Source organism: Virgifigura deserti, from assembly GCA_003576685.1.
Lineage (GTDB): Bacteria > Pseudomonadota > Alphaproteobacteria > Dongiales > Dongiaceae > Virgifigura > Virgifigura deserti.
Map to the genome: position 1 here is coordinate 339,416 of QOZR01000003.1, position 56,762 is coordinate 396,177.

55 protein-coding genes and 1 tRNA gene (2 of these 56 running past the window's edge) are annotated in these 56,762 nt (G+C 65.1%); 28 read left to right on the forward strand and 28 right to left on the reverse strand.

The genetic code is table 11. From position 1 onward, the window contains the following. From DT069_RS07205 to DT069_RS07265, 13 genes are all read left to right on the forward strand, one after another. Positions 1–863, forward strand: partial view of a S41 family peptidase gene (locus tag DT069_RS07205; RefSeq protein ID WP_425450089.1) — the 3' portion only. The gene continues 517 nt to the left of window position 1, outside the view; 863 of the gene's 1,380 nt are visible here — the last part of the coding sequence; its start codon lies off the left edge, out of view; the stop codon is at positions 861–863. 232 nt (positions 864–1,095) lie between these two features. After that, complete coding sequence (gene rpsF / locus DT069_RS07210; RefSeq protein WP_119459727.1) at positions 1,096–1,563, forward strand: 30S ribosomal protein S6; 468 nt, start codon at positions 1,096–1,098, stop codon at positions 1,561–1,563. Further along, positions 1,560–1,820: a 30S ribosomal protein S18 gene (gene rpsR, locus DT069_RS07215; protein WP_119459598.1), complete on the forward strand. Its 261-nt coding sequence runs from the start codon at positions 1,560–1,562 to the stop codon at positions 1,818–1,820. Before rpsF ends, rpsR begins: the two co-directional genes overlap by 4 nt. Before the next feature lie 10 nt (positions 1,821–1,830). Further along, positions 1,831–2,388 (forward strand): 50S ribosomal protein L9, encoded by a 558-nt coding sequence (rplI, locus tag DT069_RS07220; protein WP_119459599.1) that lies wholly within the window; start codon positions 1,831–1,833, stop codon positions 2,386–2,388. Between the two features lie 213 nt (positions 2,389–2,601). Beyond that, entirely contained in the window at positions 2,602–3,828 is a 1,227-nt protein-coding gene (locus DT069_RS07225; RefSeq protein WP_119459600.1) for a class I SAM-dependent methyltransferase, read from the forward strand. 87 nt (positions 3,829–3,915) lie between these two features. Continuing rightward, on the forward strand, positions 3,916–5,427 hold the full coding sequence (locus DT069_RS07230; RefSeq protein ID WP_119459601.1) for a replicative DNA helicase: 1,512 nt from the start codon (positions 3,916–3,918) through the stop codon (positions 5,425–5,427). Next, a complete protein-coding gene (alr, locus tag DT069_RS07235; RefSeq protein WP_119459602.1) occupies positions 5,414–6,619 on the forward strand; it encodes an alanine racemase in 1,206 nt (401 codons plus the stop codon). The genes DT069_RS07230 and alr overlap by 14 nt, the downstream gene beginning before the upstream one ends. A 3-nt stretch (positions 6,620–6,622) precedes the next feature. Continuing rightward, on the forward strand, positions 6,623–7,399 hold the full coding sequence (locus DT069_RS07240; RefSeq protein ID WP_119459603.1) for an MlaE family ABC transporter permease: 777 nt from the start codon (positions 6,623–6,625) through the stop codon (positions 7,397–7,399). Then, positions 7,396–8,190 (forward strand): ABC transporter ATP-binding protein, encoded by a 795-nt coding sequence (locus DT069_RS07245; protein ID WP_119459604.1) that lies wholly within the window; start codon positions 7,396–7,398, stop codon positions 8,188–8,190. Before DT069_RS07240 ends, DT069_RS07245 begins: the two co-directional genes overlap by 4 nt. An 80-nt stretch (positions 8,191–8,270) precedes the next feature. After that, the gene (gene radA, locus DT069_RS07250) at positions 8,271–9,767 is read left to right on the forward strand and encodes a DNA repair protein RadA (RefSeq protein ID WP_119459605.1); all 1,497 of its coding nucleotides are present in this window, start codon (positions 8,271–8,273) and stop codon (positions 9,765–9,767) included. A 25-nt stretch (positions 9,768–9,792) separates the two neighbouring features. After that, positions 9,793–10,494 (forward strand): CvpA family protein, encoded by a 702-nt coding sequence (locus DT069_RS07255; protein ID WP_119459606.1) that lies wholly within the window; start codon positions 9,793–9,795, stop codon positions 10,492–10,494. A 73-nt stretch (positions 10,495–10,567) separates the two neighbouring features. Continuing rightward, positions 10,568–12,016 carry an amidophosphoribosyltransferase gene (purF, locus tag DT069_RS07260; protein WP_119459607.1) on the forward strand — a complete coding sequence of 483 codons (1,449 nt, stop codon included), beginning with the start codon at positions 10,568–10,570 and terminating at the stop codon, positions 12,014–12,016. A 5-nt stretch (positions 12,017–12,021) separates the two neighbouring features. After that, positions 12,022–12,753: an SDR family NAD(P)-dependent oxidoreductase gene (locus tag DT069_RS07265; protein WP_119459608.1), complete on the forward strand. Its 732-nt coding sequence runs from the start codon at positions 12,022–12,024 to the stop codon at positions 12,751–12,753. Between the two features lie 104 nt (positions 12,754–12,857). Here the strand turns inward: DT069_RS07265 and DT069_RS07275 are convergent, their stop codons facing one another. The 7 genes from DT069_RS07275 to DT069_RS07305 all read right to left on the reverse strand — a co-directional run bounded on the left by DT069_RS07275 (position 12,858) and on the right by DT069_RS07305 (position 20,254). Then, on the reverse strand, positions 12,858–13,997 hold the full coding sequence (locus DT069_RS07275) for a sulfotransferase family protein (RefSeq protein ID WP_119459609.1): 1,140 nt from the start codon (positions 13,995–13,997) through the stop codon (positions 12,858–12,860). A gap of 14 nt (positions 13,998–14,011) precedes the next feature. Then, positions 14,012–14,761 (reverse strand): hypothetical protein, encoded by a 750-nt coding sequence (locus DT069_RS07280; protein WP_119459610.1) that lies wholly within the window; start codon positions 14,759–14,761, stop codon positions 14,012–14,014. Between the two features lie 63 nt (positions 14,762–14,824). Beyond that, on the reverse strand, positions 14,825–15,082 hold the full coding sequence (locus DT069_RS07285; RefSeq protein WP_425450075.1) for a hypothetical protein: 258 nt from the start codon (positions 15,080–15,082) through the stop codon (positions 14,825–14,827). A gap of 44 nt (positions 15,083–15,126) precedes the next feature. Beyond that, entirely contained in the window at positions 15,127–16,455 is a 1,329-nt protein-coding gene (locus tag DT069_RS07290; protein WP_162913031.1) for an arylsulfotransferase family protein, read from the reverse strand. Positions 16,456–16,729: 274 nt separating this feature from the next. Next, positions 16,730–18,121 (reverse strand): ribosome biogenesis GTPase Der, encoded by a 1,392-nt coding sequence (der, locus tag DT069_RS07295; RefSeq protein ID WP_119459612.1) that lies wholly within the window; start codon positions 18,119–18,121, stop codon positions 16,730–16,732. Positions 18,122–18,263: 142 nt separating this feature from the next. After that, on the reverse strand, positions 18,264–19,583 hold the full coding sequence (locus DT069_RS07300; protein WP_119459613.1) for an outer membrane protein assembly factor BamB family protein: 1,320 nt from the start codon (positions 19,581–19,583) through the stop codon (positions 18,264–18,266). 20 nt (positions 19,584–19,603) lie between these two features. Continuing rightward, a complete protein-coding gene (locus tag DT069_RS07305; RefSeq protein ID WP_162913032.1) occupies positions 19,604–20,254 on the reverse strand; it encodes a tetratricopeptide repeat protein in 651 nt (216 codons plus the stop codon). A 218-nt stretch (positions 20,255–20,472) separates the two neighbouring features. On the opposite strand from DT069_RS07305, the gene DT069_RS07310 reads away from it, so the two are divergent. The 11 genes from DT069_RS07310 (at position 20,473) to DT069_RS24915 (ending at position 30,327) form a co-directional block, all read left to right on the forward strand. Continuing rightward, positions 20,473–20,778, forward strand: a complete 306-nt coding sequence (locus DT069_RS07310) for a hypothetical protein (protein WP_162913033.1) — start codon at positions 20,473–20,475, stop codon at positions 20,776–20,778. Positions 20,779–20,890: 112 nt separating this feature from the next. Then, positions 20,891–21,226 (forward strand): DUF2794 domain-containing protein, encoded by a 336-nt coding sequence (locus tag DT069_RS07315; RefSeq protein WP_119459616.1) that lies wholly within the window; start codon positions 20,891–20,893, stop codon positions 21,224–21,226. Positions 21,227–21,499: 273 nt separating this feature from the next. Next, positions 21,500–22,069, forward strand: a complete 570-nt coding sequence (locus DT069_RS07320) for a hypothetical protein (protein WP_119459617.1) — start codon at positions 21,500–21,502, stop codon at positions 22,067–22,069. A gap of 449 nt (positions 22,070–22,518) precedes the next feature. Then, complete coding sequence (locus tag DT069_RS07325; protein ID WP_119459618.1) at positions 22,519–22,860, forward strand: GcrA family cell cycle regulator; 342 nt, start codon at positions 22,519–22,521, stop codon at positions 22,858–22,860. Between the two features lie 165 nt (positions 22,861–23,025). Next, positions 23,026–24,117: an ABC transporter substrate-binding protein gene (locus tag DT069_RS07330; RefSeq protein WP_119459619.1), complete on the forward strand. Its 1,092-nt coding sequence runs from the start codon at positions 23,026–23,028 to the stop codon at positions 24,115–24,117. A gap of 210 nt (positions 24,118–24,327) precedes the next feature. Next, entirely contained in the window at positions 24,328–25,398 is a 1,071-nt protein-coding gene (locus DT069_RS07335; RefSeq protein ID WP_425450076.1) for an ABC transporter ATP-binding protein, read from the forward strand. 7 nt (positions 25,399–25,405) lie between these two features. Beyond that, entirely contained in the window at positions 25,406–26,260 is an 855-nt protein-coding gene (locus DT069_RS07340) for an ABC transporter permease (protein ID WP_119459621.1), read from the forward strand. A 7-nt stretch (positions 26,261–26,267) separates the two neighbouring features. Next, complete coding sequence (locus DT069_RS07345; protein WP_119459622.1) at positions 26,268–27,071, forward strand: ABC transporter permease; 804 nt, start codon at positions 26,268–26,270, stop codon at positions 27,069–27,071. A gap of 168 nt (positions 27,072–27,239) precedes the next feature. Next, the gene (locus tag DT069_RS07350; protein WP_162913034.1) at positions 27,240–28,409 is read left to right on the forward strand and encodes an SGNH/GDSL hydrolase family protein; all 1,170 of its coding nucleotides are present in this window, start codon (positions 27,240–27,242) and stop codon (positions 28,407–28,409) included. Positions 28,410–28,481: 72 nt separating this feature from the next. Next, positions 28,482–30,185, forward strand: a complete 1,704-nt coding sequence (locus DT069_RS07355; protein WP_119459624.1) for an alpha/beta hydrolase — start codon at positions 28,482–28,484, stop codon at positions 30,183–30,185. Then, on the forward strand, positions 30,166–30,327 hold the full coding sequence (locus DT069_RS24915) for a hypothetical protein (RefSeq protein WP_425450077.1): 162 nt from the start codon (positions 30,166–30,168) through the stop codon (positions 30,325–30,327). The genes DT069_RS07355 and DT069_RS24915 overlap by 20 nt, the downstream gene beginning before the upstream one ends. 80 nt (positions 30,328–30,407) lie before the next feature. Here the strand turns inward: DT069_RS24915 and DT069_RS07365 are convergent, their stop codons facing one another. After that, the gene (locus DT069_RS07365) at positions 30,408–31,103 is read right to left on the reverse strand and encodes a glutathione S-transferase family protein (protein ID WP_119459625.1); all 696 of its coding nucleotides are present in this window, start codon (positions 31,101–31,103) and stop codon (positions 30,408–30,410) included. A gap of 104 nt (positions 31,104–31,207) precedes the next feature. Here DT069_RS07365 and DT069_RS07370 point away from each other — a divergent pair, with 104 nt between their 5' ends. Beyond that, a complete protein-coding gene (locus tag DT069_RS07370; protein ID WP_119459626.1) occupies positions 31,208–32,113 on the forward strand; it encodes a LysR substrate-binding domain-containing protein in 906 nt (301 codons plus the stop codon). 100 nt (positions 32,114–32,213) lie between these two features. Here the strand turns inward: DT069_RS07370 and guaA are convergent, their stop codons facing one another. Further along, the gene (gene guaA, locus DT069_RS07375) at positions 32,214–33,761 is read right to left on the reverse strand and encodes a glutamine-hydrolyzing GMP synthase (protein ID WP_119459627.1); all 1,548 of its coding nucleotides are present in this window, start codon (positions 33,759–33,761) and stop codon (positions 32,214–32,216) included. A gap of 310 nt (positions 33,762–34,071) precedes the next feature. Here guaA and DT069_RS07380 point away from each other — a divergent pair, with 310 nt between their 5' ends. Beyond that, positions 34,072–34,677, forward strand: a complete 606-nt coding sequence (locus DT069_RS07380) for a DUF2238 domain-containing protein (protein WP_119459628.1) — start codon at positions 34,072–34,074, stop codon at positions 34,675–34,677. A 172-nt stretch (positions 34,678–34,849) separates the two neighbouring features. Continuing rightward, positions 34,850–35,317: a hypothetical protein gene (locus tag DT069_RS07385; RefSeq protein WP_119459629.1), complete on the forward strand. Its 468-nt coding sequence runs from the start codon at positions 34,850–34,852 to the stop codon at positions 35,315–35,317. A gap of 33 nt (positions 35,318–35,350) precedes the next feature. On the opposite strand, the gene DT069_RS07390 is transcribed toward DT069_RS07385, so the two are convergent. The 5 genes from DT069_RS07390 to DT069_RS07410 all read right to left on the reverse strand — a co-directional run bounded on the left by DT069_RS07390 (position 35,351) and on the right by DT069_RS07410 (position 40,788). Continuing rightward, positions 35,351–35,929 (reverse strand): GNAT family N-acetyltransferase, encoded by a 579-nt coding sequence (locus tag DT069_RS07390; RefSeq protein WP_119459630.1) that lies wholly within the window; start codon positions 35,927–35,929, stop codon positions 35,351–35,353. After that, a complete protein-coding gene (locus DT069_RS07395; RefSeq protein WP_119459631.1) occupies positions 35,926–37,263 on the reverse strand; it encodes an RsmB/NOP family class I SAM-dependent RNA methyltransferase in 1,338 nt (445 codons plus the stop codon). The genes DT069_RS07390 and DT069_RS07395 overlap by 4 nt, the downstream gene beginning before the upstream one ends. A gap of 25 nt (positions 37,264–37,288) precedes the next feature. After that, positions 37,289–38,767 carry an IMP dehydrogenase gene (gene guaB, locus DT069_RS07400; RefSeq protein ID WP_119459632.1) on the reverse strand — a complete coding sequence of 493 codons (1,479 nt, stop codon included), beginning with the start codon at positions 38,765–38,767 and terminating at the stop codon, positions 37,289–37,291. 222 nt (positions 38,768–38,989) lie between these two features. Continuing rightward, positions 38,990–39,739, reverse strand: coding sequence for an RlmE family RNA methyltransferase (locus DT069_RS07405; RefSeq protein ID WP_119459633.1), 750 nt, complete (start codon positions 39,737–39,739; stop codon positions 38,990–38,992). After that, complete coding sequence (locus tag DT069_RS07410; protein WP_425450078.1) at positions 39,736–40,788, reverse strand: Ppx/GppA phosphatase family protein; 1,053 nt, start codon at positions 40,786–40,788, stop codon at positions 39,736–39,738. The genes DT069_RS07405 and DT069_RS07410 overlap by 4 nt, the downstream gene beginning before the upstream one ends. A 232-nt stretch (positions 40,789–41,020) precedes the next feature. On the opposite strand from DT069_RS07410, the gene DT069_RS07415 reads away from it, so the two are divergent. Then, positions 41,021–41,094: transfer RNA gene (locus DT069_RS07415), tRNA-Gln, on the forward strand. Positions 41,095–41,550: 456 nt separating this feature from the next. On the opposite strand, the gene DT069_RS07420 is transcribed toward DT069_RS07415, so the two are convergent. The 14 genes from DT069_RS07420 to phnE all read right to left on the reverse strand — a co-directional run. Next, on the reverse strand, positions 41,551–42,117 hold the full coding sequence (locus DT069_RS07420) for a PEP-CTERM sorting domain-containing protein (protein WP_119459634.1): 567 nt from the start codon (positions 42,115–42,117) through the stop codon (positions 41,551–41,553). Between the two features lie 277 nt (positions 42,118–42,394). Further along, positions 42,395–43,288: a type II secretion system minor pseudopilin gene (locus tag DT069_RS07425; RefSeq protein ID WP_162913035.1), complete on the reverse strand. Its 894-nt coding sequence runs from the start codon at positions 43,286–43,288 to the stop codon at positions 42,395–42,397. Continuing rightward, positions 43,285–45,294, reverse strand: a complete 2,010-nt coding sequence (gene gspD, locus DT069_RS07430) for a type II secretion system secretin GspD (RefSeq protein WP_425450079.1) — start codon at positions 45,292–45,294, stop codon at positions 43,285–43,287. Before gspD ends, DT069_RS07425 begins: the two co-directional genes overlap by 4 nt. Positions 45,295–45,491: 197 nt before the next feature. Next, positions 45,492–46,124 (reverse strand): hypothetical protein, encoded by a 633-nt coding sequence (locus DT069_RS07435; protein WP_119459636.1) that lies wholly within the window; start codon positions 46,122–46,124, stop codon positions 45,492–45,494. Positions 46,125–46,126: 2 nt separating this feature from the next. Continuing rightward, a complete protein-coding gene (gene gspM, locus DT069_RS07440; RefSeq protein ID WP_119459637.1) occupies positions 46,127–46,714 on the reverse strand; it encodes a type II secretion system protein GspM in 588 nt (195 codons plus the stop codon). After that, positions 46,711–47,748 (reverse strand): PilN domain-containing protein, encoded by a 1,038-nt coding sequence (locus DT069_RS07445; protein WP_162913037.1) that lies wholly within the window; start codon positions 47,746–47,748, stop codon positions 46,711–46,713. The genes gspM and DT069_RS07445 overlap by 4 nt, the downstream gene beginning before the upstream one ends. 89 nt (positions 47,749–47,837) lie before the next feature. Beyond that, positions 47,838–48,482 carry a prepilin-type N-terminal cleavage/methylation domain-containing protein gene (locus DT069_RS07450; RefSeq protein ID WP_119459639.1) on the reverse strand — a complete coding sequence of 215 codons (645 nt, stop codon included), beginning with the start codon at positions 48,480–48,482 and terminating at the stop codon, positions 47,838–47,840. Continuing rightward, entirely contained in the window at positions 48,479–48,898 is a 420-nt protein-coding gene (locus tag DT069_RS07455) for a prepilin-type N-terminal cleavage/methylation domain-containing protein (protein ID WP_119459640.1), read from the reverse strand. The genes DT069_RS07450 and DT069_RS07455 overlap by 4 nt, the downstream gene beginning before the upstream one ends. After that, positions 48,891–49,358 (reverse strand): GspH/FimT family pseudopilin, encoded by a 468-nt coding sequence (locus tag DT069_RS07460; RefSeq protein WP_119459641.1) that lies wholly within the window; start codon positions 49,356–49,358, stop codon positions 48,891–48,893. Before DT069_RS07460 ends, DT069_RS07455 begins: the two co-directional genes overlap by 8 nt. Continuing rightward, positions 49,333–49,785 carry a type II secretion system major pseudopilin GspG gene (gene gspG, locus DT069_RS07465; RefSeq protein ID WP_119459642.1) on the reverse strand — a complete coding sequence of 151 codons (453 nt, stop codon included), beginning with the start codon at positions 49,783–49,785 and terminating at the stop codon, positions 49,333–49,335. The genes DT069_RS07460 and gspG overlap by 26 nt, the downstream gene beginning before the upstream one ends. Positions 49,786–49,801: 16 nt before the next feature. Beyond that, positions 49,802–51,022: a type II secretion system F family protein gene (locus DT069_RS07470; RefSeq protein WP_119459643.1), complete on the reverse strand. Its 1,221-nt coding sequence runs from the start codon at positions 51,020–51,022 to the stop codon at positions 49,802–49,804. Between the two features lie 3 nt (positions 51,023–51,025). After that, the gene (gene gspE, locus DT069_RS07475; protein WP_162913038.1) at positions 51,026–52,774 is read right to left on the reverse strand and encodes a type II secretion system ATPase GspE; all 1,749 of its coding nucleotides are present in this window, start codon (positions 52,772–52,774) and stop codon (positions 51,026–51,028) included. Positions 52,775–52,853: 79 nt separating this feature from the next. Then, positions 52,854–56,507 carry a laminin G domain-containing metallophosphoesterase family protein gene (locus DT069_RS07480; RefSeq protein ID WP_162913039.1) on the reverse strand — a complete coding sequence of 1,218 codons (3,654 nt, stop codon included), beginning with the start codon at positions 56,505–56,507 and terminating at the stop codon, positions 52,854–52,856. Between the two features lie 202 nt (positions 56,508–56,709). After that, a protein-coding gene (gene phnE / locus DT069_RS07485; protein WP_425450080.1) for a phosphonate ABC transporter, permease protein PhnE crosses the window boundary here: on the reverse strand, positions 56,710–56,762 show its 3' portion. Its footprint extends 973 nt past the window's final position; 53 of the gene's 1,026 nt are visible here — the last part of the coding sequence; its start codon lies beyond the right edge, outside the window — the gene reads right to left on this strand; it ends in the stop codon at positions 56,710–56,712.

Sequence of the window (56,762 nt, forward strand, 5' to 3'; positions counted from 1 at the left end):
CGTTCGAGTTCCTCCTGACCCGAGAGGCCATCAAGCTGCACCCGGTCCGATACCGCACAGAGGGCAGAATCGGCTATATCCGGGTCGACAGGTTCGACAAACAGACGCAGCCGGGGCTGGAAGAGGCAGTCAACGCCATCGAGGCAGCGCTGGGCGACTCGCTGATCGGCTATGTGCTCGATCTGCGCGGTAACCCCGGCGGGCTGCTGAATCAGGCGATCCAGGTTTCGGATGCATTTCTCGACGCTGGCGCGATCGTCTCGACGCGCGGCCGGCGGCCGGGAAGCACCAGGCATTTCGATGCGAAGCCGGGCGACCTCGCCGATGGCCTCCCTATTGTCGTTCTGATCAACGGCGGATCGGCGTCGGCGTCCGAGATTGTCGCCGCGGCGCTCCAGGATCACCACCGGGCGACCGTCCTGGGCTCCCAGTCCTACGGAAAAGGAACGGTCCAATCCACCCTGTCGCTGAGGAACGACGGGGCGATTCGGATCACCACAGCACGCTATTACACGCCGGCCGGCCGCTCGATTCACGGAACCGGCATAACGCCGGACATCGAGGTTGCCCAAGCGGAGAAAGCCGAGAGCAAGGCCGAGGATGGGGATAACCCCTCGGAGGCGGCGAGCACGGACCAGCAGCTCGCCCGGGCCATCGACCTGCTCTGCGGGATCGAAACCTCCCACGAGGTCGACATCCGCGGAATACAGCCTGCCCATCCGCTCAAGCAGGAGTCCAGGATTGAGGCCGAGGGGCGCACGGTCAAGGCGCAGTCCGTAGCCGACCGACGGCATGGCAACGGGAACGCGCCATGCGCCGCCCCGGGCCAAATAGGCATCGTCAGCCTTCAACCCGACGTCTGAACGCCCGGATAAGCTCCCAGTTGAACTCCGGCCGCCGGTCCTCCAGGCGGCCGAGAAAGCCGGCGGCGCGGCGCTTGCAGGGCCGCCGGTTTTCTGTATAGTGCGCGGCTTCGTGAAAACTCCTTGCCGACCCGCATATGGCGGATCGGCTAGGCCCGGAGGGCTGATGCGGAAGACCGGTTCGGCCGCTCCCCAGCGCCGGGCCGGAAACAGCCAAAGGGAGCTGAAGTCGATGCCTCTCTATGAAAGCGTGTTTATCACACGCCAGGACATTTCCGCCGCCCAGGCGGAGAGCTTGTCCGAAACATTTGCCAATATCATCGCCGAGCAGGGCGGGACGGTCGCCAAGAAGGAATATTGGGGCCTCAAGAATCTCGCCTTCCGGATGAAGAAGAACCGCAAGGGCCACTACACCCTATTCAACATCGATGCACCGGCAGCGGCGGTGCTGGAGATGGAGCGCAATATGCGCCTGAACGAGGACATCCTCCGCTATCTGACGGTGCGGGTCGACGAACTCGAAGAGGGTCCGTCCGCGATGCTGCAGAGCCGCCACCGCGACCGCGAAGGCGGGCGCGAGGGCGGCAGCCGCTTCCGCGATCGTGACGACCGGCCGCGCCGGGACGACGACCGGCCGCGCCGCGACCGCAACGCCGCGACGGCAGAGTCCGGTGAGCAGAGCGAAGGAGAAGGCGCATGACCACCCGTATCGTGAGCGGCGGCCGGACCGGAGGGCGGCGGCCATTCTTCCGGCGGCGCAAGACCTGTCCGTTCTCCGGGGCCAACGCACCGAAGATCGATTACAAGGACGTCAAGCTGCTGCAGCGGTTCGTTTCCGAACGCGGCAAGATCGTGCCGAGCCGGATCACCGCCGTGTCGACCAAGAAGCAGCGCGTGCTCGCGCAGGCGATCAAGCGGGCGCGCTTCCTCGGCCTGCTTCCCTACGTGTTGAAGTAGGAGGCCCGCCATGGATGTCATTCTGCTTCAGCGGGTCGAGAAACTCGGCCAGATGGGCGAAGTCGTGAAGGTGAAGCCCGGCTTTGCCCGCAACTATCTTCTGCCGCAGAAGAAGGCGCTTCGGGCGACCGAGAGCAATCGGGCGCGATTCGAGCAGCAACGGGCCCAGCTCGAAGCCACGAACCTGGAGCGGCGCCGCGACGCGGAGGCCTTGTCCAGCCGATTCGAGAACCTGACGGTCGTGCTGGTTCGCCAGGCCGGCGAAGGCGGACAGCTCTATGGCTCGGTGTCGGCGCGCGACATCGCCGACGCGGTCACCGCGAACGGGTTGACCATCGAGCGGAGCCAAATCCTGATGGATCGGCCGATCAAGACCCTGGGGTTGCATCCGGTGCGGGTCGCCCTGCATCCGGAGGTGATCGTCTCGATCACTGCCAACGTGGCCAAATCCGAGGAAGAGGCCGAGGCCCAACTGTCGGAAGGCCAGGCATCGGCGGAAGAGCCGGCCGACGAAGAGGCCGCGACAGAGGTCTTCGAGGCCACGGCCGCCGGCGAGGAGACCACTTAACTTTTCCAGACCTGCGATCTCGCGAGAGATATTGCCGCCGCATCCGACCCGGATGCGGCGGCTTTTTCTTTCCGCCCCTCCTATTTACCGCTGATGGATGGACAAATTCGGCATTCTTGCTACTGTTTTCTTAAGACTCCTCGGCTTCTTTACGAAACCAGAGAGCGCCGACGGAGTGGGTCGGAGAAGACAGATCAAAGGTGGCAACGAACCATGTTGGCATCCCATATGCTGCGCCGTCTGGTCACCGACGGCACCCTCAAAGTCATCGACGCGAACAACAAGACGCACAGATTCGGGAACGGCGACGGGCCGGAAGTTACGATCCGGCTGCATGATCGCGCGCTGCATCATCGCCTTCTTACCAATCCCAAGCTCTATTTCGGCGAAGCGTTCATGGACGGGACGCTGACGATCGAAACCGGCACGCTCTATGAGTTGATGGACCTCGTCGGTCGCAATATCGCGGCATTGGAAACCCACCCCGCGCAGGTTCTGCGCGAGCGGGTGAACCGGTGGGCCCGGCATCTCCTCACCTTCAATCCGCTCGGCCGGGCGCGCCGCAACGTTGCCCATCACTATGATCTCTCCGGCACGCTTTACGATCTCTTCCTCGATGCCGACAGGCAGTATTCCTGCGCCTATTTCACCTCCGAGACCGACAGTCTCGAGACCGCGCAGGACAACAAGAAGCTCCATATCGCGGCCAAGCTTCTGCTGGAGCCGGGCCAGAAGGTGCTCGATATCGGCAGCGGCTGGGGCGGTCTCGCCCTGTTTCTCGCGCGTTTGGCGCGCACCGACGTCACCGGCGTCACGCTGTCGACCGAACAGCATCAGGTCGCGGAGCGCCGGGCGGAGGAGGCCGGGCTGTCGGACCAGGTCCGCTTCCATCTGCGCGACTATCGGAAGGTGGAGGGCCGCTTCGATCGGATCGTCTCGGTCGGCATGTTCGAACATGTCGGCACCGCCCACTATCGGCAGTTCTTCCATAAGCTGAAGGAGCTGCTGAAGGACGACGGGGTCGCCCTGCTGCACGCCATCGGACGCATGGACCCGCCGGGCGGCACCAATCCATGGCTGCGTAAATATATCTTCCCCGGCGGATACACACCCGCCCTGTCGGAGGTTCTGGCAGCGGTCGAGGATGTCGGGCTGTGCGTGACCGACGTCGAGATCCTGAGGCTGCATTACGCCGCGACGCTGCGGGAATGGCGGCACCGATTCGAAACCAATCGAAGCAAGATCCAGGCGCTGTATGACGAGCGCTTCTGCCGGATGTGGGAGTTCTATCTGGTCGGCTGCGAAATCTCGTTCCGTTATCTGGGCCAGATGGTCTTCCAGATGCAGCTCACGCGCCGGCAGGATGCGGTGCCGTTGACTCGGGATTACATCACCGATTTCGAGCGCGCCCATGCAAGCAAGGCGACGTTGGCGGCGTAAAGGAAACGTTTACTTATCCCCGCCATTCATCCTAGTCACAGTTAATTAGGCGCTAACGTCCGGCGCCGATCTGCTAGGATGGCAATTATGGAACGTGGCTCCTCAGGCTCTGCGATCGTGACGCCGCTGCGCGGCGGCGATGAAACACCCGTACGGGTTCCGCCGCACAATTACGAGGCGGAGCAGGCCCTGCTCGGCGCCATTCTCGCCAACAATCTCGTTCTCGACCGGGTGAGCGAGTTCCTGCTGCCGGAACATTTCGCCGATGCGGTTCATGGCCGCATATACGAGGCGGCGACGAAGCTGATTCAGCGCGGCCAGATCGCCAATGTCCTCACCCTCAAGAACATGTTCGATCAGGACACCGCGCTGACCGAGGTCGGCGGCGCGCAATATCTCGCGCGACTCGCCAACGCCGTCGTCACGATCATCAACGCCGAGGATTACGGGCGCACGATCCACGACATGTATCTGCGCCGTCAGCTGGTCGATCTCGGCGAGGAGGTCGTCAACGACGCCTTCACCTTCGATCTCGACATCGGCGCGATGGACCAGATCGAGAAGGCGGAACAGCAGCTCTATCAACTGGCCGAGACCGGGCAGACCGAAAAGACGCTGCAACCGCTGATGAATGCGATCGCGACTGCGATTACCAACGCGGAAGCGGCCTACAAGCGTGACAGCCACATCACCGGCGTCACCGTCGGGCTGACCGACATCGACAAGAAGCTCGGCGGCCTGCATCCGTCGGACCTGATCATCCTGGCCGGCCGTCCCTCGATGGGAAAGACGGCGCTCGCGACGAACATGGCCTTCAACGCGGCCTATGCCCACATGAAGAGCGAGGGCAAGGAAGGCGGCCAGGTCGCGTTCTTCTCGCTCGAAATGTCGTCGGAACAGCTGGCGACCCGTATTCTCGCGGAGCGGACCGAGATCTCGTCCGACCGGATTCGCCGGGGCGATCTGCGCGAGGATGATTTTCCGAAGTTCGTGGCCGCCGCACAGGATCTCCACCGGATCCCTTTCTTCATCGATGACACGCCGGCGCTGACGGTATCCGGGCTGCGAACCCGGGCGCGCCGGCTGAAGCGGCAGCACGGGCTCGGCATGATCGTCATCGACTATCTGCAGCTGATGCGGCCGACGGCGGGGTCGCGAAGCGAGAACCGCGTGCAGGAGATCTCGGACATCACGCGCGGGCTGAAGGCGATCGCGAAGGAGCTGGACGTGCCCGTGCTGGCGCTGTCACAGCTCTCGCGCGCGGTCGAGCAGCGCGAGGACAAGCGGCCGCAGCTCGCCGATCTGCGCGAATCGGGATCGATCGAGCAGGACGCCGACGTCGTCATGTTCGTCTTCCGCGAGCAGTATTATCATGAACGCAGCGAGCCGAAGCAGCGTGACGACGAAAGCAACGAGAAGTTCAATGAGCGGGTCGATCGGTATCAGGAGAAGGGCGCCCGAATCCACAACGTGGCCGAGGTCAACATCGCCAAGCAGCGCCACGGCCCGATCGGCACCGTCGAATTGTTCTTCGACGGGATGGTGACGCGGTTCAGCGATCTGGTTCGGGACGACCACCTCCCCCATGACCACCCCTGAGAGCGCGGGTCCGGAGAACGCGAACGCGATTCTCACCGTCGACCTGGCTGCCATCGCCGCGAATTACCGCCTCCTGGCGGCCAAGCTGGGCCCTATCGAATGCGCCGCGGTGGTCAAGGCCGATGCCTACGGGCTGGGGGCCGCCATCGTGGCGCCGGTTCTGCACCGGGCCGGATGCCGCCGGTTCTTCGTTGCCACTCTGGATGAAGGAATAGCGCTCCGGCAGGTGCTGGGCGATGTCGATATCTATGTCTTCAGCGGGCTTTCGGTCGGCACGCCCGCCGATTTCGCCGCCCATCGCCTGCAGCCGGTCCTGAACAGCCTCGACGAGATAGACCGCTGGGCCGCCTTCGGGCGGGCGCAAGAGCCGCGGCCGGCGGGGCTGCATATCGACACAGGAATGGCGCGACTCGGCCTTCCCCCCGACGAGGTGACCCGGCTTGGCGAGGCTCCTCACCGTCTCGAGGGCGTTCGCCCGACCTTGGTGATGAGTCATCTCGCCTGTGCCGACGAGCCGGAGCACCCGCTCAACCGTCCGCAGCTCGCATCGTTCGAAGCGGCGCTCGCCCGCCTCCAGCACGGCACCGGCATCGTTCCGGGCACTGGGTCGCCGCCGGTGCGACGCAGCCTCGCGGCCTCGTCCGGAATTTTCCTCGGCGAGGATTATCATTTCGATCTGGGGCGACCCGGCGCCGCGCTCTATGGGTTGGCACCGCTCAAAGATGCCGTGAACCCGATGGCGCAAGTCATTCGTCTACAAGGTAGAATCCTGCAGGTCCGTGACGTTGACACTGGTATGACGGTTGGCTATGGTGCGGCGCATCGCTTCACCGGTCCGACGCGCTTGGCGACGATCGGAGTCGGTTATGCCGATGGGTATCTTCGATCGCTCAGCAACCGCGGCGGCGCCTATATCGGCGAAAAGCGGGCTCCTGTGGTGGGACGCGTTTCCATGGATCTGATCACCGTCGATGTGACTGGCGTCCCTCGCGATGTCGCGCACCCGGGAGCGCTGGTCGATCTGATCGGGCCGAAGAATCCGCCGGACACCGTCGCTGGGGAGGCCGGGACGATCGGCTATGAGATCCTGACCAGCCTCGGCCGACGCTATCATCGCCGCTATGTCGGCGAGACCGGCCATGCCCCCTATGCCGCCCGTGCCGTAACAACGGCCGACCGGACAATCGCCTAGCCGATGGAAACGGTCCTTCAGCCGATCGGGCGGGCCTTCGTCTCCGGGCTGGAGACGACCGGGCGCCTGTCCATTTTTGCGATCATGGCGGTGACCTATTGTGTTCGGCCGCCCTATTACCCGCGCCTGATCCTGCGGCAGATGATCGAAATCGGCTTCTACTCGCTGCCGGTGGTCGGGTTGACCGCGATTTTCACCGGCATGGTCCTGGCGCTGCAGAGCTTCACCGGTTTCGCCCGCTTCAGCGCCGAATCAGCGATTCCCAACGTGGTCGTCATCTCGATCACCCGCGAGCTCGGTCCCGTGCTGGCCGGGTTGATGGTGGCTGGGCGCATCGGCGCGGCAATGGCCGCCGAGATCGGCACCATGCGGGTGACGGAGCAGATCGACGCGCTGACCACGCTGTCGACGAACCCGATGAACTATCTGGTCGCCCCGCGACTGATCGCCGGCCTGGCGATGCTGCCGCTGCTGGTGCTCGTCGCCGACATCATCGGCGTCTTCGGCGGCTATCTCGTCAGCATATACAAGCTGGGCTTCAACCCGGAGGCCTATCTCCGTAACACGATGGATTTCGTCGAACCGCTCGACGTCATCTCCGGTCTCGTCAAGGCTGCCGCCTTCGGGTTCATTATCGCCCTGATGGGCTGCTATCACGGCTATAACTCGAAGGTCGGCGCCCAGGGGGTCGGCCAGGCGACGACCAATGCGGTGGTGTCGGCATCCATTCTGATCCTGGTCTTTAATTACGGGATCACGGAACTATTTTTCGCGCGATGAACTTTGAGGCAAAGACCCGCGGCTGGCCCAAGATTGAGATTCGCAATCTCCACAAGTCCTTCGGCCCGAAGAAGGTCCTGGACGGCGTCGATCTCGACGTCGCCGCCGGGGAATCCGTTGTGGTGATCGGCGGGTCCGGGACCGGCAAGTCAGTGATGCTCAAATGCATCCTGGGCCTCCTGCAGCCGGACCGCGGCAGCATCAAGGTGGATGGCGAGGAAGTCGTCGGCATGAACGGCAGCGAACGCCGGCGCGTGATGCGCAAGTTCGGCATGCTGTTCCAGGGCGCCGCGCTCTTCGACAGCCTGCCAGTTTGGATGAACGTCGCCTTCGGGCTGATCGAGGGGCGGCACATGCCGCGCGACGAGGCCAAGGCGATCGCGCTCGGCAAGCTCGCCGCCGTCGGCCTTGGCGCGGAGGTGGCCGAACTCTATCCCGTGGAACTGTCCGGCGGCATGCAGAAGCGGGTGGCGCTTGCCCGGGCGATCGCCACCGAGCCGGAGATCATCTTCTTCGACGAGCCGACGACCGGGCTCGACCCGATCATGAGCGACGTGATCAACGAGCTGATCATCAAATGCGTGCAGGATCTCGGCGCGACGGCGCTGTCGATCAGCCACGACATGGCGAGCGTCCGGCGAATCGCGCATCGCGTCGCCATGATCTATAATGGACGGATTATCTGGACCGGCGCAGTCGACGCGATCGATCACTCCGGCAACCCCTATGTCGACCAGTTCATCCATGGTCGCGCGGAAGGACCGATCCAGATGGCGGCCGCATACCCGTGAAACGGCAGTCCGGCCGGGCGGGTCCGCATCGACCGGAAACGAGGCGCCCCGCAGTGAGATACCCAGGAGCGAGTCACTAAGTGGCCAAGGCCCTATCCCGCTATGTCTGCCAGGCTTGCGGCGCCAGCTCCGCGAAGTGGAGCGGCCGCTGCGAAGCCTGCAACGCCTGGAATACGATCACCGAGGAGGCGCCGCGCGAGACGGCCCCGAAGGGCTTGAGCGGGCGCGGCGGTCGCAAGCTCGACTTCGTCGGTCTGGAAGGCACGACGAGCGTGGCACCGCGGCGGGCCACGGGAATCGCGGAGTTCGATCGAGTCGCGGGCGGCGGCCTGGTGCGCGGTTCGGCGCTGCTGATCGGCGGCGATCCGGGAATCGGGAAATCTACGCTTCTGCTTCAGGTCGTCGCCGCCCTCGGCACCGCGCCGTCAGGCGGCCGTGATGGCGGCCCGGGTGGCGCCTCGGCGGCCGTGCGCTGCGCCTATATCTCGGGCGAGGAAGCGGTCGACCAAGTCCGGTTGCGCGCCCAGCGGCTCGCCGTCACAGGCGCTGCGGTCGAGCTCGCCGCCGCGACCAGCGTGCGCGATATCGTCGCCAGCCTCGACCACGCGGACGCCCCCGACGTCGTGGTCATCGATTCGATTCAGACCATGTATGTCGACACGCTCGATTCCGCGCCCGGAACGGTCGCCCAGGTCCGCACCGCGGCGAGCGAGCTGATCCGGCTGGCCAAGCGGCGCGGCTTCGTCCTGCTGCTTGTCGGACATGTCACCAAGGAGGGCGTGATCGCCGGCCCGCGGGTGCTCGAGCATATGGTCGACACGGTGCTTTATTTCGAGGGCGAGCGGGGCCACCAGTTCCGGATCCTGCGGGCGGTGAAGAACCGGTTCGGCCCGGCGAACGAGATCGGCGTCTTCGAGATGACCGATGCGGGCCTGGTAGAGGTGCCGAACCCCTCGGCGCTCTTCCTTGCCGAACGGCGCGGTAATATCAGCGGCACCACCGTATTCGCCGGCATGGAGGGAACGCGGCCCGTGCTGGTCGAGATTCAGGCGCTCCTCGCCGCCTCGCCGCTGGCGACGCCACGCCGCGCCGTGGTTGGCTGGGACAGCGCCAGGCTGGCCATGGTGCTGGCCGTGCTTGAGGCGCGCTGCGGCCTGGCGGTGACCGGCAACGATATCTATCTAAACGTCGCCGGCGGTCTGCGGATCAACGAGCCTGCGGCAGATCTGGCCGTGGCGGCGGCGCTGGTGTCTTCGCTCAGCGATATCCCGATGCCCGACAATCTCGTCGTCTTCGGCGAGATCGGGTTGAGCGGGGAAGTGCGTGCGGTCAGCCAGACCGACCAGCGGCTCCGCGAGGCGGCGAAGCTCGGCTTCGGTGCCGCCCTGATGCCGCCGCGTCGCGGCCGCCGCGCCGGCACGGCCCCTGGCGCCAATGGGGGGCTGGAAGCGCGGGAGGTCGCGCATCTCCAGGACCTCGTCCAGCAGCTTGCCGGCGACGCGCAGCCGCGTCGGGCGGCCGGCTCACGCCCCTCGGGCAATAACCGGATGATAGCCCCAACGGCAGTCGACTCGTGACCGCCGACATGACATTGCAAAGCAGATGATCGAGAACCTGCCCATCAATCTGACCGATCTGCTGGTCATCGCGGTGATCGCCATATCGGCTCTGTTCGCCTTCGTTCGCGGCCTCGTCCGCGAGGTTCTGTCGGTCGCCGCCTGGGTGGCGGCGGTGCTGGCGACGTTCTACGGCCTGCCGCTCGCGAAGCCGTTCCTGCGGGAGTATATTTCCTTCACGCTGCTCGCCGATACCATCACGGGGGTCTCGATTTTCCTCGTGACGCTGATTATCTGTTCGGCGATCAGCCATTTCCTGTCACGCAACGTCCGGGGTAGCGCCTTCGGCGCGCTCGATCGGTCGCTGGGCCTTTTGTTCGGGGTGGCACGCGGGGCGCTTCTGCTCAGCTTCGGCTATCTGCTGATGGCCTGGGCCATACCCGAGGATGAGCGACCCGGCTGGATTACCGAGGCGCGCAGCCTGCCGCTGGTCGTCGTCGGCGCCGACTGGCTCCAGACTGTGATGCCTGAATCGGCGGCCAAGGACAGCGCGATCGCTGCCAATGCGACCAAGCGGCAGATCGAGCGAGCCGCCAAGGCAGAGGAACTCCTGAGCGACTTCGCGGCCCCGGAGCCGGCGCTCGGAGAAACCGAAACACCGCGGAATCCGGATGTACCGGAGGAGGGATCGGGGTATAAGGATGACGAGCGGAACCAAATGGACCGGCTCTTCCAGGGAGCCCAGTAGGCCGCAGAGGCGGGGGATGTCCCCGGAAGCAGCGGCGGCAGAAACAACAGCGCAGGACTCCGCGAATTTCTCAATGATATCAACCAACCCATTCGACGACGACCACCTGCGCGAAGAGTGCGGCGTGTTCGGGATCTTCGGCCATGACGAGGCGGCCGCCCATACGGTGCTGGGGCTCCACGCCCTTCAGCATCGCGGCCAGGAAGCCTCCGGCATCGTCGCCTTCGATGGACAGCACTTCAACGCCCACCGCGATCTTGGCCAAGTCGCCGACAGCTTCGCCTCCGAATCGGTCATCGGCCGTCTGAAGGGGCACGCGGCGATCGGTCATGTCCGCTATTCGACCACCGGCGAGACGGCGCTGCGCAATGTGCAGCCGCTCTTCGCCGACCTGGAGTTCGGCGGATTCGCGATCGGCCACAACGGAAATCTGACGAACGCCTATACGCTGCGCCGCGAGCTTGTGAAGCGCGGCTCGCTGTTCCAGTCGACCACCGATACCGAGGTCATCACCCACCTGATGGCAACGACGCGTGGCAGCATTATCGACCGGCTGACCCACGCCCTGCTCCAGGTTGAGGGTGCCTATTCCCTGGTCGCGCTTGCCAAGGATATGGTCGTCGGGGTGCGCGACCCGCTCGGCGTCCGCCCGCTGGTTCTGGGCCGCCTCGGCAACGCCCATATCCTTGCCTCGGAGAGCTGCGCGCTGGATATCATCGGCGCCGAGTTCCTGCGCGACGTGGAGCCGGGTGAGCTGGTGGTGCTCGACGGCTCCGGCATTCACAGCCTGCGCCCCTTCGGCACGACCGAGCGGCGCTTCTGCATCTTCGAATATATCTATTTCGCCCGGCCCGACAGTGTCGTCGAAGGTAGCAGCGTCTATGAGGCGCGCAAGCGGATCGGCGCCGAGTTGGCGCGCGAGAGCCCCGTCCCCGCCGACGTCGTGATCCCGGTGCCGGACTCCGGCGTGCCGGCGGCGCTCGGCTATTCGAGGGAAGCTGGCATCCCCTTCGAGCTCGGCATCATCCGCAATCACTATGTCGGGCGCACCTTCATCGAGCCCACCGACCATATCCGCCATCTGGGCGTGAAGCTGAAGCACAACACCAACCGGGCCTATATCGAGAACCGGCGCGTGATCCTGGTCGATGACAGCATCGTCCGCGGCACGACCTCGAAGAAGATCGTCGAGATGGTGCGCAGCGCCGGCGCGAAGGAAGTGCATATGCGCATCTCGAGCCCGCCGACGATGCATTCCTGCTTCTACGGCATCGACACGCCTGAGCGCGAGCAGCTGCTCGCCGCCAATCACGACGTGGAGGAGATCGCCAAGATCATCGGCGTCGACAGCCTCGATTTCATCTCGATCGACGGCCTCTACCGAGCGATGGGCAAGGGCCGGCGCGATCCGGACCGGCCGCAATATTGCGACGCCTGCTTCACCGGCGACTACCCGACCGCGCTCACCGACCAGCATGACGAGCAACCGGCGCAACTCTCTCTGCTCGCGGAGATGGCCTGACCGCGATGGCCGAAGTCAGTGAACGGACTGGAGTTCTGAGCGGCCGCGTCGCCGTCATCACCGGCGCTTCGCGCGGGATCGGCGCCGCGGTTGCCAAGCGATTCGCCGCCGAGGGGGCCCATGTCGTCCTGGTCGCCCGGACCAGCGCCGGGCTCGAGGAGTTGGACGATGCCGTCCGTGCGCTTGGCGGCAGCGCCACGCTGGTGCCGCTCGACCTCACCGATTTCGACGCCATCGACCGGCTCGGCGGTGCCCTTTATGAGCGGTTCAAACACCTGGACATCCTAGTCGGCAATGCCGGCCTGCTCGGCACCTTGACGCCGATCGCGCAGGTCAAGCCCAAGGAGTGGCAGCAGGTTCTCGACGTCAATCTTACCGCGAACTGGCGGCTGATCCGCAGCCTCGACCCACTGCTGCGCGCTTCGGATGCCGGCCGGGCGATCTTCGTCACCTCCGGTGCCGCACGCGGCCCACGCGCCTACTGGGGCACCTACGCCGTGAGCAAGGCGGCGCTGGAGATGCTGGTCGGCATTTATGCGGCGGAGACGGCGAAGACCAAGGTCCGGGTGAATCTCCTCGATCCGGGCCGCGTCCGCACCGGCATGCGGGCCAAGGCCTATCCGGGCGAGAATCCGGAGACCCTGCCCCACCCCGACCAGATCACCGACGCCTTCCTCGCCCTGGCCGATGCCGCCTGCACGAAGCATGGGGAGACGGTGTTCGCGCAGGTTCGTTAGCTGCCCCGGCTACGGCGCGATCAGCTCGACAGTCGGAAAATAGGTGCGGTAGCGCGCCGTGTCGCGCGTCAGAAGACGGTATCCGGCGACAGCGACCGCCTTCCTCAACGGACGTTGGTTATACGCTCCGGCGCGTAGCCGAATCGCTCGGCGGTCGGCCCGGTCCAGCGAGCAATTGCCTCCATCTCTGCCGGGGTGAAGCGCGGCGCGTAATAGGTCGGGAAGTGGACCTTAGCTGCCAACCCGTCCACGAAGGCGTCGGAAGCCGGCAGCCGGCAGTGATCGAGGACGGCGCGGATCGTCTCATGCGGCGACCGGCAGAGATCCTCGAAGCGCACCGTCAGAGTAGCTTCCCGCAGCCGCGGATTCGCCGCGAGACGGTCGGCGAGGTAACCGTGAATATGGCTCCAGTAGCGAGACCAGCCTTCGACCTCGTCGCCCCGCGCCCAGAGAGCCGCGATCTCGGTGACACCGGCTGCATCGCCGGCATTGATCGGGCGGCGGTCGAGGCCGAACTCGAAATGCCCTACCCGCTGCATATGCCGAAGCGCCAGCGGATTGCGCTGCTCTCCCTCGCAGAACAGCGCGTGCTGCTTCATCAGCGAGGCGATGTGCCAGGCCGGATCGCGCACGGGTAGGACGAAACGCGCGTCGGGGAAGAGCTTCAACAGATATTCGAGGCGTGTGACGTTGTAGTTTCCCTTCGAGAGATAGCGCCGGCCGCCGCGCACCCGCAGGAGCTTGCGGATGTGGTCGCGGTAGAACGCCTCGAAGGCGGCGTTGCCGGTCCGCTCGTCCAGGACGCTGCTGGCGGTCGGGTCGTGAAGGTCCGGGAAGAAGGCCATCCAGAGAACTTCCTCGAAAGCCTCGGGACTGTCGGGCGTGATCATGATGCCGTCGCGATGCGTGCGCTCGGCCGCCGCACTCTCGCGCTTCGGCGCGCGGTCGAGGAACCAGTTCCAGAAGAACGGCGTCAAGATCGGCGGATAGTCCTTGTAGCGGTGCGTGACGGCGTCCTCATGCTCCGACAGGAGCTCGAGGAGGATCGTGCTGCCCGACCGCGCGAGCCCGCTGACATAGACCGGCTGTGTGACCTTGACGTCGGCGAGCTCGTCGGAGAGCAGCCGCGTTTCCCAATTCCCGATGCGGACCCAGAGGCCTTTCCGCCGGCTGATGAAGCCACCGACGGCGTCGATCCATCGCGGGACGTGGAAGGCGTCGTCAGAAGGCTGGTCTGCTGCCATGGTGCTCCATCGCTTCACTCGATCCGGAAGCCGATCTTCATCGCCACCGAGCCTGCGATCAGGACGGTGAAGAACAAGGTTTCCCAGCCCCGCAGCCAGGACGGGCCGAACGGAACATATTCGCGGCGCGGCAAATCGATCTCGATGCGGTCGAGAGTGGATCCTTCAGGCAGATAGCCCGCCGGGTTGCCGAGAAGCGCGTTCCACCAGACCCGCTTGTGCAGCGTCGAGACGGGGGCCGACAGGGCGAAGTCACCGACGATACGCCCCGCCGCATCGGCGACGACGACATGCGGCGGTTGCGACGGCGCGGCCGACTCTTGCGACGGGCCGCCCTCGTCGACCCAACGAGCCTGAAGCTGCTGCGGGACCGTGCGGATATCGGGCTCGCTCCCCGGGGCCGGAAAGCTGTGCCCATAGGCCGTACTCAACCAGATGATCAGGCAGAGCACGGGGACCGAGGCCGCGACGGCCGGTCCGATCACGAGGCCGATCTGCCGGAGCGCAAGCCGCAACGTCTCGCGAATCAGCGGCCAGGCTCCGGCAAACTCGCCGTCATAGGCGTCGAGCGCGCGTCGCGCCTCGGCGGCCTTCATCTTGGTGACGGTGATGCGCTCCTGAGAGGATAAGGCCTTGTAGAGCGCCATCGACAGGATGGCGGCGGCGATGCCCCACACAACCAAGCGCGCGGTCGCGGGCATGAAATGACCGAGCACCCCGTCCAGCCAAGCGAACAGCGGTGCCGGAAGATCGAGAAGGCCCATTCTCCGTGTCGGCTCCCTTGTCGACCTTACGGCACGCCCGACGTCACGGCTCTCCGCGGCCGATCAAGACGACGTCGAGGTCGAGGATCCGTCATGCGACACCTTCGCCGCCTGAGCCTGCTTTCCCTTGCCGCGCTTGAGCATCCGCCGCAGCGGCCACAGGATCACGAAGCCAAGCGCCGCGCCGATTGCGAGCACCAGGCCCCAGAAGGCGCCCAGCAAGCTGAGGCCGGCGCCGGGCCCGACATAGGCTGCCGCCGGGTTCGCCGCGCCCAGAACAAGTCCAAGGATGATGGCGGCCGCACCGATTTGCTTCTTCATATCATTATCCTTCCTGCTTGTGGTCCCACCGGCTCCCCACCGGCTCATTGCTCCAGAAAGTCGGGATCCAGGGAGCCGGGTTCGATCCGCTGTCCCCAGGAGACGACCGGAATCATCTCGTCATTCTCGCCGCCCCGCACCGGGTTCACGAATTCCCAGACGATCTCGTGGTCCGGCGTCACCTCGATGAGCCGGCCGCCGTCCGATTCCGTGATCAGCGTGTTTCCGTTCGGCAGCCGCTCCTGGTTCGACCGGATTCTGCTCTCGAAGAGATGGTTCTCGTCACCGGCATAGGTCCAGACAATCTCGGAGGTCGCGGGATTGAACTCGATCACGCGCGAAAGCCCGCCCGTTCCGTAATGCCCGAAATTGTCGAACAGCAGCATGTTGCCGTTCGGCAGGATGTCCGGGTCGTGCTGCCCGAGCCACGGTCCCCGAAGGGCCCAGACGATCTCTTCCTTTTCGATGTCGAGGACGGCGATCGTGCCGATTTCCCGGAACGACAGCAGGACCTGCCCCTCCGAGGCGAACGGCAGCCTCTCGGCATCCTCGCCCTCGATCACCTCGACCGAGTTGGCGTGGAGATAGTCGCCATTCTCCGCATAGCTGTACCAGACGACCGTGCTCAGCAGCCGCAGATAGTCCGACTTGGCGAAGGCCTCGACGAGGGAAATCTTCTTCAGTTCCTTTCCTTCGGGCGACAGGACGACAAGGAAGTCGTCGAGTCGCGGCGGCTTCATATGGGCCGCCCTCTCGATCTCACTGGACTCGATGCTCTGGGTGAGCGTGTAGATTTTTCCGTCCTTCCCAATATCGAGGTCGTGATGGACATGCTCCAGATAGGTCCAGATGACCTCCGAATCCTTGTTCATCTTGATCAGGCCGTAACCCCAGGGCGTGCTGCCGAGGCCGATATAGACGCCGAGCAGATCCCCGTTCGGATAGAGGCGTGCATTCTCAATGAAGATAAAGGGATCGGGCTGCGGATCGGTGATCGCGGCCGTCTCGTTCCAGACCGTGCTGAACGGCAGGTGCCACTCATGCACGACCTCGCCGTCCATCGACATCAGGAAGGCTTTCTGCGCATGGCTCGAGGTATAGAGGGTCAGGCCGTTATAGGCCTTTGCCGGATCATAGACCGTCACCCCCGCGTCGGTGGTCCGCGCGCGAGCCCACAGGTCAGTCACGAGGGCGGTGCGATACCCGCTCTTCTGGTCGAATAGCGCGATGCCGGCCCGGTAGGCATCATTGATGTAATTGTACGGGAACGTCTTGTGCAGGACGATCAGACTGCCGGCAACGAAGCTCAAGAACGCGATCGAAAGGACGAACAGGGGGAAGTAAACCCGATTGAGGGCCGCCTCGATTGCCACGATTGCCTACCTTCTCTCAACAGATCGCCGCTTGAGTACGGTCCGATCAGGTTGGATCAACCTGATCGGTGAATTGTCCTCTGATCCATATAGCGAGAGACTGATTCACCGATCACATCGGTTCGATGTGGTCGGATCAGGCTCTAACGGCGGGGCGGATCAGCGCCGACCGCCGATCCTGCAGAACATCCGCAAGGCCGCGTTTGTTCCACAGGGCCGCGTTCGGCCACAATTTTCCTACTGGAGGCGAAGGGTTCCGGGCAGGCGGAAAAGGTCAGCCGCGCTCTTGGGGAACGTACGGGTTCTTCCCCTTGCGTAGGTAAAGCCGGAGCGGCACGCCGGGAAGGTCGAAGGCGTCGCGCAGGCCGTTCGTCAGATAGCGCAGATAGGCGTCCGGCAGCTTCTCCGGCCGGCTGACGAACAGCGCGAAGGTCGGCGGCCGGGTCTTGATCTGGGTCATGTAGCGGAGCTTGATGCGCCGGCCGGAGACCAGCGGCGGCGGGTGCGCCTCGGTGACCTCAGCCAGCCACCGGTTCAGCTCGCCGGTCGCGACCCGCCGGGTCCAGATGCCGTAGGCCGCCAGCACCGCGTCGAGCAACCGGTCGAGGTTCCGGCCGGTCAGGGCCGACAGGGTCACGGTCGGCAGGCCGCGCGCCTGGGGAAGCGAGAGCTCCAGACGGTCCCGCAATCGCTCCATCGCGGCGGTCTTGTCCGCCACTAGGTCCCACTTGTTGGCGGCGATCACCAGGGCCCGCCCCTCGTCCAACACTATCCGGGCGATCGTCAGGTCCTGCTTCTCCAGCATGTCCGTCGAATCGAGCACCAGCACCACCACCTGCGCGAAGCGGATGCTGCGCAGCGTATCGCCGGTCGACAGCTTCTCGAGCTTTTCGACGACGCGGGCGCGGCGGCGCAGGCCGGCGGTGTCGACCAGCCGGATCGGCCGGTTGCGATACTGCCATTCGATGGCGATCGAGTCGCGCGTGATCCCCGCCTCCGGACCGGTCAGCAGCCGCTCCGCGCCGATCAGCTGATTGATCAGCGTCGATTTGCCGACATTCGGCCGACCGACGATCGCGAGTTGCAGCGTCCGGGGTTCTTCAGCCTCGTCGGCCGGCTCACCCTCGGGCTCCTCCTCCGCTTCAGGCAGATCATCCCCATCACGCGCCATGGCTGCGGCCGACGGCTCGATGGCCCGGAACAGGCTGGCCATGCCCTCGCCATGCTCCGCCGAAATCGGCACCGGCTCGCCGAGACCGAGTTGGAATGCCTCCAGCAGGCCGGCCTCGCCGGCCTGGCCTTCGCATTTGTTTGCGACCAGGATCACCGGCTTGCCGCTCTTCCGGAGCCAAGCGGCGAAATGCTCGTCCATCGGCGTCACACCGGCGCGGGCGTCGATTAGCATCAGCACGAGGTCGGCCTCATCGACCGCCGTCTCGGTCTGGGCGCGCATCCGCGCCGCGAGGCTTTCGCCGAAGGCCTCCTCCAGCCCGGCGGTGTCGAACAGGGTGAACCGCAGGTCGCCGATCCGGCCTTCGCCGGCGCGGCGATCGCGGGTGACGCCGGGCGTATCGTCGACCAGAGCCAGCCGCTTGCCGACCAGGCGGTTGAACAGAGTCGACTTGCCGACATTCGGCCGGCCGACGATCGCCAGGGTAAAACTCATAACACTTTCAGCCTCACGGCACGTCGAAGGGGTGTTTCGCCGCGCGGGCCTCGCCCTTCGACAAGCTCAGGGTGAGGCCCTCATGCTGAGCTTGTCGAAGCATGAGGGCCGGGTCACGTTTCGCGACGCTAACAGCTCGAATCTATCGGAGCGCAATCAGCGTCGCATTGTCTGCGAGCAAATATAGGGAACCGCCGGCGGCGATCGCAGGGAGATGCGAGCCTGGAATATCGATCTGACCGAGGATCTCGCCGGTATAGGGCGATATGGACAGGGCCTCGCTATTCGACCCGGTGACGATCAGCCGATCGCCGGCGAGCAGCGGTCCCGACCAGTAGATCGGCTCGTCGCGCTCCTCCGGGTCCACGAACTGAGGCAGGGACTGGACCCAGCGGACGCGCCCCTCCCGCCGCGTGAGTGCGACCAGCTCCGCATTGTTCGACAGGACATAGACGAAATCGCCGGCGACATAGGGCTGTTGCGTGCCGCCGATCTCGACGTCCCAGGCCCGCCCGCCCCGGCGCAGATCGATCGCCGCCAGCGTGCCGCTGTTGCTGACCGCGAACACCAAATCGCGGTCGATCACCGGTCGCCCGCGGATATGCGCCAGCGATGAGATCGTGTCGGTCCGCTGGATCCCGGCGAGATTCTCGGTCCATTGCACATTGCCGGTTTCGGCCCGGAGCGCATAGAGCTCGCCGGATGAATAGGCCGCGATGACGGTGTCGCCGGCCACCGCTGGAGTCGTCCCGCCGAGCAGGCCCGCCGCCTCCGAGATGCCGGCATGCGACCACAACCGGCTGCCATCGTCGGCGTCAAGGGCGGCAAGCTGGTTATCGATTGTAACGGCGAAAACACGCCCGCCAGCAACCGCGGGCGCCGCCCGCGACGGTCCCGGCAGTTCGGCCTGCCAGATCTCGTCGCCGGTCTCCGCATCCAAGGCGAAGACAAGAGCGAACGGCGTGGTCACATAGAGCCGGCCGTCGTCGACGGCGATGCCGCCGCCGAACAGCCCGTCATCCTCCTCCTCGGGAGTCAGATCGACACGCCAGATCTGCTCGCCATCCTGGGCGTTGAAGGCCGTGACGGTGGTACTGGCATCGATGGTGTAGATGCGGCCGTCCGCCACCACGGGGCCGGACAGCAGCAGCCGGTCGCTTGACCGCGAGGTGCCGATATCCGCCGTCCAGGCGATCTCGAGGTTATCGGGCAGCGCCAAGTGATGCATCGCATGACTCGGATAACCGCCAGCCTGAGGCCAATCCTGGTTCATCCGCGGCTGCGGAAGACGCACGCGTAGATCGGCCAGGGTCGGGTCGGCAACGAGAGTCTGATCGAGATTCAGGACCGAAATGCGCTCGCCCGGCAGCGGCGGCCCTTCCGACCCGCCGAGAAAGGTGTCGCAGCCCGCCAGGATGAGGGCCGCAAAAAGAACCGGCGAGAATCGCCGCAATCCACCCATCGCCCCACTCATCGCCCTGGTCAATCCTGCCCCGGGGCCTGCAAGGAGGCCAGAATTTCCGCGGCGCGGGCTCGAAGAGCAGCCGGCGCCTCGAGATCATCGGCAAGCGTGGTGTAGATCTCGACCGCCCGATCGGAATCGCCGGTGCGCAGAGCAAGAAGGCCCAGCATCTCGCGCGCCGAATGGCGCCACGGGTCCGCCGGCCCGGTCAGCGGCTCCAGCCAGCCGGCAATCTCCTCGGGCGGCGCCGTATCGAGGCTGTGCATCGCCATTAGGATCCGCGCGAGAGACCGGAAGGGCTCCCCGATCGCATCGTCGTTCGCGACGCCGCGATAGATCTCGATCGCCTGTTCGGTCTCGCCCGCTTCGAGCCTCAGCTCGGCCGCCCGCAGGTAGGAGAGCGCGGCATAGCCGTCATCCCCATTAGCTAGTTCCCGGAAGCCTTGAAGGGCCGTCTCATCGCTCTCGCCAAGGGCGCCGACGGCGGCGGCATAGGCGCGGGCGCGATCGAGCTGCTGCTGCTGGGCATAGCGCTCCCAGGCGATATAGCCGACTGCGGCGAGAATGATGGCGAGCACCGCACCGATGATGAACGGGCCATAGCGGCGCCATATCTTGATAAGGCCTTCACGCCTGAGATCTTCGTCGATCTCGCGAAAGATATCGGCCACGCACGAAACTCCGGGTCTGCCTTGGGGTCTACCTAGCGAACGCGCGCTACCATAACCGGAGCCTTGGGGCTTGGCAAACCCGGCGCGCGGCGGCAAGGCGATGGATCGCGGCTTTCATCGCTGAGGATAACCCTTTCTTCAACCTACGAAATCCAAGATCGAGCTTGGAGTGCCTGACAGAGCTAGCCCACGGCCTGAAATCCGACGGGAGGTCGGGAATGAGAGCGACCCGTTTCTGCATGTTGGCCGGCCTGACCGCCCTCCTCGGCCTCGGCGGCTGCGACGGCATGACCGAATTGGCTCTGACCGGGGGCGGCCTGTTCGGCGGCACCACGACTGGCGAGGACTGCCCGATGGCGGCAGCCGGCGAGGAGGACCGATCCTGCCGAGCCGAAGAGCAGGCACAGGCGCTCGGGCCGGCCCCCATCGTCGAGACGCCGCTCTACTGCTATCGTACGCTGGCGGCGATCACCTGCTACGACTCGCCCGACCCGCAGGCGAGCCCCAGCCGGCGCGTTCAATGAAAGGTATCCGGGGGGCGGTGCCGGAGGCTGATTCATCGCTGGACGCCGCCGGTAAATTGCGGGAGACTTCGGGAAAATCGACGACAATCAAATAGGTCATCCTGAACGCCTCATGACGAAGGTGATTCGCCTCGCGGACCTGAAGCGCCGTCATCGAGATATCTTCTTCAACAGACGCGAGTTGAACCAGCTTCTCTCGCTGTATAGCCGTCGGGTCGCGCGGGGCGAGTGGCGCGACTATGCGATCGATCATAAGCCCGGTATGGCCGTCTTCTCGGTGTTCCGGCACAGTCACGAGCGACCACTCTATTCGATCGTGAAATGCACCACGGGGCCGGACCGGCCGCCGGACTATGTGGTGCTCACCGGCCAGAAGCGCCTGAAGCTGAGCAAGTCGATCGACGACGCCCTCAAGGTCCTGGATATCCAGCTTCGCGTGGTGTCTTAGGGGGCGTCCCTACCTGGGCGTCCTGAACCGGGCGGCCACATAGGACGAGCCATTCGCCTAAAATGTGGAATCTGACGACCAGCGGTCCCTGGTGCTCATTACGCGAGGTCCGCTGACGTTCCTTAGGCGGTCACTCCAGGAGGCAGGGTGTCGAAGCGGGATCGTGCCAGAAGCGGACGTTCTGAGACTGGAGAGCATCTGGCCGCTGTCGATCCACTGCGGACATACAAATCTGCTACAAAAACGTCCGCTTGAACACAGAGGGGCGGCAGCATGGATTTTCAACCGGGGGACGTGTTACGCGTTAAATGGGACGAGCGTCCTATTCGTGTGCTGATGAGTGACAACATCGAAACGTTCTACGACGCACTCTTGCCAGAGATCGGTTGGAACTTGGCTCGCGTGCGGACGGCCATCTATTACCGGACTGCAACCGCGTTCCTGCGGTCCAGCGCGGAGCGGCTCCGGAATGATCCGCTCACGAAGCAGGAGCGGGCGAGGCACCGGCCTGACCTGCCGATGCGGTTGTTTCAGAGCGACGACGCCGTCTGGAACAAGCCTCTCGCCGATTGGCCGAAGATAGACATCGCAGTCGGCATAGAATGCCACCGACTGGCGCTCATCCCCTTTGGTCCGAAGGGTGCTCCACTGAGGCCGGTGGTCGTCGAAGCCGCGAATGGCGCCTCGCTTACAGGCAATGAGTTGCTCGTCGCAGCACACCACATGCAAGTTGCAGACTGTCCAGACGTCGAAGGTGTCGGTCTTTATCGCAGCGGCATTTCTGGTGGCATCCCATCTTATTACCTGTGGGGCGCGATTAACCAAGCTGGGCACTCTCGCTGATGGGTTCGACGTCCGATTTCCCCCAAAGCAGCCGGCTGCGTCGGACAGGTTCAACTTCAGCTCTGGGTCAGCTGCTGCCGGACGGGGCGCGTCCGCCGCAGGACAGCCGTGCCTTGGTTAACGGACGTGACGTCGCGGGCCGGACGCTCGGCCGAGCCGTAAGCCAGAGGATGTCCTCGGATTGGCGGGAACGAATTTCTTTCATGAAATCGACAAAATCTGCCACCTTACCCGTTCTCCAGAAAGCCTGGTGGATCTGGACGGTTAGCGATTTGTCTCAGGCGTGAGTCCACAAATTAAGCGAAGGGCTCGCCACATAGGACGGCCTTTACGGCATACCCGGATCAGTAAGCTTAAAAACCCGAATTCGATCTTGCAATACAACGTCTGGCGGTATGTAATTGCCGGGCCACTATATGTGGGTTAACCGTTCTGATGAAGGCTGATCCATGGACTGGACCGAAGATCGAATCGACCTCCTGCAACGATTGTGGGCTCAAGGACAGTCGGCGAGCCAGATCGCCGAGCAGCTTGGCGGCGTGACGCGCAACGCGGTGATCGGAAAGGCGCATCGGCTGGGCCTGTCGGCCCGCCCCTCGCCGATCAGGCGCGAGAGTCCGAAGCCGCGGGTCGCCCGCTTCAACGGAAACGGACGCACCTGCCTGTGGCCGGTCGGCGATCCGAAGCAGCCGGGCTTCCACTTCTGTGGCGAGCCGATCGAGCCGAATCGGCCCTATTGTGCCTCCCACTGCACCGTCGCCTATCACAGAAAGGCGGACGCCGCCGCCTGAGCGGGAGTGCTCCGCCAGCCGTCGAGCGGGCGACGCGCAGCCCGGCGAAAGGGCGTTACCAAAGGCGTTAATCTTGAACGGCTTGAAGCACGCGGCTATCGTGCGAAAGGTTTATGAATAAATAACAACGCCCGCCCGTAACGGAGCAGCAACAGGAGACTCTCGATGAACTACGCCGTCCCGCGCGCCAGCCGCCGCGGATTCCTTGCAGGCGCCGCCGCCACCGCTCTGGTCGGCTCGAGCGTCTTCGCCCCGCGACCGGCGCGGGCGCAAGGGAGTCTCAAGGTCGGCACCTATGGGGGCTATTTCCAGGATTCCTTCAACGAACATATCTTCCCGGTGTTCACCGAAGAAACAGGCATCGAGGTCGACTCCGTGGCGGAACCGACCGGCGAAGCCTGGCTCGTGCAGTTGGAAACCGCGGCGCGGGCCGGTCAGGCGCCAGCCGACGTTTCGATGATGGCCCAGGTCGCCCGGCTGCGCGGCGAGAAGTCGGAGCTGTGGGTACCGCTGGATCTCGAAAAGATCCCCAATCACCAATATGTGCAGCCGCATTTTATTCATCGGGACGCTGGGGACCAGGTGACCGGCATCGGCGCCGTCTCCTGGTACATCACCCTGGTGACCAACACCGACATCTATCCGGAGGCGCCCACGAGCTGGACCGAGTTCTGGAATCCCGAGAACGAGGATTCGATCGGGCTCCTGGCGCTGGCGAGTAACTCCTTCCTGCTGGAGATCACCGCCAAGACTCATTTCGGCGGCACCGACATCCTCGGCAGCCAAGAAGGCGTCCTCGAGGTGATGGCCAAGCTCCAGGAGGTGAAGCCGAACGTGCGGCTCTGGTATCGCGACGAGGGCCAGTTCCAGCAGGCGCTGCAGTCGGGCGAGATTCCGATGGGGCAGTATTATCACGACGTCACCGGCCTTGCCGCGGCCGAGGGCTTTCCGGTGCGCTCGACCTTCCCGAAGGAAGGCGGCGTGCTCGACTCCGGAAGCTGGTGCGTCACCCGTGCCTCGGACAAACTCGAGGAGGCGCACACCTTCATCAACTTCATGTGCAAGCCGGAGATCCAGGCGCTGATGTCGCGCATGGTCGGTACCTCGCCGACCGTGCAGCGCGAGCATCTCGACCTCACGAACAAAGAGTTCGATGCGGTCTCGAGCGAGATCCCCCCGATCCTTCCCAGATACGAGCTCTATCTCGAGCAGGGGGATTGGGTGAACCAGAAATGGTCGGAGCTGATCACCAGCTAAGGGTGATTGCGCCTGAATTTGGTTTCGTTTTCTTTTGTCATTGCCGGGCTTGACCCGGCAATCCATGGGGCCGCGGCACGATGGATGCCCGGCTCAAGGCCGGGCATGACAAGAGGGCCACGGCTTGCGAGTTTCGGTTACTATGATTGACGTCAATCGGCGCAGCCTCCGCTGCCGCGCCGTCTTGCTTTCGGAATGGGTCTCTCATCCGTGACAAACGGACTCGTTCTTCAGGGAATTGACAAGCGCTACGGCCAGGTTCTGGCCGTGTCGGATGTCAACCTGACGCTACCGCCGGGCCAGTTCGTCTGCTTCCTCGGCCCTTCCGGCTGCGGCAAGACGACGCTTTTGCGCATCATCGCCGGCCTCGAGATGCCGTCCGCCGGTCGCGTTCGTCTCGACGACAAGGACATCACCGACCGCCCCGCGCATCAGCGGAACTTCGGCATGGTGTTCCAGTCGCTGGCGCTGTTTCCGCATCTGAGCGTCGGCGAGAACATCGCCTACAGTCTGCGCATTCGGGGCGTCGACCGCGCCGCCCGGCGCCGGAAGGTGGAGGAGCTGCTCGAACTCGTGCGCATGCCGGGGCTGGCCGAGCGCCATGTCAGCCAGTTGTCCGGCGGCCAGCGACAGCGGGTCGCGATCGCCCGCGCGCTGGCGCTCGAGCCGAAGCTGTTCCTGCTCGACGAACCCTTGTCGGCGCTCGACGCCAAGCTGCGCGAGGCAATGCAGGTCGAACTGCGCCTGCTGCAGAAGCGGCTCGGCATCACCACCATCCTGGTGACCCACGATCAGCGCGAGGCGATGACCATGTCCGACCTGGTCGTCGTGATGGATCAGGGCCGGGTGCAGCAGGTCGGGCCGCCGCTCGACATCTACCGCCGGCCGGCCAACAGCTTCGTCGCCCAGTTCATCGGCATCAGCAACCTGCTCCCCGCCGTGATGGATGGCGGCGACCGGCTGACCGTCGCCGGCGCGCTTTTCACGGTGGCCGGCGAGCGCCCCGCGTCTGGGGAACGTCCCATGTCGGGCGGCCGGGTCACCCTGTCGATCCGGCCGGAGGACGTACATCTCTTCGCCGGCACGCAGACTGGGCCGAACCGCCTGCCCGGCACCGTCACTTTCGTCCGCGACGTCGGCGCCAGCGTCGAAACTTATGTCGATGTCGGCGGTGAGACGGTCGTTCAGGTCGCGGCACCGAAGGACCGCCCGCCGGTCAGCGCCGGCGACATGGCGACGGTCGAGCTGCCGGCCGAATCCTGCGTCCTGTTGCGCGAATGAGGCGCGGATGAGCGAAGTCCGTCCCGCTTCCGGCGGCCTTCTGCCGCTGATCTACCCGTCGGTCATGCTGGGGGTGTTCTTCCTCGTCCCCTTCGGCATCATGCTGGCTGTCAGCTTCTTCCATCGTATCGAGGGCGGCTTCTACGAGCCCGCCTTCGAGCTCGCAAATTACCAGCGCTTCCTGTCCGCCTTCTTCCTCGAAGCGCTCGGCATCTCGCTACTCATCGCCGGCATGACGGCCGTCATCTGCGTCGTCCTCGGCTTCCCCTTCACCTATCTGCTGACCCGCCTGCGCCGCCGCCATCAGGTCCTGTGGTTGGTGCTCCTGCTGTCTGTCCTGTCGCTGTCGGAGGTAATCATCGGCTTCACCTGGTCGGTTCTGCTGTCGCGCACCGCCGGGCTCTCGAACCTGCTGGTCTGGATCGGGCTGATGGAACGGCCGGACGCCTGGACGCCGGGCCTGACCGCAGTCACGCTCGGACTCGTCTATCTGGGGCTGCCTTACACCGTGCTGGTGCTCTACCCGCCCTTGTCGCGGCTTGAGCCCGACATTCCGGAAGCGGCCCGCACGCTCGGCGCCTCGCCAATCCGGACCTTCTTCACGGTGATCGTTCCCGGCCAGCGCCGCGCGATCCTGTCGGCGCTGGTGATGCTGTTCGTCTTCACGCTCGGCGCCTACGTCATTCCACAGGTGCTGGGCGGGCCGCCGCAATGGACGCTGGCGGTGCGGATCACCGATCAGGCGCTCTATCAGTCGAACCTGCCCTTCGCCGCGGCCATGGCGATCTTCCTGATGGTGGTGAGCCTCGGCCTGATCGGCCTGGTGCTGCTGCTCGGCCGCGAGCGGCAGCGGGCGGCATGAGGCGGTGATGGGGGGACGCGCGCTCCGGACCGCCTTTCTGGCGCTGATGCTTCTGCTGCTCTGCGCGCCGCTGGTCGTCGTCGCCGGCGTTTCGCTGAACGCGCAGAAGCGGCTGCTGTTTCCGCCGGAGGGGCTGTCGCTCGAATGGTACGGCGAGATGGTCACCAGCGACGACTGGCTCGGCCCGATCGGCAACAGCCTGACGATCGCCGCACTCAGCGCCCTGGTGGCGCTGTCGATCGCGCTTCCCCTCGCCTACGCACTCTGGCGCCGGCGCATCTTCTATGCCCGCGCCCTCTATGCCATCGGGCTCGCCCCCTTCATCCTGCCGCCGGTGATTTCCGCCTTGGGATTCCTGATCTTCTGGAACTCGATCGGCTATAGCGGGCGGATCGAGAACGTGATCCTGAGCCACGGCATCTTCCTCGTGACGCTGCCGCTGGTGACGATCTCGCTCGGGCTCGAGACGATCGACCGCGCCGTGTTCGAGGCGGCGGCGACGCTCGGCGCCGATCAGCGGACCACCATCCGCACGGTGATGCTGCCGCTGATCGTGCCCTACATCATCTCCGGCTACGCCTTCGCCTTCGTGCTAAGCCTCAACGAGTACATCATCGCCTATATGGTCGCCGGCTTCACGGTTGAGACGCTGCCGATCAAGATCTTCAGCAGCCTGCGCTACGGCTACACGCCGGTGATGGCGGCGGTCTCCGTCCTATTCGTCGCGCTGGCGGCGCTGATCTTCGGCCTGATCGGCCGCTTCGGCGACCTGCCGAAGCTGCTCGGCGCCTGGACGCCCGAAAAACGCTGACCGAGGCGGGGCTTCTGCGTCCGATACCTTCTGAAGAACCGACACGTTGGGGTTGCTTGGCCGATGGATTAGCGCAATCATCAGTTCTGACGCAGTGGGGCCTGCGGGAAACCTTGGTTAGTAGATCATCACCCCCGATGAGGGGGTGGATTGGAGAAGGTACATCTCGTGAGCACCGCCCCAGCCGGCCCGGAGGCAGGCCTGTTTGCCTCGGCCTTTCGATCACGTTCCCTCACCCCCCTCACCTTCCATCTTTCGACTCTCATCGCCCTGCTTCTCTCAGCGGGGCTTACGTTTGATTCGGCGCGGGCGGCACCGCTCGGCTTCGACTCGATCTATGTGTTCGGCGACAGCTTCGCCGATGTCGGAAATCATTCTCGCCTGACCGGCGGGGAGATCCCGTCACCACCCTATTTCGAAGGCCGCTTCGCCAACGGCCCGATCTGGGTCGACCATCTTGCGGAGAAGGCCGGGCTGACGCTGAAGCCGTCCGAAACGGGCTTCGATCCCGCGTCCGACCGTGCGGTGTCCTTCGGCTATGGCGGCGCCGGAACGGGAGCGGAGAATTTCAGCCCGGCGCGGGTTCTCGTGCCCGGCCTGCAGGGACAGGTCGCGAACTTCCGCAGCGCCCTCGGCGACGCCGGCACCACGGCCGATCCGGACGCGCTCTATATCCTCGCCGTCGGGTCCAACGATTATCTCCTGAACGTTACGTCCGGCCCTGCGCAGACGGTCGGTAATATAGCGACGGCGATCGAGCAACTGGCCGACGCGGGCGCGCGAAACTTCCTGGTCCCGAACCTGCCCGACCTCGGCATGACGCCGGCCGTGGTCGCCGGCGGCGTTTCGGAGTTCTTCACCGCCCTGACGCTGGGTCACAACCAGCTTCTCGCGGCCACCCTTTCGGATCTCGAAGCGGCCCGGCCTGGCATCGACATCGCCTCGCCCGACGTCTTCGGCCTGTTCGAAACGATTCTCGCCAACCCGGAGGCCTTCGGATTCTCGAGCAGCATCGCCGCAGGCCCGGCCTCGGGTTGCATCTTCCCGCCCTTCATCTGCAGGCCGGTCGGCGAGACGGACACCTTCTTCTGGGACGAGGTCCATCCGACCACGGAGGTCCACCGGCTCCTGGCCGATGCGGCGCAGGAGGCCATGGCCGTGCCCGAACCGCCGGTCGCGCTGCTGATCGGCACCGGCCTCGTCGCGATCGGCGTCGCCCGCACCCTCTCCCTCTCCCGCTTGCGGGAAAGGGCGGCAACGCCCAGCGGCCGGCGATCTCCGCTCGGGGCCAAAGGGCGCGACGGCATCGAACCCACGGACGCGGCTGACTGCCGCTGACGTCGTTGCCGCTCTCGTCGCCAGCACAGACGCCATAGGGGCGCCGTAGGGGCGTTAAGGAGAGGGAGCGATGTGAAACACTGGCCACTGGGATTGTGGCGCTCGCTCTCCGGGACAGGCCTGCTTCTGGGAACGCTGTTCTTCGCCGCGTCCCTGACGCCGACCCTGGTGCCCCGAACCTACATCACCCAGGGCGTCCTGGGCGGAAGCGTATTCGCCGTCGGCTACGGCCTGGGAGTCTTCTGGCGCTGGCTCTGGAGCTACATGGAGCTTCCGACTTTCCGGGAACGCGCCCTGCGCACCGCCAATCTCGTTATCGCCGTCTTTTGCGCAGCGACGGCCGCCGCGTTTCTATGGCGCACCGCCGAATGGCAGAATTCGATCCGCACGCTGATGGAACTCGATCCGGTCACGAGCGGGCACCCGATCAAGCTATGTGCGGTGGCGGTGGCGACCTTTCTAATTCTCCTGGGGCTCGCCCGGCTCTTTACGTTGGTCTTCCGGCTCGTCGCCGGCCGTACCCGCCGTTTCGTCCCGCGACGGGTCGCCAATGTGATCGGGACTGCCGCCGCAGTGCTGCTGTTCTGGTCGCTCGCCAGTGACGTCTTCTTCAACGTTGCGCTGCGCGTCTTCGATTCTTCGGCCCGGCAATACGACGCCCTGATCGAGCCCACATCCCCGCAGCCGAGGTCGACGCTCAGGGCGGGCGGCCCCGCCTCCCTCCTCCGCTGGGAACAGCTGGGACGGGCCGGCCGCGAATTCATCGCGTCCGGGCCGAGCGCCCACGATATCAGTGCCGTTTCCGGTCGAGACGCGATGGAGCCGATCAGGGTGTATGTCGGCCTGCGCTCCGCGGAAACGCCGGAGCAACGCGCAAAGCTCGCGCTCGAAGAGCTGAAGCGCACCGGAGCCTTCGATCGCTCCATGCTTATCGTCATCACGCCGACGGGATCGGGCTGGGTCGATCCGGCGGCAATGGACGGCGTCGAATATCTGCATGGCGGCGACGTCGCAAGCGTCGCAATGCAGTATTCCTATCTAGCCAGTCCGGTGTCGTTTCTCGTGCAGCCGGGCTATGGCGAGGAGGCCGCGCGCGCCCTGTTCTCGCAGGTCTACGGGTACTGGAGAACTCTTCCGAAAGACAGGCGGCCGAAACTTTACCTGTTCGGCCTCAGCCTTGGCGCAATGAACTCCGAGAGGTCGACGGACCTGTTCGAGATATTCGAAGACCCGATTCAGGGCGCATTGTGGAGCGGCCCGCCATTCACAAGCAGGCTCTGGCGCAGGGTTACGGATGGGCGCAACGCCGGCTCTCCGGCGTGGCTTCCCCAGTTCCGGGATGGGTCGCTCTTCCGGTTCATGAATCAGAACGGTGCGCCCGAACAGACGGGCAGCAGCTGGGGGTCGATGCGCATCGTCTATCTGCAGTATGCGAGCGACGCCGTTACTTTCTTTGACTATCGCGACTTCTATCGCAGGCCGGACTGGATGGTTCCGCCGCGCGGTCCGGACGTGTCTTCGGAGCTGCGCTGGTATCCTGTCGTCACAATGCTCCAGCTCGCGCTGGACACGGTCATGGCGTCCACGACGCCGATCGGCTACGGCCACGTTTATGCGCCCGCGCACTACCTCGAAGCCTGGCTGACCCTCACGGATGCGAAGGGGTGGTCCCCCGACCGGATCGCCAAGCTGAGAGCGCATCTGACCAAAGCGGCGGCCGCCTCTGCCGCCGCGCCCGAAGACGACGAGGAGCCTTATGCCAACCGAGGCGGCTGAGGAAGTCGTACGGGAACGGGTAGTCGTCGGCAGTCATGCCATCGGTCTCGGTGGCGGCGCGCAGCGCGCAGACATGGTGACCCGACTTGCCGCCCTCGATGCCCGGAAGGACACCGCGTTCTCGACCGACATCGACGCCTGACACCATCATTCGCAACATCTGCGAAAATCGACGCCCATCCGGCGGGGGCAGGTGCGTGGAGTGCGCCTGCCCCCATAGAGTCAGAGATGACTCAGCGCTTGTTCAAGTCTGACATGCCCTTTGAAGGCGCTGGAGCCGCTCGGCTCCTCCCCGTGCTCGATGGCATGGGCGAACTGCACCGCCGGGTCGCGTTCCAGACGCTCGAAGAGACGCTGCAACCCTGGATAGTCGCGCCGGTCGATGACGTCGTGATACTTGGTCCAGCGGGCAATGCCTGCAAAGTAGGCATCGGCCAGCGTGGGCCAATCGCCGAGCAGCCACTCGTTGCTCCCCAGCATGCGTTCGAGATCCGCATGCACCTTGACGACGTTCGTGATGCCGTACGCCCTCAAGGCCTCTTTCTCTCCGGCCTGCAGCTCATGTTCCACCGTGTACCAGAGCGGGCTGAAGCCGTTGAAGAAGCTCGTGTTGAGAAAAGCCAGCGTCTGGTTGAGCCGGTCGAACGCGGGCGTCCCTTGCGCAAAGGCCAAGCCTTTGTCGAAGCCGTCCGGACCGAGATGGTTGAGGATCGCCATGCTCTCGGCGATGACTCTGCCGTCCGCCGTCATCAAGGCCGGGGTCTCGCCGACCGGGTTGATACGCAGATAGCGCTCGCTCTTCACTGTCTCCGGCATCTCGATCCGGCAGAGCCTGTATGGCTTGCCCAGCCATTCGAGCGCGACGATCGAGCCGAAGGAGCATCCCGAGGGCACGCCGTAAAAAAGAATGGGTTCCATTGCTTGGTCTCCGTTGCTGATGAGACCGGCAATGTGCACTCGTGGACCCTGCTGCTGTAGATGGGATATACGCACCTCATGGTCCACAAACATGGACGATGGCGATGTACAACCTGAACGACCTCCTGATCTTCGTCCAAGCCGTCGACAGCGGAAGCTTCGCGGCCGCCGGTCGACAGCTGAGCCTTCCGAAGTCGACCATCAGCAAACGCGTGGCGGAGCTCGAGGCCGCTCTCGGGGTTCGGCTGATCCACCGGACCTCGCGCAGCTTTGCGCTGACCGACATCGGCCGGGATTTCTATGATCACGCGCGCGCTGCCGTGATCGAGGCGGAAGCCGCTGAAGATATCGTCCGGCGTCGGCTCGCGGAGCCCAGCGGAACCGCGAGGCTGACGACCTCGGTCCCGACCGCTCAGTTCCGGCTAGCCGACCGTCTACCCGCCCTCGCGCGCGCCTATCCGAAGCTGGAGGTTCAGTTGCATGTGACCGATCGCTTCGTCGACCTTGTGCAGGAAGGGTTCGACATCGCCATACGCAGCCATTTCGCGCCGCTGCCGGATTCGGGTCTCGTTCAGCGCCGCATGGGGACCGACCGGATCATCCTTGTCGCATCACCGGACTATCTGGCAGAGCGCGGTGAACCGGAGACGCCCGAATCACTGACCGGTCATGACGGGCTCATTGTCAGCCCATCAAAGAGGAAATGGGTTCTCAGTCACAGCGACGGCCACGCCATCGAAATCGAGCCCAAGGCACGATTGATGGCCGATGAATCCCTCGTGCTCCTGGAATCGGCCATTGCGGGTCTAGGGATCGCCTGCCTGCCGGAAATGATGGCGGCCGAGAGCATCAGGAAGGGCGAACTCGTTCAGGCCCTCCCCTCCTGGACCGCCGGAGTCGTCACGACGACCATCCTGACACCGCATCGCCGCGGCCAACTTCCCGCAGTCCGTGCGGTCATCGATTTCCTATCCGAGGATGCTCGACGAGCAGCCGTGGCGGAAGAGTAAGAGGATTTCCGGGTCTACGGCCGAGACGGATACCGGGTCGCGCTCCCTGCCCCGCCTGCTCTGGCAGCTACCGATTCTCGTCGAATCTAGCCGATAATCCTCATTCCCACTCGATCGTGCCCGGCGGCTTACTCGTCACGTCGTAGACGACGCGGTTCACACCGCGGACCTCGTTGATGATGCGGGTCGCGACGCGGCCGAGGAAGTCGTGCGGGAACGGGTAGTAGTCGGCGGTCATGCCGTCGGTCGAGGTGACGGCGCGCAGCGCGCAGACATGGTCGTAGGAGCGCGCGTCGCCCATCACGCCCACAGTCTTGACCGGTAAGAGCACCGCGAAGGCCTGCCAGATCGCGTCATAGAGGCCGGCGCGCTCGATCTCCTGCAGATAGATCGCGTCGGCCTTGCGCAGGATCGCGAGCTTCTCCGCCGTCACATCGCCCGGCACGCGGATCGCGAGGCCCGGGCCCGGGAAGGGGTGGCGGCGGATCATCCGCTCGGGCAGGCCCAGCTCGCGGCCGAGCGCCCGCACCTCGTCCTTGAACAGCTCGCGGAGCGGCTCGACCAGCTTCAGCTTCATTCGCTCCGGCAGGCCGCCGACATTGTGGTGCGACTTGATGGTGACGCTGGGGCCGCCGGTGAAGGAGACCGACTCGATCACGTCCGGGTAGAGCGTGCCCTGCGCCAGGAAATCGGCGCCGCCGAGCTTCGCCGCCTCCTCGTCGAACACGTCGATAAACAGGCCGCCGATGATCTTGCGCTTCCGCTCCGGGTCGGTCACGCCGGCGAGGCGGCCGAGGAACAGCTCGCGCGCGTCGCGGTGGACCAGCGGGATATTGTAGGAGTCGCGGAAGATCGTCGCGACCTGCTCCGCCTCGCCTTCACGCAGGAGGCCGTGATCGACGAAGATGCAAGTGAGCTGGTCGCCGATCGCCTCATGAATCAGCACCGCGGCGACCGAGGAATCGACGCCGCCCGACAGGCCGCAGATCACGCGGCCTTCGCCGACCTGGTGCCGGATCTGCTGGATCGCCTGCTCCTTGAAGGCAGCCATCGTCCAGTCGCCGGCGCAGCCCGCCACCCGATGAACGAAGTTCGCCAGCAGCCGGCCCCCATCGGGCGTATGCACGACTTCGGGATGAAACTGGACGGCGTAGATCCGCCGCTCGTCATCGGCAATCGCGGCGAAGGGCGCGCCGTCGCTGACGCCGACGACCCGGAAACCTTCCGGCAGCCGGACGACGCGGTCGCCATGGCTCATCCAGACCTGCTCGCGGTCGCCCTTTTTCCAGACACCCTCGAACAGCGCGCAATCGTCCGTCACCTCGATGAAGGCGCGGCCGAACTCCTGATGGTCCGAGCCCTCGACCGCGCCGCCGAGCTGGGCGCAGATCGTCTGCTCGCCATAGCAGATGCCGAGGACCGGCACGCCGAGGTCGAAGGCGATCTGCGGGGCGCGCGGCGTGTCGCTGCCGGTGACCGAGGCCGGGCCGCCCGACAGGATGATCGCCTTCGGCGCGAAATCGGCGATCCGGCCGGGATCGGCGTTGAACGGAAAAATCTCGCAATAGACGCCGCTCTCGCGCACCCGCCGGGCGATCAGCTGGGTGACCTGGGAGCCGAAATCGAGGATGAGAACGCGGTCGGTCATGATGGGTGGCGCATAATTGTCAATTCGCGAGAACTTCGCAAGCGCTGATCCGAGTCCGGAAGCTGCGTTCAGCGGGCGGGCGGAACACCAAACGGCCGCGCATGTTGCATTCAAAAGGCACTCCTGCCCCTGGATCGACGCACGCCGTGGGGAGATCAGCAATGAAACAATGGGCCGGGCGTGGCCGCGACTCATGTCGCGGCATGCGCGCCATCCGCCTCGCCGCCGAGTCGCACCGAAGAGGTCGCGCAGCCAGTGGCGCGCGCGACCGGGCTCTATCGATCCGAGACTTCCCGGAAAAGGCATAGGAATGATCCGACTCGACCGGCGGGTCTATTCCCGCATCTCCTGGGCCGGCATCGCGCTGCTGGCGGTCGCCCTGATTGTCGTCCTGTTCCTCGGGCGTTACCGGGGCGCCTTGATCCTCGGCCTATTCCTCGTCGCCAGCATCGGCTTCGTCGCGCTCGAGGATCGCCTGCCGCGTCTCTTCGACCTGCTGTTCGTGGCGGCGGCGCTGCTCAACGCCGCCGGATGGGTCTGGAATCTGTTCGACCGCGTCCCGGGCTATGACGAGGTCGTGCACGCCTTCTCGATCTTCGCTATTACGCTGTCGTTCAGTTTCCTGGTCTTCTATTCGGTACGCCTTCAGTTCCACGGTCACGGGCCGCTCTATATTTTGGCCGTCACCAGCTTCGGCATCGCCGTCGGCGCGCTGTGGGAGGTGATAGAGTGGCTCTTCGGCGTGATCAGTTCGCTCGACAATACCATCACGGATCTTGTTATGGACAGCCTCGGCGCCGTCGTGGCCGGTTTGGCCGCGGCCTGGGCACTGGGACGGGAGCGTGCCGGGCAACTCTATGAGAGGGAGCCCCGGCCCGGCTGGCAAGCGGCTGAAGCAAGCCCCCGGGAGCGATAGCCGATGAGTTCCCCTGACGCGTCGGCGAGCGGAACGGAGCGCTTCGTGAGGCTCGCTGATCGCGCTGCTGATCATCGCGCTGGCGCTGCTCGCCTGGAAGGTTGCCGAAGTCTTCCTCCTGGTCTTCGGCAGCCTCCTGCTCGCCATCCTGCTCAATCGCCTGGCCGCGCCGGTGAGCCGCGTCACCGGCCTGTCACACCGCTGGTCCCTCGCCATCATCCTGCTTGGGCTCCGCCTCGGCGGTCTCGGCGCATGGCTTCTGGGGAGCCAGCTCGCCGGCCAGTTCGCCGATCTCTCGAACCGGCTGCCGAGCGCCTGGCAGACGCTGAAGGACAGCCTCAAGAGCGCCGGCTGGAGCCTCGGCCCGATCGTCGGCCCCATCCCGGCCGCCATTCCGGCGATCCTTCTGGGCTTCCGTCGTGCTCGTGATCGTGAAGATGCTCTACCTGCGCGATACCCTTGGCGACCGGAACCTGTAAAGGGCTTGGCCCGTCTGGTTCCGACGGCCGAGCCGAGGCGCCGGCTGTTCGAGGGGACCGTCCATCAGGCCATCGTTGAAGGGGTCGAGATCGGCGATCTCGTGCGGGCCACAGGGCAGTTCGTAACAATTGTCCCGACGCGCCTCATGCGGTCCCGATGAGGGAGCCGGCGAAGCGGCGGCGGGTTCCGTGGATCAGCCGTCGCGGCAAGCCGGCGGGAGCACCGACAGATCGGGCCAGCCATAGGCCGCCTCATGGAGCACCGCGCCCCACAGCGCTTCGTCGCGCTCGCCGGCGCGCAACCCTCCCATCGCCTCGTAGAAGAAGCGGGACGGATTGCTGGCGAGAACCCAGAGAAAGGCCGACTCGAGCCCGGCCTCGGCGAGGGCGCGGAAGCAGCCGCAGAGAAGGCGCCGGCCGATCCCCTTCTCCTGCCAGTCGGGAAGGACATACAGCGTATAGACCTCGCCGGCATAGGGCTCTGCCGCCTGCAGGACCGATCGGGGGCGGAGCAGGGTCGAGGCGGCGGGGCCGCAGCTCGCGAATCCGACGACCCCGGCGCCCGGGACGGCGGCCACCAGGATGGCTTCGCGCGATCCGCGCCGGCCGATCATCTCGCGCCAGACGGCGGTCTTGTTCTCGGTCGACATCCGCACGACCACCCGGTCGGGCAGGCTGCCGGCATAGGTCGAACGCCAGGTCTCGACATGGACGCGGGCGATGGCGCGGGCGTCAGTCTGGGAGGCCGGGCGGATCACGAGATCGCCGGTCATGGCGATGCCTCCACCGCCGGCGCGCGTTCGAGCACCGCGACAAAGAACCCGTCGGTGCCGTTCCGGGCCGGCGTCAGCGCCAGTGTCGGGCCGCCAGCCGGGCAGGCGCCGCCGATCACCTCGGCCCAGACATCGGCGATCGACCGCAGCGCGAAGTCGGGCCGTTGCGCGGTGAACCAGTCGATCTGCTCTTCATTCTCGGCCGGCAGTAGCGAGCAGGTGACATAGACCAGACGACCGCCCGGACGGACCAGCCGGCAGGCGCTCTCGATGATCCGTCGCTGCAGGGCCTGGAGCTCGGTCAGGTCCTCCGGACGCAGCCGCCATTTCGCGTCCGGATTGCGGCGCCAGGTGCCGGCGCCGCTGCAGGGCGCATCGACAAGCACCCGGTCGAAGGAGGCAGCATGGCGCTTGACCCACGGATCGCGCTCGGAGCTGAGGCCGCGACGCTCGACATTATGGGCGCCGGCGCGGCGCAGCCGGACAGCGGCGCGGTCGACACGGCCGCGCAGCACGTCGCAGGCGACCACTTGCCCCTTGTTCCGCATCGCCGCCGCGAGCGCCAGGGTCTTGCCACCGGCTCCGGCGCAGAAATCGACGACCCGCATGCCCGGCCGCGCATCGACGAGGAGCGAGGCGAGCTGCGAGCCCTCGTCCTGCACCTCGATGAGCCCCTGTTTGAAGCTGTCGAGCGTGGCGAGCGGCGGCCGTCCCTCCTCTACCCGCAGGCCGACGGGCGACAGCAGCGTCGGCACGGTGGTAACGCCGTCCTGCGCCAGCGCCGCGAGAGCCGACTCGCGCGAGGCCTTCAGCGCGTTCGCGCGCAGGTCGAGCGGCGCCTCGACCATCAGCGCCGTCATCTCGGTCTCGAGTCGCGGACCGAAGGCCTCGGCGAGCTGCGGCGTCAGCCACTCGGGAAACTCCAGCCGGACCCAGGACGGCTGATCGGGAGAATCGATGCCGTTTCCGGCGAGGGCATGGGCGAGCTGCCGCTCGGCAGAGTCGAGCGGCGCGGGCCGGAAGCGCCCGCCGTCGAAGGCGTCGCCGACGCGGTCGGCGGACCAGCCCTCCAGCAGCGTCAAGGCGGCGATCGTCCGGGCACGCTCCGGATCGGGGAATGCCGTCTCCGGCATGGCCCGCCCTATCCACCAATCGAGAGCGGCACGCCGGCGCAGCACCGCATAGACCCGGTCGATGACGGCGCGCCGGTCGCCACCGCCAATATAGCGCCGCGACCGGAAGAAGGCCGCGGCAGCACGATCGGCGGGCGCCGTGCCGCCATGAATCGCCGCCAGAAGCTCGATGGCTGCCTGAAGTCGCGCGCCGGGGGTCATGGAGGATTGGCGGCGGCGACCGCCGTCACATCTCCGGCCGGTAGTTCGGCGCCTCGCGAGTGACGGTCACGTCATGGACGTGGCTCTCGCGCAGGCCGGCGCCGGTGATGCGCTGGAACACGCAGTTCCGCTGCATCTCGGCGATCGTCCCGTTGCCGGTATAGCCCATCGCCGCCTTAAGGCCACCGACGAGCTGGTGGATCACCGTGCTGGCCGCCCCCTTATAGGGCACCCTGCCCTCCACCCCCTCCGGCACCAGCTTGAGGCTGTCGGAGACCTCCTGCTGGAAATAGCGGTCGGCGGAGCCGCGAGCCATCGCCCCCAGGGAGCCCATGCCGCGATAGGACTTGTAGGACCGCCCCTGATAGAGGAACACCTCGCCCGGGCTCTCGTCGGTGCCAGCGAGCAGTGAGCCGATCATCACGCAGTCGGCGCCCGCCGCGATCGCCTTTGCGAGATCGCCGGAGAATTTGATGCCACCATCGGAGATCACCGGCACGTCGTTCTTGCGGGCGCGGGAAACCGTTTCGAGAATCGCCGTGAGCTGCGGCACGCCGACGCCGGCGACGATCCGCGTGGTGCAGATCGAGCCCGGTCCGATGCCGACCTTGATCGCGTCGGCGCCCGCGTCGATCAGCGCCTGCGCGCCCTCGGCGGTCGCGACATTGCCGGCCACCACCTGGCAGGCGTTGCTCAGCCGCTTCACGGCGCCGACGGCGCTCAGCACGCCCTGCGAATGGCCATGCGCGGTATCGACGACGATCACGTCGACCTCTGCATCGAGCAGGGCCTCGGCCCGGCGGAGGCCATCCTCGCCGACGCCGGTAGCGGCGGCGACGCGCAGCCGCCCCTTCTCGTCTTTACAGGCGCTGGGAAAGGCCTGCGCCTTCTCGATGTCCTTGACGGTGATCAGGCCGATGCAGCGATAGGTGTCATCGACGACCAGCAGCTTCTCGATCCGGTGCTGGTGCAGCAGCCGCTTCGCCTCATCGCGGTCGACGCCCTCGCGCACCGTGATAAGCTGCTCCTTCGTCATCAACTCCTGCACCGGTTGCGCCATGTTGCTGGCGAATCGGACGTCGCGGTTCGTGAGGATCCCGACGAGCCGGCCCCCAACGCGCCCGCTATTGTCGCGCTCGACCACGGGAATGCCGGAAATCTGGTGGTCGGCCATCAAGCCGAGGGCATCGGCGAGCGTCTGATCGGGATAGATGGTGACCGGGTTGATCACCATGCCCGACTCGAACTTCTTGACCTTGCGGACCTCGTCCGACTGGCGCTGCGGGTCGAGATTTTTGTGGATGACGCCGATGCCGCCGGCCTGCGCCATGGCGATCGCCAAGCGGCTCTCCGTCACCGTGTCCATCGCCGACGACAGCAGCGGGATTCGCAGCTCGATCGCACGGGTGAGGCGGGTGCGGGTGTCGGCCTGGTTCGGCAGGACGGCGGATTCCGCGGGCCTCAGAAGAACGTCATCAAACGTCAGCGCCTCGCGAATCTCCATGCCATGCCTCCTAGCGGATGAATGGCGCGTCATCATACACATGGTCGCCTCAAAGCCAAGGGATTTGCTGCGGTTGCGAGGGGAGGCAAGCCCCCACGCCGTCCCTCCCCCGCCCGCGGGCGGGGCCCGCGATTTTTTGGTTGTCGGCGAAGCCGGCGGGCGGGAGAAGGGGCATCATGCCCGCCGCATCGAGTTCCCTCCCCCGCATCTCGCGGGGGAGGGTCAGGGTGGGGGCTCGCCCCGAAACCCTGTGGCGACCACGTAAATCTCGGCCGAGTCGCTGCGGCTGGCCGCCGGCTTCACATGGCGGACCTCGGCGAAGTCGCGCTTGAGGCTGGTCAGCAGTTCGCGCTCGGCGCCGCCGCGCAGTACTTTGGCGACATAGGCGCCGCCCGGCGTCAGGACTTCCGCCGCGAAGACGTAGGCGGCCTCGGCGAGCGCCATGATCCGCAGATGGTCGGTCTGGGAATGACCGGTCGAGGGCGCCGCCATATCGCTCAACACGACGTCGGCCGGTCCGTCGAGCATCCCTTTCAGCAAGGCCGGCGCATCCTCGGCCAGGAAGTCATGCTGCAGCAGGGTCGCACCCTCGACCGCGTCCATCGGCGAGAGGTCGATCGCCACGACGCGGCCCGCCGGGTTCTCAAGCGGCTTCACGCGCTGCACCGCCACCTGCGTCCAGCCGCCGGGGGCGGCGCCGAGATCGACGACTCGCTTGCCCGGGCCCAGAATGCGGAAACGATCATCGAGCTGGATCAGCTTGAAGGCGGCGCGCGAGCGATAGCCGAGCCGTCGCGCCTCGGCGACATAGGGGTCGTTGAGCTGCCGCTCGAGCCAGCGGGTCGAGGAGAGCCGGCGCTTGGCCGCGGTCTTCACCCGAACGGTCGCGCCGCGCCCCGACGGCGTGCCGCCCGGGGTCCTTCCCGGAGGCTTGCCTCTGCCGGAGCCGCGGCCTTTGCCGCGCCGGGTCACGGGTGGCGGAATCCGGGGGTACGACGGCGGCGTCCCCTCTCTGCGACCATCAGGCCGAGCAGGATGCCCTCGCGCACGCCGCGGTCGGCGACCCGGAGACGACCGACCGGCCAGAGCTGGCAGATCGCCTCGAGAATGGCGCAACCGGAGACGACGAGATCGGCGCGCTCGCGGCCGACGCAGGGATTCTTCGCGCGCCCGTCGAAATCCATCGCGGCGAGCGCGCGGCTCACCGAGCGGATCGCCTCGAAATCGAGGAAGCAGCCGTCGATCACCGCGCGGTCATAGCGCGGTAGCCCGATATGGACGCCGGCCAGCGTGGTGACGGTGCCGGAGGTGCCGAGCATCTGCACCGCCCCGGCCGCGACATGAGCGGCGATTCCGTTCGCCGCCTCGAAGGGCCGCAGCCGCTCCAGCACGTCCTCGACCATGCTTTCATAGGATCCGGGCGGCAGCAGCGAGCCGCCATAGCGCTCGGTGAGGGTGACGACGCCGATCGGAATCGACAGCCAGGCCAAGAGCTCCGGCGACCGGCCGGGCTTGAGATCGAGCCAGCCAAGCTCGGTGCTGCCGCCACCGATATCGAAGACCAGCGCGCGGGGGTAGCCCCCGTCGAGCAGAGGCGCACAGCCGGTGAAGGCAAGTCGCGCCTCCTCGCGGGTGGAGATGATCTCGATGTCGATGCCGGTCTCGGCCTTCACCCGCTCGACGAAGCCGTTGCAATTGCCGGCCCGCCGGCAGGCCTCGGTCGCGACGCTGCGAGCGTGGGTGACGCCGCGCCGGCGGATTTTTCCGGCGCAGATCCGCAAGGCCTCGACGGTGCGCGTCATCGCCTCTTCCGAGAGGCGGCCGCTGGTCATCAGCCCCTCGCCTAGCCGGACGATTCGCGAGAAGGCATCGATGACGCGGAAACTGTCGCCGTTCGGCCGGGCGATCAGCAGCCGGCAATTGTTGGTCCCGAGGTCGAGCGCCGCAAATGTATGATTGATCCTGCCACCGCCCCAAACCGGGCGCATGCCGACCCGATGCGTGGTGACGATAGCGCTCAACCCTCGACCTCCTATCGGGTACAGGCCCGATGTCCCAAACGCTTCCGCACCGATCCTACATGCAAAGCTCAAACAAAACAATTTTTCGACAAACCCGACTTGATACGGCGCGACGGAGACATAGGAGGATTCCTAAAGCGACCGACAAGGGTGGAAAGGGAGTTGAAAGCCGGGGCGCGGATAATTAAAGTCCGCACTCCGAACGGTTCTCGCGGCGCTGCGGCCGCCCTGCTGGGGGATCGTCTAGCGGTAGGACTACGGACTCTGACTCCGTCAACCCTGGTTCGAATCCAGGTCCCCCAGCCAACTTTCCCCTCTAAGTCCTCGATTCTTAAGGCTCCGAGAGGCGCTCAATTCCCTGGTGGGCTTTGTCGTTGGTCCGCCGGGCGGGTTCGCCATTCGAGCTTGGGGAGCCTTGCGTATGGCGCTGTCGTCCAACCTCCGCCTCAAGGGCAATCGCTTCCACTCCCGCCGAAAGTTGCGCTCCGCTTGCGCGAACGCCTCGGGCGCGCAGAATGGGTGCGTTCGCTCGAGACGCGCGATCACCGCCTCGCCACCGCTGGACGACCTCGCCTGGTCGGACGAAGTTGCGCTGGCCAAGCACGGGCTCTCGCGTAGCCGCACCCGCCAACGTGACAATCCGCAATGATTAGCGAAGAGGAGCACCTCACCGCTGAAGACGTCCAACCGGACGGCTTCCCCTGCGACAGGGAAGCCGTCCGGCGGCGCCATCTGCCCGACACTGGCTGGTCGAGCAGCCGATTACGCTAACTTGCGGCGGATCAAACCGAGGCCGGCGAGGCCTGCGCCGATCAGAGCAAGCGTGCCGGGCTCGGGCACGGCGGTAAGGCCGAGCGTCCCGGACACCAGAACCTGCTCGAAGTTCTCGTTGTCGGTGATGGTGAAGCTATCGAACGCGGAGAAGGTCAGGTCCAGATAATCGCCGAAGACAAAATCGACGACGAAGTCGATTGCGACCAGCTTTCCGTCGAAGAAGCTCAGCTCGGGAAATCCACTTCCGAACCCGCTATCCTGGTTCGCGACAAATGCCACAGATCCGAACGTCACGTTGAGATCGAACGCCGCGTCGCTGTCGATCGATACGAATTCCTCACCGAGGCCCGTGAGAAGCGCGTCATCGTAAGTCACGCTGACATTCACCGGCCCGCCGACGTTGGCGCCGAACGGATTGCCCGATTCGGCAAACGTGATCGTGCCGGTGAAGGCTTCGGTGATCGGCACGGCCTCGGCTGGCCGGAGCGTGGCCATATGCAGCGCGGCAATAACCAGCGCAGCGAGAGCACCTGATTTCGCAAATCTTGTCCACATAGTAATTTCCTCTCAATTCGGTGGGGCAATTTCCCACGGATGAATTGCAAGAGGTGTGCCATATCGCCTCCGCCACAAGAAATTAAGCAATATCAGGCAAATAACATATTTGTAATATTACAGATATCGGACATGTAAATTCTTATAACTTCAAAAGAATGGCGCATATATACAGAGGCTTTTTAATACTGAACAAATTTCAAAAATATATTGCGGACACTTGTAAAAATTCTCGACACGCGTTTGCACCAACACGTCCGGTCGAACGCGATAGCATTCAACGTTCGTTCCATTGGAGAAATCGGTAAGGGCGATCCGGACGCGCGAGCAACTGCACGACGGCGGTGCGGGTGAAGCGCGCGCCCGATTGTGTGACCGCCTGCACCCGGATCGCATGGACGGTGCCTCCCGACTGCTTGAGGAACTGTCCAGCCACAGCAGACAATCCGTCCACCGTAGCCCGCGCCGCATCGGCATCGTCACGATTTGCTACGATCTCGCTCGCGTTCGCGCGATCCAGGCCGGGCAAGGCCCGCAGCACGGCTGCGGGCGCAACGGCCGGGTCGATGCCGTCCAAACCGGAATGGACCGTCAGGAACGGTGCGACGGCTTCGTAGAGCTCAGGGCCGACGCCGAACACAGTACGTAACTCGGCGACCAGTCGGAATGGTCCGTCTTTCGGGCGGGGCAGACCGGCAGCCTCATAGTCGGCGCGCTCGGCGCCGTCCAGGTGACGCAGGCTGTCGGCATCGCGCCAGTCGGCGACGGCAGCGGCAATGCGGCGGCTCGATTCCGGACCGGCACCCGCAGCCGACATCAGACCAGCAAGCAGCGCGGGAGAGGCGACGTTCAGGTCCACCTTGCCGGCCTCGTCCTGAATCGTCACCTGCAGGCGGCTTCCGGCGAACGCGATCTCGTAGGTCGACCCGTTCGGCGTCACACGCCGCTCCTCGGGCGGCTTCAGCAGTTCTCCGACCGCCCAGTACACGCCGGCACCTGCCGCCGACCGCGCTTCGGAATTGTCCAAGAAGTTCCGCGCCAGTCGCGCCTCGCGCCCCGCACCTGCGCCGAAGCTGACGGCCAGGACGGACAGCAGCAGCACGCCCCACAACACCGCGACCAAGGCGATTCCGGCATCCGGCGGTGATGGACGGTAGGATTGCAGCCTCAATCGATGCGATCCCCGAGTGGCTGAACGGCACGCAGACGCTGGCGAAGCTGATCCGTGATCTGCAGAGCCTCGCTGTCGTTGCGGATCACCCGCGGAGTGATGAGCACCAGAAGCTCGGTGCGCTCCTTGTCGTTGGTCGTCGATTTGAACAGATTGCCGAGCAGCGGGATGTCCTTGGCGATCGGCAGGCCGCTCTCGACTGATGAGACGCTGTCGCGGATCAGACCGCCAAGCGCGATCGTCTGGCCGCTGCGAATCGAAACCGTGCTTTCGATCCTGCGTTGCCGGATGGTCGGAGAGTCGATGCCCGAGGTGGTGGTCGGAACCACGTCGCTCACCTCCTGCTGAATCTCCATCGTCACGGTGCCGCCGGAGTTCACACGCGGTAAAACCGTGAGGATCACACCGGTATCGCGGAACTCGATCTGATTCACGATCGGCGCATCGGGATCGGTGACGCCGACCGCGGACTGCGTGACGACAGGCACCTCGTCTCCCACCTGCAAGGTCGCGGTCCGGTTGTCCAGCACCATGAGCTGCGGCGACGAAATCACATTGACGTCCGTAACGCTGTCCAAGGCGTTCAGCACCACACGTGCGTTCGCCGTGGCATAGAGATAGGAGAAGCCCGGGAACTCCTGGATCGGCAGCCCCGTCTCCGAGCTGGTCAGCGCGGCGCTGCTGTCGCCCTCGCGGAAGAACCACTGCACGCCGTAGCGGAGCTCGTCGGTCAGCGTGACCTCGGCGATGGTCGCTTCGATCAAAACCTGAAGCGGCACGATATCCAGGTTTCGGATCGCCGCCTCGACCAGCCGGTAATCGCGCGGCGTCGCCAAGGTGAAGAGCGCGTTGTTGATCTCGTCGGCGGTGATGCGGATACCGGCCGTGGTCGCCGCGCTAGAGGCCGAGCCGCTGCGACGCTGCTCCGCTGAACCGCTATCTCCTCGCCCGTTGCGCATGCCGTCATCCAGTGTGCGGGCGCCGTCCTGCGCCATCTCCGGAGACGCGATGCGGACGGGATCCAACCCATCCGCTAGATCGCCGGCCTGCGACTGCATGCCACCGGAGTTCCCCGATTCGGCAGTCTGAAAGATGTCCTGCAGGACCGTGATGACCTCGTCTACGCGGACATGCTGGGCATAATAGACATAGAGTCGCCGACCATTCTCGACCAAGCCTTGGTCCAACCGCTCGACCCAGGCACGGACCTCCCGCAGGTCGTTCGGGTCACGGGCGATGGTCAGAACGACGCCCAAGCGCTCGATGGGCACGAAGCGGACCCGGCTGTATCTGGAATTGTCCTGGCCGACGCCGAAGATCGTCTCCAGTTCCTCGATGATCGTCGCGGGCTCGGCCGAGCGTATCGGGAACAAGGCGAAAGACATCCCCTCCATCCAGTCGACGTCGAACATCTCGACGGCGTCGTACACCGCGCGGCGCTGGCGGCTGGGGCCGGTCACGATCAGCAGGTTGCGGGCCTCGTCAATGCTGAGTTGCGCGTCCAGCCCCACCAGGGGCTGGACGACCTTCAGCACTTCCGCCGCCGCCGCATATTTGAGGGGGAAGATGTCGGTGCCGTATCCGGTCTCTATGCTGCTCGGCGCGGTGGCGATACCGGGGGCCGTCCGGACCGGGCCGCCCTCCGTGATCAGCAGGACCCGATAGAGGCCGTCCTCCACCGCCAAGCCCAGGCCGTTGTCCGCCAGGAGCGTCTCGAGGGTCGACAACAATGCGTCGCGAGGAACTGGAGACCTCGTCCGCAGAGTCACCGTCCCGGTTACATTGGGATCGACGGTGTAGTTGAGACCAAGCGTTTCTCCGAGAATCGTCCGTACGACCTCGTGAACGTCGGTTTCGACGAAGTTCAGCGTGATGCCGCCTTCGCCATCGGTCAGCAGCGGCCGATCGACCGAGCTCGGCTCTCCAAAGAACCGACCGGTGCCCGGGAACAGTTGCGGCTCGATCTCCGGATCCGGCACCGCTTGCACCGGGCCGTCCGCCGTCATAGGCACAATTGCACCGCTGGATCGAGCCGGGTCGGGGGCCGCCGCGGCGCCAACCGGGGCCACTCTCTCCACGGGAGAGCGCTCGGCGTCCGGCAGGTCGGTGCGGGTCGCACAGTTGGCAAGCAGCGCCGCAGCCAACACGAGTCCCAAGCACCGACGCACCGACCTACCGGCTGAATCGGAAATCAGGCAAGCGATCATGGGAAGACCTCTTCCCTGCCCTTCTCGGCCCGTTCCGACAGCATCTCGCTCTTGCCCTCCGCAGCGTTCGTCGGAACGTCGGCCGAGACATCGGCCTCCACCGCATCAAGCGTTCCAATCGGACTCTCCACGGGCGAACTCTTCACGGGAATGTCCTTGAGATAGAAGCGTTGTACATAACGGCCCGAATGGAAAATAACGTGTTCAGCATGGATCTCCGCGAGCAGCCATCCATCCACCTCGTCGCCCTCGGATAGCAGCAACATGACGCCATCGGTCTGTTCGACGAGAGCCAGCCGACGGTCGGGGCTCGCCACGACAGCGCTCAGCATCAAGGCGAGCGCCTCGACCGATTGCCCGGCATCTTCGCGTTCGATCGGGTCTTGAGGCGGGCGGCGCCCGGGCGTGAAGAGCGGCCGCTCAGTGATGACAGCGAACTCGGTCGCAGGCGCCATGGACCAGCGCCGCGGGTCTTCAATCCAAAGGCCATCATTCTGCACGGTGCCTGTCGTCGCCGCGGACGGAGCAAAGGCGGGCGACAGGATCTCATGCACGGCGCCCCCTCCGAGAACGACACAGCCGAGGGCGAGTCCCCCGGTCACCGGATTCGACAGGCCCAATCGCTTCATGGTCACATCGGCCGCCGGTAGGCCAGCAGGTTGAACGAGACGTCGAGTTGCGGGTCCGATGCGACGGATGCGGAGGTTTCGGCGCGCTGAGGCATTCCGATGTCCTGGCGCTGAATGACCAGTTCGTCGATGAACAGGAATGGGACTGCGGCCTCGAGGTCGTAGAGAATGGCCTGCAACGGTGCGAGCGTCGTGGTCAAGGTGACCCGCATGCCGATCCGCTGGAACGCGCCCTCCTCCACCGGATCGAGCACGCGTGTGCCGATCAGTCGCGCCCCATGGTGCCGGACCGCGCTGTTCAGGCTGTTCTGCAGTTCAGTCGCGGCCAGCGTCAGAGAGGTGGCCGTCAGGTAGGCCGGCGCGGTGTTCGCGTCCTCCTCCAGATCCTCCTGTGCCTTGCGCAGCGGCCCGAGCGCGGCAGCGACGCGGCGATAGTGAGCAAGCAGGTCGGCGTTTTCGGCCCAGGTCGACTCCAATCTGTCGAGGGTCGCCAGAAGCGGTCCGACCAGGACAGCATGCGCCGCCAGCAAGACAGCGAGCAGCAGGGCAGCCGCCAGAAAGCGTCGGAAATCCCGGGACAGGGCGATCATGGAACCGGCGCCTCGCGGGAAATCCGGAAAGACAAGTTGAACTCGTCCAGTCCGCTGTCGGCCCGCCTCATGGTCGGCGAGCGATAGCTCACCTGCTCGAATCCGGGATCCGCCTCGATGTCTTGAACGAGCGTCGAAGGCGCCGGGGAGACGCCGGCGATCGAGACTTCGCCCCGATCGATCGTCAGTCGGTGCAACCATGCGTCGTCAGGAACGAGCGCCGTCAAATCGCGGAGCAGTAGAGAGACGGTTGGCTGTTCCAGCCGCTTCTCGAGAACGAAGTCGCGCGTGTCGCGCAGGGCAGCGATCTGTTCCCGCAAACGCAGCGTCGCCTGTGCCGCGACACGCGCTTCGACAACCTGCTCGGTCTGGATTGACACCGCCCGCTGCTTCTTCACCAGCGGCACGGCGACCGTCGCAACCGCGAATGCCGCAACGCAGGCGGCAAGGGCACGCCGCATCCATGGCGGCCCCTCGGCCTTTGTCGGCCGGTTGCTCCTGAAAAAGTCGACGGTCCCGACGATGGTGCCCTGATCGACCGGACCCGCCGACGCCACCGTCAGTCCCAGCTGCTCGGCCGCCTTGCGGGCGCGGTCGATAACGGCCTTCGGCGCGAGCCGCCACTCGAGGATGATCTGCTTGGCCTCGGCATCGCGCGCCGTGACGGCATAGTCGAAATAGACATCGTCCTGCCGGAACGGCGTCTCCTGCTCGATCTGAAAACGCAGAACGTCCCGCAAGCTGTCTGCGGTGGCCATCGGCAGCACAAGAATCTTACGCAGCACGAAGCGTGAAGGAATACGCAGGTGGCATGCCGTACCCTTGCGGACCTGTCCGGCCGCCTTCTCCGTCGGCTTTCCGGCCTTGATAGACGTGACGACCGGCCTTTCGCCGTCGAACTCGACGAGCACGCGCACCCGACGACGATGCAGCAGATCATGCATTCGGCCGGGAATCAGCCCCGAGAGTTCCGTGAACCACCACTTCATGAATAGACGCGCGTGGCGCACCACGGGCGCGACGGTCTTGATCATCTTCGAACGAAATTCCCCCTGGTCGTCACAGCTCATCACGGCCGGTCTCAGTCCCCGGAGACCGTTTGAATCACCTGCAGTCGCCGCCTCTACTCACTGGATGCAATGGCCGAGATGTCCGGCAATCCCAGATTCGTGCCGAAGACGACCTCCTCGAAAAGCGACGCGTCGCCCGGCCGGCCGAGCCGGAGACGCACGAGCTGCGGCAGATCCACCCGGCTGGACCATTGAGAGACCCAGCCCTCGTCCCGGTTACCGAAATAAGAGAAGGCCCCCTCCTCGAGGCCGGCCAGCAGAATGCGCCGGTCGGCCTGGTCGAGCGGCGCGGCCAGTGCTTCGCCCGCGAAGGGCTGCCAACGAATGACGAGATCGCGACGCCCGAGGCTTGCATTCTCGCCTGCAGTCTCGGCGGCGATCTCGATACGGTAGAGGCCCGGCCGGGCAACATCGGCGGGCGCAGTGCTGAGCAGTCTCATCCGCGCAGCATCGCCGAGAAATGTGACAGTTCTTGCGGTCGCCTCCTGGGATAAGTTCTGGGGGATGAGCTGAGTCAAAGTACGGCGCAGGAGTGTATAGGTCGCCTGCTGCTCCTGAATCGCCAAGCGACGGTCGTCGGCACCGTCCCAGACCCGCGCGCCGAGCCGGAGTCCGCTGGTCAAACCTACGGTCAGCAGCGCCATCAAGGTCATGGCGATCAGCATCTCCAGCAGCGTGAATCCCCGCTCTCGCATCATGGCGGATCGCCGATCCGGAGAGATGAAAGGCGGACCATTCGCGTCCGATCGCCCTGGTCCCACTGGACCCGAACCTCGACCTCGAGCAGGCGCGGCAGTTGCAGTATCATGGGCGCCGCCCGGCTGCCGCTCGGCGGACCGATGTCGATTGTCCAGCGAAAACCGTCCGGCGTCTCACCCGTCCAATGGCCGGTCTGCACCGGGCGCTCTGCTCCGACCCCGGCGAGACGGCCTTCAGCGAGAATGGTCGCGGCGAGATAGCGGCGGCTGACCGCCTCGTTCCGGAGCCCGCCGGATAGCGTCTCGTAGACGGCGGCCAGGGAGAGCGCCAGGATGGCGAGCGCCACCAGCACCTCAAGCAGCGTGAAGCCCGCCTCCGCCGGCCGCGGTGGCCGGGATACCGCCGGCTCAGTCATCGATCGAGACCACACCGGTAAGCCAGTCGACCGTTACGACCGCACGCCTGTCGGCCACCATCACCGCGACCCAACCACCGCTGGAGCTTCCATCGGCATGGAAGCGGATTGCGGCCACGTCGGGCGACTGCATGAGCGCTTGGGCGGTTTCGGTCTCCAGCATGAGCTCGTTCGGCAACCCGCCGGACCGTCCGCCGCTGATCCACCAGCGCCGGGACGCGACGTCCAATGCAAAGGTCGTCGGCTCGTTGCGGTGAATTGCAAGACCACGTGCCTCGCGCAACCCACCGGCGATGGTTCGGGCCGCCGTCTCGACGGTGGCCGCTCCGCTGCGCTGGGGCAGATAGGGCAGCGCGATCGCGAGGACCAACGACAGCACCGCCATCGTCACCAGAAGCTCCAGCAGAGTGAAGCCCGAGGCCGCGCCGCAGGGATCATGATCCGACGTAGACGTCCGCATCCTCGCCCTCGCCGCCTTCGGCCTTGTCCGCACCGAGGCTGTAGACTTCGAACGGAGCGTCACGGCCTGGGTTGCGATAGCGGTAGGGCACGCCCCAAGGATCGATGATGGCGTCCTTTCTGGAAAGATAGGGGCCGTTCCATTTCTCGGCATCGGTCGCGGGCGGGGCGACGAGGACGTTCACGCCTTCCTCCGCGCTCGGATAGCGCCCCATGTCGAGAAGGAACAGATCCATCGCCGCCGTGATGTTCTGCATCTGAATGCCGGCGGACTGCGTCTTCGCTCCGCCGAGATAGCTCATGACCCGCGGCCCGGCGAAGCCTGCCAACAGAGCCAGAATCGCAAGCACCACCAGAAGCTCGATCAGCGTGAAGCCGGCGTCGCGCCGGGACGGGCGGGCTGCAGGGTGGTCGGGTGTCGCCAACATGATGGAGCGCTCCTTCTTACATGACGAGGTCGTTGACGCTGAGCACGGCCACCAGCACGGACCCGATGATGCCGACGATCAGAAGGCTGAGCGCCAGCGTGATGGTGGGCGTGAGCAAGGTGAGAAGCCGCTGTATCAGCGTCCGCATTTCGTCATCATAGAGGGCGCTTGTTTCAATCAGCATCTCGGCCAGACGGCCGCTCGCCTCGCCGACGGCGGCCAACTGGACGGCCAGCGACGGAAAGATGCCTGCGTGCTGTAACGCGACTGCAAAGGAACTGCCGTTCTTGACGGCGGTGCGCACGTCGCCGAGCCCCTTCGCCAGCGCCGTGTTGGTCAGGCTCGCTTCGACAATGGCGAGCCCGGACAGCAGCGGCACGCCATTCTGTACCAGCATGCCGAGCGTGCGCGTGACCAGCGCCACCTCGAGGCGCGTGATCACGTCGCCCAGCACGGGAGCCCGGAGCAGCAAGCGGTCGGTGCCGAGACGGAATCCGGGCTCCCGTCGCTTGCGCTGCAGCAACAGCGCCGCCAGGAGCAATGCGAGGAGCAGAGCGGGACCGTAAGCGATCATGGCATCGGACGCGGCCATGAAGATTCGGGTGATCAGCGGCAGTTCTCGCCCGGCATCCCGGAACAGCGGCTCGAAGCGCGGAAGCACTACCGTCATCAACAGGATGATCGAACCCACGGCCGTGACCATGAGGATCGCCGGATAGGCCAGCGCCGACCGCACGCTCTGCCGCAACCGTTCGCTCTCCTCCATCAGCGTGGCAATGTGCGCGAGCACCGGGGCGAGCTTGCCGCTGGCCTCGCCCGCCCGAACCATCGGGACGTAATAGCGCGGGAAGTGCGGCTCATGGACGGCCAGCGCATCGGACAGCGACTTGCCACCGCGCAAATCGACCAGCACGCGCTCCACCATCCGCTGCAGGTTTTCCGTTCTGCCGAGGCTGCCGGCAATCTCGAGCCCCTTGTCGAGCTCCAGACCGGCCTGGATCACCGTCGCCAGCTTGCGCGTGAACAGGGCGATCTGCTTTTGCGGGACCCTGCGGCCGCGGGGATTCCCGGGAGTGGCGCCGGTGCGCGAAGCGGGCCCGTCAAACGCTACGGCCGCGACGGGAAGCAGGCCAAGCGCCTGAAGCTGATCGACGGCTGCGCTCTGATCGCTAGCCTCCAGTTCGCCGGTCTGCAGCAGACCCTCGGAATCGAACGCCCGATAGCGGTACACCACCATCCGTCAGACTTCCCGCGTCACGCGCGCGACCTCCTGGATCGTCGTGACGCCGTCCAGAACCTTCTCCACGCCGTGCTGGTACATCGAGCGCATGCCGCCCTGCACCGCCGCGGCATGGAGCGCCTGGCTGGCGGCCCGCTCGACGATGATCCGTCGAAGAGGATCGGTGATCTCCAGAAGCTCCACGATTCCCGTGCGGCCGCTATAGCCCGTGTGATTGCATTGCGCGCATCCGGCCGCCTCGTAGAGCGTGAGATCCGGCCGCCGCAATGCCATCGGCACGCCGACCTCGTCGAGCGTGGTCGGCGACGGTGCATAAGGTTTCCGGCAATCCCGGCACAACCGGCGAACGAGACGTTGGGCCATCACGCCGGTAAGTGCCGACGTCAGGAGGTAGTCCTCGATTCCCATATCGAGCAAGCGGCTGATCGCGCCCGCGGCCGTATTGGTGTGCAGCGTGGACAGCACGAGATGACCGGTCAGGGCCGCATGCACAGCGATCTCGGCCGTCTCACGGTCGCGAATCTCGCCGATCATGATGACGTCCGGATCCTGGCGCAGGATCGAGCGAAGAATGTTGGCGAATGTCAGATCAATCTGCGACTTGACCTGAACCTGGTTGATGTTGTCGAGCTGATATTCGATCGGGTCCTCGACGGTGATGACATTCCGCTCCGTCGAGTTCATCCGCAGCAATGACGCATAAAGCGTCGTCGTCTTGCCGCTGCCGGTCGGACCGGTCACCAGAATGATACCGTTCGGCAAGGCCAGCCAGCTTTCGAGATTGGCCAGCGTTCCCTCGTCGAAGCCGAGGCCGATCAAGCCGACGGGCATGCTCTCCCGGTCGAGGATGCGGATAACCACGCGCTCGCCATGCATGGTCGGCAGCACGGAGATACGCAGGTCGATCTGTATGCCGCGCACGACGAGGCGAATGCGGCCGTCCTGCGGCAAGCGCCGTTCCGCGATGTTGAGCTTCGCCATGATCTTGATACGCGACACGACGGCGGCGCTGAGACGCGGCGGCGGCGATTCCACGTCGTGCAACACGCCGTCGATCCGATAGCGGACCCGCAACCGGGCGCCGGAGGGTTCGATATGGATGTCGGATGCCTTCGCCTCGACCGCCTTGGCGATCAGGAGACTGACCAGACGCACCACGGGCGCGCCGCTGGCAAGATCCTTGAGTTGCTCGGTGTCTTCCTCGTCGAGAGCGAGGCTATCCCCGCCCTCGCCGACGATCTCGGCGATCTCGGTCTTGCCGCTGCCATAGAGGCGCTGGAACGCCTCCTCCATTTCCGTCGGAACCGCGACGACCGGCTGCACCGGCTTGCCGACGGCCAGGCGGATCGCCTGCAGCGTGAAATCGTCGAGCGGGTCGATCATGGCGAGCGACAGTGCGTCCGGCGCATCCGCAAGCGGCAGAACACCGGACTTGCGCAGGAACTTGGTACTGATGCCGTCGTTCAACAGCGGCTGATCGGCATAATCGGCGGGACGGGCAAGAGGCAGCCCGAGGACGGTCGACAAGGCCTGCGCCATATCCCGCTCGGACACGATGCCGAGCCGGGTCAACAGCACATGAAGACCGGCACCCGCCGCGTTCCGGCCGTCAGGCGAACTGTCGCGTATCGATCGCACTCGAGCGAGACCCTGAGAATCGATCAGCCCGGCGGCGAGCAGATGCTCGCACAACCGATCGCCGGCCTTAGGAGCTTCGACGGTGCCGTCGCTCTGGTTGTGTTGCGCCATCGGCGATCTTGACCTGTGCCTGACCGGAAAACAGGAGCGGGCGGCCATATGGCCGCCCGCCCTCGCTGACATTCAGCGATCAGTTCGTAACATTGCCTTCATAGACGCGGACATTGCGCCAGTAGGCTTCCGCCTGCGGGTTCGGCCGATCATCATCGTTCACGAAGAAGATGTTGTGGGTCGCCCCGGTGTAGAACTGGCCGACGGGGATGCGATAGGTCTTCCATTCCCCGCTGCCGTCATAGTCCCTATAGGTGTCGTTGCCGTACGCCTCGACGCCGTAGACGGCAAAGATCCGGCTCGGATCGGCGACGTTGTTGTCGTCGAGACCGATACCTTGCACCTCGCCCTGCTTGTCGCCGGTGCTCCTGAACTCGAACTCGAGCACCGTGGACGGCGTGATGTAGTACGGCAGGTCGGCTCGCTTCCAGGCGTTCCCGCTGATCTTGAAGGTCGAGCCGCCATCCAGGACTTCATGCGTGCCGAAATCCTGGTCCGTGCCGCCATGGGTCTTGATGTCGCAGCGGTCGAACTGGATCGGCTGGGTATCGGCAGCCTGCCCCGCCTTATAGATCCTGATGTTGCGGAACTTGGACTCCATCTGCGTGACGGGCGCCCCATCCCGATCGTGAACGAAGAACAGCTTGTCGAAGCTGCCGGTATAGTATTGGCCGACGGGGATTTCGTAGGACTGCCACGCTCCGCTGCCGTCATAGTTGTCGAAGTCCCGGACACCCCAGGCCTGAGTGCCGTGAATCTTGAACGAGCGGCCCGCCGTCATGAAGTCCTGGTGATCGAAGCCGATCCCGTGGACCTCACCCTCGATCGCGCTGCTGAACTCGAACGACAGCGTGGTTTCCGGTGTGATCTCGAAGCTTCCCTCGAGCCGCTTCCAGCCATTGCCGACGATCGAAAGACCAGTCCCATTCTCGATGCTGTCATAGACGCTGTCGCGGTCCTCACGCTGGTTGTAGGTGTCCAGGCAGGCCGAGGCAAAATTCAGCGGATCGATGGGTGCCGGAAGTTCGTCCGGCGGCAGTACGATGTTCGGCTCGCCGATATTGTCCGAGCCCTCGAACTTGATCGGGTTCTCGAAGCTGATGAACGCCCAGTTGAAGGTGGTGTCCATCGGAGCCGCCGTTTTCGGATCGAGTGCCTGGATCACGAAGTTGCCGGCATCGTCGGCCTCATAGCTGAGGGCCGCGACCTTCGTCACGTCGCCGGCGCTGAGAACCAGCATGCCGGTCTCCGCGGTCTCGCTCGGAACCGTCAGCAGGTACCGGCCGGCCCCTTGCCGGGCCAGCTCGAATTCGCCGAAGGCGCGCTCCGATGTCTCGGCGGCACCGTCATAGGCGCCGGCGATCAGGTTTTCCAGGTTGTGGCGAAGATAGAGGAAGCTGTACTCGCCATCGAGGCCCTGACCATTGGCGTTGTCGACGACCTTGACGTCCCAGCCAGCCCCCGCCTCGCGCGGTGTGCTGGCGACCAGCCGGTTCGCGTTGGCTCCACCGACAACGAACAGCATGCCCTCGGCTTCGGAGTTGACACCGAGGTCGAGGATGCTGCGGCCACGCTCGCCGAGCGGCAGCGGCCTGACCATGTTTGAGGTCACCGAATTGCCGTGGATCAGCCGGCCCGCACTGTTGACGTGGCCCACCGTCCAGCCATCGACGAACGAGAACCAAGCCGCGCTCGTGTTGGTGTTGACCTCCTGGCCGTCGCCGACCTGCGTTGTCGAGATGGACAGGACGCCGTCACTGAAGCTATTCCAGCCCACCTCCACGCTGGCGGGAACGTCATCCCGGTTGTTCTGCGTCACAGTGGCGAGCATCACGCCGTCGCCGGCGATCGCGGCCGTGCCGCGGACAGGACTGGTCTGCGGATCCACCTGCGGGACATTGCCGAGGAACAGCTCGTGGTCGCTCCGGTTGGTTTCAGCAACCGAAATGCCCGGGAAGGACTGATTCAGCACCGTGATGGGCGCGACACCGTTGGTGTCGATCGTCGACGCCGCGTTCACGAGATTGCCGGCGATGACGCGGTGGAAGGCCGACCGGTGCAGCTGCGTCACTTCACCATAGGTGAGCTGCCGATCGAAGATGGCGAGTTCGCCTACCTCGCCATGCAGTCCCTCACCGATGACCGGCGTGCTCCGCCCGAGAGTCAGAGACGTCTCCGACGCGTCATCCTCGGCTGCCAACATGCCGTCGACATAGAAGCGTACCGTGTCGCCATCGGAAGTGACGGCGAGATGATACCAGTTGTGCGGGATCACTTCGCCGATGTCCTGCACCATGGCACGCGTGTTGCCGCGGGTGCCGAACTCCGCCGCCCAGCGCTGCCCCGCGGCACCGTCGGCCGCCGGCTGCAAGCGGATGCTCAGCCCCAGGCCGTTGTTGCCCGACCGCAGCGAAAGCACGGTCTGCCCTTCGACATCACTGACCGACCGGACCCATGTCGCGACCGACCATTGCCGCATTGGCCGAAGCCCACCACGCGTCGTCACTTGGCTGTCGCCGTCGAACATGTACGGCTTGACCTCGGTGTCTTCAGCACTACGCGATACATCGGCGGCGCCTTCGAACTCGGCGTCGAGGCCACCACCCAGAACGCCGTCGTTCGAGATATCGGCGCCGCTGGTTGCTGCGAGCTGATAATAGACCTTCGGCTCGGCCGCCAGCGTCTGAGCCACATGGTCGTTCATGACCTTGCGGTCGGTGAAGGCGAGCGTGAACTCGTTGTCGATCGTACGATCATACTGGTCCAACGCCGGCGTGTAGGTCCGCACGCGAACCGTCTCGCCGTCCGGATGGAACTCAAGCAGGCGCAGCCAAGCCTCCCCGCCTTGTGCGCGGACTTGGTAGTTCATCAACGCCTGATGAATGACCTGGCCTTCCTCGCCGATGCTGGTCAGCAGGCCGGTGCCGTCGTTCAGCACGTGGCCGTTCATGATGAGCTTGATGTTGCTGTGCTTCTTCAGCAGCTCGTCCCAGATCTCCTGACCGTCGTTCGGCTTCTCCGGCAGGTTGCCGACGCCGTAGCCGTGCGGGTTCCAGGACTGCCCGCCGAGCATGTGGTTATAGCGGGCGCCGCTGTTGAACATATTGGCGTGAGTGGTGAGGATCACGCTGTGATCCGGGTGCTGCTCGATGATCTCGCTCGCCTGCTCCAGGACGACATCACGCGGCCCCCATTCCAGCGTGACGATCAGCCACTTCTTGCCACCGGCCTCGAAGGTGTGCCAGCTGTTGGACGTCGTCCCGGGATCGCCGAGGAATCCGCCGACCGAAGGCTGCTGGGCGTAAGGCGAGTTGAGGCCGAAGAACCTGTCCTGATCGTGCAGCGTTTCCCGGGTCGCACCATTTCCGTTCGGCCCGGCATCGTGATTCCCGATCGTCATCGAGAAGGGAATGCCGGCATCGCTCAGTACGCCATGAGCCGCGCGCGCGATCGGCCACTCGTCTTCGCGATTGTGCTGAGTGATATCGCCGAGATGCAGCACATATTTGATGTTGTGCTTCTCGACATTCGCCGCGATCCAATCCGTCTGCATTCGATAGTACTGGTTCAGGTGCGGCTGATTGACATCGGCATAGTTCTGGGTATCGGGCAGCACCACCAAGGTGAATGCGCCCTCGGCCGGCGGCTCGGAAGCGGCGAAGGCCGTCTGCGCGGCCGTCATCGCTGCGATCACGGCGACCGATGCCCCCACGCGTAAGGATAACTTTCTCACTTTCTCTTCCCTCCTTTAGAACAAGTAGCGAGGGTTTGTTTATAGTCTGCTTAGTTATTTCCTGTAATTAATCAATATAGAACTTATTAAGACTTATTTATTTCAGTTTATTTCAATGGACTCTTGCGGCGCGCGCATATTAGCCCGACGCGGCAGCCGCAACCCGGTCGCGTCGAACCTGTCCTCGGTATAGCGGCCTTTCCTACAGATATCGGCTTCGTAGACGGGCGGAAATCTGATCCAGGACGAACACCG

Excerpts from the sequence above, each read along its gene's own strand:
- DT069_RS07315 (WP_119459616.1), top strand. The coding sequence starts at position 20,891 with ATGACGAAGGTGATTCGCCTCGCGGACCTGAAGCGCCGTCATCGAGAT.
- DT069_RS07455 (WP_119459640.1), bottom strand. The coding sequence starts at position 48,898 with ATGACTGAGCCGGCGGTATCCCGGCCACCGCGGCCGGCGGAGGCGGGC.
- DT069_RS07365 (WP_119459625.1), bottom strand. The coding sequence starts at position 31,103 with ATGGAACCCATTCTTTTTTACGGCGTGCCCTCGGGATGCTCCTTCGGC.
- DT069_RS07420 (WP_119459634.1), bottom strand. The coding sequence starts at position 42,117 with ATGTGGACAAGATTTGCGAAATCAGGTGCTCTCGCTGCGCTGGTTATT.
- DT069_RS07380 (WP_119459628.1), top strand. The coding sequence starts at position 34,072 with ATGATCCGACTCGACCGGCGGGTCTATTCCCGCATCTCCTGGGCCGGC.
- gspG (WP_119459642.1), bottom strand. The coding sequence starts at position 49,785 with ATGTTGGCGACACCCGACCACCCTGCAGCCCGCCCGTCCCGGCGCGAC.
- guaB (WP_119459632.1), bottom strand. The coding sequence starts at position 38,767 with ATGGAGATTCGCGAGGCGCTGACGTTTGATGACGTTCTTCTGAGGCCC.
- guaA (WP_119459627.1), bottom strand. The coding sequence starts at position 33,761 with ATGACCGACCGCGTTCTCATCCTCGATTTCGGCTCCCAGGTCACCCAG.
- purF (WP_119459607.1), top strand. The coding sequence starts at position 10,568 with ATGATATCAACCAACCCATTCGACGACGACCACCTGCGCGAAGAGTGC.
- DT069_RS07450 (WP_119459639.1), bottom strand. The coding sequence starts at position 48,482 with ATGATGCGAGAGCGGGGATTCACGCTGCTGGAGATGCTGATCGCCATG.
- rpsF (WP_119459727.1), top strand. The coding sequence starts at position 1,096 with ATGCCTCTCTATGAAAGCGTGTTTATCACACGCCAGGACATTTCCGCC.
- alr (WP_119459602.1), top strand. The coding sequence starts at position 5,414 with ATGACCACCCCTGAGAGCGCGGGTCCGGAGAACGCGAACGCGATTCTC.
- der (WP_119459612.1), bottom strand. The coding sequence starts at position 18,121 with ATGAGTTTTACCCTGGCGATCGTCGGCCGGCCGAATGTCGGCAAGTCG.
- DT069_RS07280 (WP_119459610.1), bottom strand. The coding sequence starts at position 14,761 with ATGGGCCTTCTCGATCTTCCGGCACCGCTGTTCGCTTGGCTGGACGGG.
- rplI (WP_119459599.1), top strand. The coding sequence starts at position 1,831 with ATGGATGTCATTCTGCTTCAGCGGGTCGAGAAACTCGGCCAGATGGGC.
- DT069_RS07460 (WP_119459641.1), bottom strand. The coding sequence starts at position 49,358 with ATGCGGACGTCTACGTCGGATCATGATCCCTGCGGCGCGGCCTCGGGC.
- DT069_RS07370 (WP_119459626.1), top strand. The coding sequence starts at position 31,208 with ATGTACAACCTGAACGACCTCCTGATCTTCGTCCAAGCCGTCGACAGC.
- DT069_RS07275 (WP_119459609.1), bottom strand. The coding sequence starts at position 13,997 with ATGGCAGCAGACCAGCCTTCTGACGACGCCTTCCACGTCCCGCGATGG.
- DT069_RS07340 (WP_119459621.1), top strand. The coding sequence starts at position 25,406 with ATGAGCGAAGTCCGTCCCGCTTCCGGCGGCCTTCTGCCGCTGATCTAC.
- DT069_RS07445 (WP_162913037.1), bottom strand. The coding sequence starts at position 47,748 with ATGATCAAGACCGTCGCGCCCGTGGTGCGCCACGCGCGTCTATTCATG.
- DT069_RS07225 (WP_119459600.1), top strand. The coding sequence starts at position 2,602 with ATGTTGGCATCCCATATGCTGCGCCGTCTGGTCACCGACGGCACCCTC.
- DT069_RS07230 (WP_119459601.1), top strand. The coding sequence starts at position 3,916 with ATGGAACGTGGCTCCTCAGGCTCTGCGATCGTGACGCCGCTGCGCGGC.
- DT069_RS07345 (WP_119459622.1), top strand. The coding sequence starts at position 26,268 with ATGGGGGGACGCGCGCTCCGGACCGCCTTTCTGGCGCTGATGCTTCTG.
- gspE (WP_162913038.1), bottom strand. The coding sequence starts at position 52,774 with ATGGCGCAACACAACCAGAGCGACGGCACCGTCGAAGCTCCTAAGGCC.
- DT069_RS07310 (WP_162913033.1), top strand. The coding sequence starts at position 20,473 with ATGAGAGCGACCCGTTTCTGCATGTTGGCCGGCCTGACCGCCCTCCTC.
- DT069_RS07395 (WP_119459631.1), bottom strand. The coding sequence starts at position 37,263 with ATGACCCCCGGCGCGCGACTTCAGGCAGCCATCGAGCTTCTGGCGGCG.
- DT069_RS07470 (WP_119459643.1), bottom strand. The coding sequence starts at position 51,022 with ATGGTGGTGTACCGCTATCGGGCGTTCGATTCCGAGGGTCTGCTGCAG.
- DT069_RS07245 (WP_119459604.1), top strand. The coding sequence starts at position 7,396 with ATGAACTTTGAGGCAAAGACCCGCGGCTGGCCCAAGATTGAGATTCGC.
- DT069_RS07300 (WP_119459613.1), bottom strand. The coding sequence starts at position 19,583 with ATGGGTGGATTGCGGCGATTCTCGCCGGTTCTTTTTGCGGCCCTCATC.
- DT069_RS07265 (WP_119459608.1), top strand. The coding sequence starts at position 12,022 with ATGGCCGAAGTCAGTGAACGGACTGGAGTTCTGAGCGGCCGCGTCGCC.
- DT069_RS07435 (WP_119459636.1), bottom strand. The coding sequence starts at position 46,124 with ATGAAGCGATTGGGCCTGTCGAATCCGGTGACCGGGGGACTCGCCCTC.
- DT069_RS07320 (WP_119459617.1), top strand. The coding sequence starts at position 21,500 with ATGGATTTTCAACCGGGGGACGTGTTACGCGTTAAATGGGACGAGCGT.
- DT069_RS07330 (WP_119459619.1), top strand. The coding sequence starts at position 23,026 with ATGAACTACGCCGTCCCGCGCGCCAGCCGCCGCGGATTCCTTGCAGGC.
- DT069_RS24915 (WP_425450077.1), top strand. The coding sequence starts at position 30,166 with ATGCCAACCGAGGCGGCTGAGGAAGTCGTACGGGAACGGGTAGTCGTC.
- gspM (WP_119459637.1), bottom strand. The coding sequence starts at position 46,714 with ATGATCGCCCTGTCCCGGGATTTCCGACGCTTTCTGGCGGCTGCCCTG.
- DT069_RS07285 (WP_425450075.1), bottom strand. The coding sequence starts at position 15,082 with ATGAAGAAGCAAATCGGTGCGGCCGCCATCATCCTTGGACTTGTTCTG.
- DT069_RS07325 (WP_119459618.1), top strand. The coding sequence starts at position 22,519 with ATGGACTGGACCGAAGATCGAATCGACCTCCTGCAACGATTGTGGGCT.
- DT069_RS07240 (WP_119459603.1), top strand. The coding sequence starts at position 6,623 with ATGGAAACGGTCCTTCAGCCGATCGGGCGGGCCTTCGTCTCCGGGCTG.
- DT069_RS07255 (WP_119459606.1), top strand. The coding sequence starts at position 9,793 with ATGATCGAGAACCTGCCCATCAATCTGACCGATCTGCTGGTCATCGCG.
- rpsR (WP_119459598.1), top strand. The coding sequence starts at position 1,560 with ATGACCACCCGTATCGTGAGCGGCGGCCGGACCGGAGGGCGGCGGCCA.
- gspD (WP_425450079.1), bottom strand. The coding sequence starts at position 45,294 with ATGACGGCGGACGGCCCGGTGCAAGCGGTGCCGGATCCGGAGATCGAG.
- DT069_RS07390 (WP_119459630.1), bottom strand. The coding sequence starts at position 35,929 with ATGACCGGCGATCTCGTGATCCGCCCGGCCTCCCAGACTGACGCCCGC.